This is a genomic window from Pseudogulbenkiania subflava DSM 22618, assembly GCF_900177275.1.
In the GTDB taxonomy this organism is placed as follows: Bacteria; Pseudomonadota; Gammaproteobacteria; order Burkholderiales; family Chromobacteriaceae; genus Pseudogulbenkiania; species Pseudogulbenkiania subflava.
Genome location: NZ_FXAG01000027.1, coordinates 1 through 55,974, shown reverse-complemented (window position 1 = coordinate 55,974; position 55,974 = coordinate 1). Strand labels below are relative to the sequence as shown.

Here is a 55,974-nt window from a genome sequence, read left to right as displayed (position 1 = left end):
GGTCAGTTTGTACATTTCAATCTCTCCCAATACGGCGAATCAATGCGCCTGCGGCTTGAGGAAGGCGAGCCAGCGCTGCTCGCCGCGGCGGAACAGCCAGACCAGCGCGAACACGATCACGGCGTACAGCGCGCCGGCGATGCCGAAGGCCTCGAACGAGGCGTAGGTGGCGGAGTTGACGTCGCGCGCCACTTTGAGGATGTCCGGCACCGTGGCGGTGAACGCCAGCGTGGTGGAATGCAGCATCAGGATCACCTCGTTGCTGTAGTACGGCAGCGCGCGGCGCAGCGCCGAGGGCAGGATGACGCGGCGGTACAGCGTGAAGCTCGACATGCCGTAGGCGCGCGCCGCCTCGATCTCGCCGTACGGCGTGGCGCGGATCGCGCCGGCGAAGATTTCCACGGTGTAGGCGCAGGTGTTGAGCGCGAACGCCAGCAGCGTGCAGTTGATGCCTTCGCGGAAGAAGGCGTCCAGCAGCGGCTGGGCGCGCACCGACTCGATGCTGTAGATGCCGGTGTAGAACACCAGGAGCTGGATGTAGAGCGGCGTGCCGCGGAACACGTAGGTGTAGAACCACACCGGGCCGCGGATCAGCGGGTTGGGCGACACGCGCGCCACCGCCAGCGGCACCGCCAGCACGAAGCCGATGCCGATCGAGGCCACCAGCAGCCACAGGGTCATGGCGACGCCGGACAGGTGGTAGCCGTCGCTCCACAGATAGGCTTGCCAGTATTGCTGCAGGATCTCGTTCATAGCGCGGCCTTTCTGACGCCGACCGAGTAGCGGCGCTCCAGCCAGAGCAGGGCGCCGTTCGATACCGTGGTGATGGCGAGGTAGATCAGCCCGCCTACGATGCTGAAGTAGAACAGTTTCATCGAGCTCTTGCCGGCGTCCTGGGTCGCCTTGACGATGTCGGCCAGTCCGATGATGGACACCAGGGCGGTGGCCTTGATCATCACCTGCCAGTTGTTGCCGATGCCCGGCAGCGCGAAGCGCATCATCTGCGGGAACAGCACGCGGCGGAACACCTGCCACGGCTTCATGCCGTAGGCGGAGGCGGCCTCGAGCTGGCCGCGCGGCACGGCCTGGAAGGCGCCACGGAAGGTCTCGGTGAAATAGGCGCCGTAGATGAAGCCCAGCGTCACCACCCCGGCGAGGAAGGGATCGATGTCGATCTGCTCGACGCCGGCCCACTCGGTGGCCTGGTTGAGCAGCATCTGCAGGCTGTAGAACAGCAGCAGCATGATGACCAGGTCGGGCACGCTGCGGATCAGCGTGGTGTAGCCGGTGGCAAGGCCGCGCAACAGGCGGCTGCCGGACAACTTGGAACTGGCGCCGATGAGTCCGATCAGCACCGACGCCAGCATCGACAACAGCGCCAGCTTGATCGTCATCCAGGTGCCGCTCGCAATCAGCGGGCCAAAGCCTTGCAGCAGCATAGCTTACTCCTTAACTTGGGTTACCGATGGCGCGGCCGCAGCCGCCCATCCGCCGTGGTTTTCGTCACGCCGCAATGGCACGACCCCGGGCACGGGCGCGATGGCGCCCCTGCCCGGGTCGATCGGCCCCGCCCGTGTGGAGCGGGGCCGCACCGGCAGCCGCTTGGAACCGCTCAGTGATAGATGTCGAAGGAGAAGTACTTCTTGGCCAGGCGCTGGTAGGTGCCGTCCTGGTGGATCGCGGCAAGTGCCTGGTTGATCTGCTGGCGCAGGTCGGCATCGTCCTTGCGCATGCCGATCGCGGTGCCGGTGCCGAGGATCTTGGCGTCGTTCACTTCCGGCCCGGCGAAGGCGAAGCCGTTGCCGCGCGCGGTTCTCAGGAAGCCGACGTCGGCCTGCACCGCGTCCTGCAGCGAAGCGTCGAGGCGGCCCGACACCAGGTCGGACAGCACCAGGTCCTGGTTCTGGTACGGCACCACGTTCACGCCCTTGGGCTCCCAGTGCGCCTTGGCGTAGGCTTCCTGGGTCGAGCCCTGCTCGACGCCGATGCGCTTGCCGCGCAGCGATTCCGGGGTCGGCTGCAGCGGCGCGCCCTTCTTGGCGATCATGCGCACCGGCGAGTTGTACATCTTGTCGGAGAAGGCGATCTGCTCGGCGCGTTTCTCAGTCACCGACAGCGCCGACAGGATGCCGTCGAACTTCTTGGCCTTGAGCGCCGGGATCATGCCGTCGAAGTCGTTCTCGACCCACACGCATTTGGCTTTCAGTTTCTCGCAGATGGCGTTGCCCAGGTCGACGTCGAAGCCGACCAGCTTGCCGTCGGCGGCCTTCGATTCGAACGGGGCGTAACTGGCGTCGACGCCGAAGCGGATGACCTTCCAGTCCTTGGCGAACACGCCGCTGGAGGCCAGGGCGAGGCAAACGGCGAGGGTGAGTTTCTTCATGGGCTATGTCTCCGTAGACAGCTGAGTGCAATGGGCTCAGGCGGGCGGCCTGGGCCGGGATAAGGCCATCCGGCGCGTGCCGCGCGGCGGGCCATCATGCCGCCACTCTTGCGTTGGATCGGTCAGATGTATAGACAAATCTAAGAGCGAAGCGGGCGCGGTGCAATCGCTTTTTTACGGCGGCAACGCTCAAGGCGGGGGCGAAATGCGCACTGATTACCGTTGGCGCCAGCCTGAAGATGAGCGAAAAATTCATACGGCATCGCTGTTAATTGCTGTATTTCTTTTGTGTATCAGCTATTTAGTTTATTTTTCGCCATGGTTCGGCGTGGGTGACTCCGCTGTGCCTGTCGCGGCGGTGAAAATCACGCGTCCATTTGTGGCTTATCTACGACAGAGCGGCCGGGTGCCAGCGCCAGGGTAGCTAAATATTGTATAGACATAGTTTTGATCGCCACCGCCAGGTCCACGGCGCTTGGGAAGAGCGGCATGGGGCGCTGCCGCCAGCGGGGTCCGTCGACCTTATGGAACTTGACATGAGGCACTGCTGTGGTTGAATGTATATACAACTATCGGAGCCTTTCACCATGACCCGCACCCCTCTGTACGGTGACAGCCTGTGGATCAACGTCCGCCTGGCCACCCTCGACCCGCAACACGCGGCGCCCTATGGCGCGCTGGAGGCGCACGCCCTGTTGGTGCGCGACGGCCGCATCGCCGCCATCGTGCCGCAGGCCGGGATCGACCTGGCTGCCTTTGCCGGCGAGGTGATCGACGGCGCGGGGCGCTGGCTGACGCCGGGGTTGATCGACTGCCACACCCACCTGGTGTACGGCGGCAACCGCGCCGCCGAGTGGGAAAAGCGCCTCACCGGCGTGCCCTACCAGCAGATCGCCGCCGAGGGCGGCGGCATCGTCTCCACGGTGCGCGCCACGCGCGCGCTGGACGAGGAGGCGCTGGCGGATTTGAGCCTGCCGCGCCTGAAGGCGCTGATGCGGGAGGGGGTGACCACGGTCGAGATCAAGTCGGGTTACGGCCTGACGCTGGAGGACGAGCTGAAGCAGCTCGGGGCGGCGCGCCGGTTGGCGGCGGGGCTGCCGGTCGAGGTGGCGCCGACCCTGCTGGCGGCGCACGCCGTGCCGCCGGAGTTCGCCGGCGACGCCGACGGCTATATCGAGCACGTGGTGAACGTGATCCTGCCGGCGGCGGCACGGCAAGGGTTGGCCGAAGCGGTCGACGTGTTCTGCGAGGGCGTCGGCTTCAGCCCGGCGCAGGCCCGGCGCGTGTTCGACGCCGCGCGGCAGCACGGCCTCAAGGTGAAGGGCCACGTCGAGCAGCTCTCCAACCTGCACGGCGCGGCGCTGGTGGCGGAATACCACGGGCTGTCCGCCGACCACATCGAATACCTCGACGATGCCGGGGTGGACGCGCTCAAGGCCGCCGGCACCGTGGCGGTGCTGCTGCCGGGTGCTTACTACTTCCTGCGCGAGACGCAGCAGCCGCCGGTGGCCAGGCTGCGCGCCGCCGGCGTGCCGATGGCGGTGTCCACCGACCTCAACCCCGGCACCAGCCCGTTCGCCTCGCTGCGGCTGGCGCTGAACCAGGCCTGCGTGCTGTTCGGCCTGACCCCGGAAGAGGCGCTCGCCGGCGCCACCCGCCACGCCGCGCAGGCGCTGGGGCGGGGCGCGACGCACGGCAGGTTGGCCGAAGGCTGCGTCGCCGACCTGCTGCTGTGGGACATCGAACACCCGGCCGAGATCGTCTACGGCCTCGGCACCAACCCGCTGCAACTGCGCGTGTTCCGCGGCGTGATCCAGCACGAGTCGAACGAGTAGGGCGGAAGCCCCTTCGGGGCGTTCCGCCATGGCTTGCCGAGGCGCCGATCAGCCGAGATGGCGTGTGCGGCGGAACGCCCCGTAGGGGCTTCCGCCCTACCGGGGCAGGCCCCCGGCGGCCACCGTCGCCACGCCGCGCAGTGCGCTACCCCCTCACCCAATCGTCCCCATCCCCGGCCTTGCCATCCCTTCCAGTTTCCGTGCCGCCTTTCACTCCTCTCTACGCAGCTGAACCGCGACCCAACCACATGTTTCCCGCCTCGTGAGGCGTCGCTGTTGTCCCTTTTCCCGCCTCGATACGCCGTGCCGGCGCCTTGCCACGACACACCGTAACCCGCGCCACGCCTGGCTTGGCGGCAGATGGCGACGAGGGCTGTCGGGTTCCGGCAACATTTTTCGCCGAAATCGCGATTTTCCACTTGTATAGACAATATGATCTCGCTACACTGGGTTCACTTGTATAGACATTTGCCGATCGCAGGATCGGCCTGGCGCAGCGAAAGACTGCTCCAGCGGAAGCCGGAACCGGCTCCACCTGCGATGGGCACCGACCCGTTTCATACCGCGCCTGCCTCAGGGCGTGTTTACAGTCGTTTTATCGCTGCGGCCGAACGTTGCCGGATGCAGCGCAAAGCGCGAGTTCCGCCGCAGTGTCATTCACTGCCAGGGACGAGCAATGCCGCGATGCGCCGGCAACGTCCGGCCCCGCAGGGCTGGCTCGACAAAAGGCCATCTGCGGCGTTGTCAGGTTGGGCCTTGGAACCACCAAGGCCTGCACCTTCCGCCTGGCATCTGACCCTTTGTCGAGTCAGCGCAGCGGATAAAACGACTGTAAACACGCCCTAACAGGCCACTAGGAGGAGTCCCCACCATGACTGACCCGCGCTTTGATGCTTCCCGTGTCATCCACGCCCCCCGCGGCAGCGAAAAGACCTGCAAGAGCTGGCTCACCGAAGCCGCCTACCGCATGATCCAGAACAACCTCGACCCGGAAGTGGCCGAGCATCCGCAAAGCCTGGTGGTGTACGGTGGTATCGGTCGTGCGGCGCGCAACTGGGAGTGCTACGACAAGATTCTGGAAGTGCTGCAGCGTCTGGAAGACGACGAAACCCTGCTGGTGCAGTCCGGCAAGCCGGTGGGCGTGTTCAAGACCCACGCCGACGCCCCGCGCGTGCTGATCGCCAACTCCAACCTGGTGCCGCACTGGGCCAACTGGGACCACTTCAACGAGCTGGATAAGAAGGGCCTGATGATGTACGGTCAGATGACCGCCGGCTCGTGGATCTACATCGGCTCGCAGGGCATCGTGCAGGGCACCTATGAGACCTTCTTCTCGGTGGCCAAGCAGCACTTCGACAACAACCCGAAAGGCCGCTGGATTCTGACCGGCGGTCTCGGTGGCATGGGTGGCGCGCAGCCGCTGGCCTCCACCATGGCCGGCTTCAGCATGATCGCCGTCGAATGCGACGAAACCCGCATCGACTTCCGCCTCAAGACCCGCTACGTTGACCGCAAGGCCACCACGCTGGACGAGGCGCTGGCCATCGTTGAAGACGCCAAACAGTCCGGCAAGGCCGTGTCCGTGGGCCTGCTGGGCAACGCCGCCGACGTGTTCGCCGAGCTCGTCGCCCGTGGCATCACCCCGGACGTGGTGACTGACCAGACTTCCGCCCACGACCCGGTCAACGGCTACCTGCCGCAAGGCTGGACCATGGAGCAGTGGCGTGCCGCGCGTCAGAACGACCCGCAATCGATCGTGCTGCCGGCCAAGCAGACCATGGCCAAGCAGGTGCAGGCGATGCTGACGCTGCAAAGCCGCGGTGCCGCCACGCTGGACTACGGCAACAACATCCGCCAGATGGCGCTGGAAATGGGCGTCGAGAACGCCTTCGACTTCCCGGGCTTCGTGCCGGCCTACGTCCGTCCGCTGTTCTGCGAGGGCACCGGCCCGTTCCGTTGGGTGGCGCTGTCCGGCGATCCGGAAGACATCTACAAGACCGACCAGAAGGTCAAGGAACTGATCCCGGACGATCCGCACCTGCACAACTGGCTCGACATGGCGCGTGAGCGCATCAGCTTCCAGGGTCTGCCGGCGCGTATCTGCTGGGTTGGCCTGAAGGACCGCGCCCGCCTCGGCCTCGCCTTCAACGAAATGGTGAAGAACGGCGAGCTCAAGGCCCCGATCGTGATCGGCCGCGACCACCTCGATTCCGGCTCGGTAGCTTCGCCGAACCGTGAAACCGAAAGCATGCTGGACGGGTCTGATGCAGTATCCGACTGGCCGCTGCTCAACGCCCTCCTGAACACCGCCGGCGGCGCCACCTGGGTATCGCTGCACCACGGCGGCGGCGTGGGCATGGGCTTCAGCCAGCACTCCGGTGTGGTGATCGTGTGCGACGGCACCGACGAAGCCGCCAAGCGCGTCGGCCGCGTGCTGCGCAACGACCCGGGTACTGGTGTAATGCGCCACGCCGACGCCGGCTACGACATCGCCAAGAACTGCGCCAAGGCGCAGGGCCTCGATCTGCCGATGCTGAAGTAAATGTGTAGGGCGGATGCCCTGACCGAGCGAGGCAAGCGAAGCGTCGCGAGGGAGTGAGGGGCGATCCGCCATCCGTGGCCTACGGCCAACGTCGGCCGCCCTACCAGACTGCGTGGCGGAACGCCCCAACGGGGCTTCCGCCCTACGGACTACCAAGGAAATACCCATGACCACCATTACCATCACCCCGGGCAAGCTGACGCTGGCCCAACTGCGCCTGATCGCCCGCGACGCCTCCGTGCAGCTGGCGCTGGACCCGGCCGCCCACGCTGCCATCGACGCCTCCGCCGCCACCGTGGCGCGCGTGCTGGCCGAGAACCGCACCGTGTACGGCATCAACACCGGTTTCGGCTTGCTGGCCAACACCAAGATCGCCCCGGAAGAGCTGGAACTGCTGCAGCGCTCCATCGTGCTGTCGCACGCCGCCGGCATCGGCGAGCCGATGAAGGACAGCACCGTGCGCCTGGTGATGGCGCTCAAGATCAACTCGCTGGCGCGCGGCTTCTCCGGCATCCGCCGCTTGGTGCTGGAAGCGATGATCACCCTGTTCAACAAGGGCATCTACCCGGTGATCCCGCAGAAGGGCTCGGTCGGCGCTTCCGGCGACCTGGCTCCGCTGTCGCACATGAGCGCCGTGCTGATCGGTGAAGGCGAAGCCTTTGTCGACGGCAAGCGCGTGCACGGTCGCGAAGCCATGCATGCCGCCGGCCTCGAGCCGATCACCCTGGCCCCGAAAGAAGGCCTGGCCCTCCTGAACGGCACCCAGGCATCGACTGCCTTCGCGCTGGAAGGCATGTTCGCCGCCGAAGACCTGTACGTCGCCGCCTCCGTGGCCGGTGCCATGTCGGTGGAAGCCGCTCAGGGCAGCCGCCGTCCGTTCGACGACCGTATCCACCAGGTGCGCGGCCACAAGGGCCAGATCGACGCCGCCGCACAATACCGCGCGCTGCTGGGTGACAGCTCCGACATCTCCCACTCGCACGAGAACTGCGGCAAGGTGCAGGACCCGTACTCCCTGCGCTGCCAGCCGCAAGTGATGGGCGCCTGCCTGACCCAGATCCGCCAGGCCTCCGAAGTGCTGCTGACCGAAGCCAACGCCGTCTCCGACAACCCGCTGGTGTTCGCCGACGACAACGACATCATCTCCGGCGGCAACTTCCACGCCGAGCCGGTGGCCTTCGCCGCCGACAACCTGGCGCTGGCCATCGCCGAGATCGGCTCGCTGTCCGAACGCCGCATGGCACTGCTGATCGACAGCAACCTGTCCAAGCTGCCGCCGTTCCTCGTCAACAACGGCGGGGTGAACTCCGGCTTCATGATCGCCCAGGTGACTTCCGCCGCGCTGGCCAGCGAAAACAAGTCGCTGGCCCACCCGGCCTCGGTCGACAGCCTGCCGACCTCGGCCAACCAGGAAGACCACGTTTCGATGGCCACCTTCGCCGGCCGCCGCCTGCGTGACATGGCCGACAACACCGCCGGTATCCTGGCCGTGGAACTGCTGGCTGCCTGCCAGGGCGTGGACTTCCGCGCGCCGAACAAGGCCGCGGAGCAGCTGGAATCCGCCAAGGCCCTGCTGCGCGCCGAAGTGCCGTTCTACGACAAGGACCGCTACTTCGCGCCGGACATCCAGAAGGCCGCCGCGCTGATCCAGCGTGCCGACTACAACCGCTTCGCCATCGACGGGCTGCTGCCGTCGCTGTAAGTCGTCTTTGATCTCATTCCTGTCTGGACCGTCTGGTTCGTTACATGGCCCCGCAAGGGGCCATTTTTTTGTTGGGGCGCCGATTCAGGCACCCAGCAGGTCCAGGCTGCCATTAAGCCAGCCGTAAAATCGGAAGGAATAATGACCGTCGAACAAGCCAAAAAGCCCTTCAAAATCGTTCTGCCGCGCGTACCTGACTTGCCGTAAGCCGCGACCGGGTCCTGATGGAATTGAATGGCTTATTGCTCCTGCCGCGGTCAACGGATTGGTTTCCATCGCGCTGGGAGTAAAAGCATCGATGTTTCGAGAATGCGGAAAGCCGGACGGCGATGATCTATCCGGATTAATTGGCGCGTCGAATCAATCCGCACCCGCAAGCCTCGTTCAGGCGGCGGGGTGCAGCCGTGTTCAATTTCACGCGGGGATTTCAGCGCTTGCCCATGGATTTGGCGAGTGGTGTGACATCAATCAGACGGTTATCAGCAGTCCGGCCGCGCTGGCCGTGCCAGGCAATACGCCGGCAATACCTGTCATAGCTCATCGTTGCGCCCGCGCCAGCGCATGGAGCGCACCGCAACAGGCTAAATCAGAACACAAGCCCTTTACCATGCACGCACCGAGTGAATCGCCGGCAGGAAAAAAACCAATCGTTTGGAAGCCGCACTGGATTACCTGAATTACCCCAATTCATCGAGAAAATACACCGTCGGGACGTCATTGAAGAAACCCCCTGTCGCCATATTGCATTTCCTTCAAACCTGATTTCGCCAGGCATCGCCATCGTTGCAGAATAATGATGAAAAAATGCACGGCATTTCTATCAGCGGCGACGGTGCTTGCCGGATTGGCGAAGGCCATCTTAAAATCATTTGTGATTTTTGCTTCCCGAATCCATTTCCAAAAGCCCTCCCGATCCCACCAAACCACCGCATGAAAAGCGCCGACCAGCATCATCGCAATGGATCCCTTCGCGACTCCCGCGCCACCATCATGGACGTGGCGCGCGACGCCGGGGTCTCCAAGACCAGCGTGTCGCGCTATCTGTCCGGCGAGTTCAAGGTGCTGTCGGACGACATCCGCCAGCGCATCGAGGCCTCGATCGCGCGCCTCGGTTACCGCCCGAGCCAGATGGCGCGCGGGCTCAAGGGCGGCCGCACGCGCCTGATCGGCCTGGTGGTGGCCGACGTGATGAACCCCTACTCGGTGGCCATCCTGCACGGCGCGGAAGCGGTGTGCCAGCAGCATGGCTACACGCTGATGCTGTGCAACACCGGCAACGACGAAGCGCGCGAGAAGCAGGCGCTCTCCATGCTGCGTTCGTACGACGTCGAAGGGCTGATCGTGCACTCGCAGGGGCGCCCGAGCCGCTTCATGTACGACCTGCTGGAATCGAACCTGCCGGTGGTGCTGGTGGACCGGCGCGTGTCCGGCATCGAGGTGGACCTGGTCGGCCTCAACAACCGCCAGGCCTGCCGCGCCGCCACCTTGCATCTGATCGAGCGCGGCTTTGCTGACATCCTGTACGTGACGCAGCCGATCCGCGCGGTCAGCTCGCGCGAGGAACGCCATACCGCCTTTCTGGAAACGCTGGCAGCGCGGCCGGACTGCCGCGGCGAAACGCTCGAATTGGCCGCATTGGACGACGAAGCGGCGCTCGACCATGCGCTTGCCGCCTTCATGTCGCGCGCGGGCTCCCAGCGCAAGGCCCTGCTGGCTGCCAGCGGCGTCGTCACGCTGCAACTGGTGCTGGCACTGCGCCGGCTCGGCCTCACGGTGCCGCAGCAGGTCGGCCTGCTCGGTTTTGATGAGCTCTCATGGTCCAAGCTGGTCGAGCCCGGCATCAGCACGCTGGCGCAACCGACCGACGAGATCGGGTTTCAGGCCGCCACGCGCCTGCTCCAACGCATCGCCACGCCCGACCACGACCACCACGAGCTGCTGCTGCCCGGCACGCTGATCGTGCGCGGCTCCACCAGCGCCTGAACCCGGCGCACTTTCCGTCTCGCCCCTCCTGTCCCCATCGATGACCCCGCCCCCCGTCGCGGCCGCCTCCTGGTGTTATGGAACCGAGTCCATTTATCCGTGATGATGGCGTGTATCACGCGCAACACAATTTGTCCTGCATTGGCCTTCTCGCTAATTTTCTTGTTGCATGACGCAGCGCCGGTGCTATATTCGCCGCAACAAACTTACAAAAACGATGGCTCGCCCCCGGCGCGCCATGTTTTTTCGCTGTTTATGGAACCGGTTCCATAAATCGGTCCGAGACGGTCGAATGCGCAAGAGGAAAACCCATATGCACGCAGTCAACGTGGTGACGTCCGCCTACGGCGCAAGCCTGGTGCAGACGCACGGCCAACAGCATTTCATCGCGCTCGCCGCTGCGGCCGGCGCCGCCGGCATCGAGATTCGGCGCGAGCTCTTTCCCACGACCCCGCCGGAACTCGGCCCGCTCGCCGACGCGCTGACCGCCTCGCCGCTGAACGTGGTCTACTCGGCACCGCTGGAGCTGTTCGGCACGGACGGCCAGCTCGATCTGGCCAGCCTGGAGCTGGCCCTCGCCGAAGCCGCCGAACTCGGCGCCAGCACGCTCAAGCTGCCGCTCGGCCACTACGGCGCCGTCTCCGATCTCGCCCCGCTCGCGCAGCGCCTGGCGGACAGCCCGATCCGCCTGTTGGTGGAAAACGACCAGACCCCCCACGGCGGCACGCTGGCGCCGCTCGTGGCCTTCTTTACCGCCTGCCGCGCCGAGGACGTGCCGGTCGGCATGACCTTCGATATCGGCAACTGGCACTGGACCGGCACCGACCCGCTGGCGGCGGCCGTGGCGCTCGCCCCTTACGTCGACTATCTCCACGGCAAGGGCGTCGAAGCGCGCGGCGGCAAGCTGCACGCGGTGCCGCTCTCCGAGAGCGATGTCGGCTGGCGCCGACTGTTTGCTCACTTTCGCGCCGACATCCCGCGTGCGATCGAATTCCCGCTGATCGGCGACGACCTGGCCGCGCTCACCGTGCGCTATGTCGCGCTGCTCGCTGAGCCTCTCGCGCCAAACACGGTCGAAGCGCTCGACGTGGTCACTTTCGGCGAGGCGATGGCGATGTTCGTGGCGGACGAGCCGGGTGATCTTGCCGCGGCGACGTACTTCAGCCGCCGCCTGGCCGGCGCGGAGACCAACTTCTGCGTCGGCATGGCGCGCCTCGGCTACCGTGTGGGCTGGGTGAGCCGGCTCGGCCAGGATGCGTTCGGCCGCTTCGTGCGCGCCACGCTGGCCACGGAGGGCATCGACTGCTGCGGCGTCGCCACCGACCCGCGCTACCCGACCGGCTTTCAGCTCAAGTCACGCGCCGTCGACGGTTCCGACCCGATCGTCGAATATTTCCGCAAGGGCTCGGCCGCCAGCCAGCTATCGCGCGCCGACTTCGACCCGACCTATTTCGCTGCCGCGCGCCATTTCCATTGCACCGGCGTGGCACCGGCGCTATCCGACGGCACCTGGCAATTCGCCCAGCACGCGCTCGACTTCATGCGTAGCGCCGGCAAAACCATCTCGTTCGACCCCAACCTGCGCCCGAGCCTGTGGCCATCCGAGGCCGAGATGATCCGCCGCATCAACGCGCTGGCGGCCAAGGCCGACTGGGTGCTGCCCGGTATTGCCGAAGGACGCCTGCTCACCGGCTGTCGCACCCCGGAGGACATCGCCGCCTTCTACCTCGCACAAGGCGCGCGCCTGGTGGTGATCAAGCTCGGTGCTGAGGGCGCCTACTACCGCAGCGCCACCGAGCAGGGCTACGTCGCCGCGGTCTTGGTGGACGAGGTGGTCGATACGGTCGGCGCCGGCGACGGTTTTGCCGCCGGCGTGGTGAGTGCGCTGCTCGAAGGCCTGCCGCTCGCTGCCGCGGTGGCGCGCGGCAATCGGGTCGGCGCCTTCGCGATCCAATCGGTCGGCGACATGGAGGGGCTGCCCACGCGTGCCCAGCTCGAGGCGGCCAGCCCCGCCTGACCCAGACCAGATTCCAACACACAAGAAAAACGGCCCGAGCCGTCATGTAGTACTACATAAATCATACAAAGGAGACAAAAATGGAGTCGCGTACCGCCACCAGCCGCCGCTGGTTATTCGTCCTGCCCATGGTGTTCATCACCTACAGCCTGGCCTACCTCGACCGTGCCAACTACGGCTTCGCCGCCGCCGCGCACATGTCGACCGACCTCAGCATCAGCAAGAGCATGGCCTCGCTGATCGGAGCGCTGTTCTTCCTCGGCTACTTTTTCTTCCAGATTCCGGCGGCGTATTACGCGCAGCAGCGCAACGTCAAGAAACTGATCTTCTGGAGCCTGATCCTGTGGGGCGGCTGTGCCACGCTCACTGGTATGGTGCACAACGCCTACTGGCTGCTGGCGATCCGCTTCCTGCTCGGCGCGGTCGAGGCCGCGGTGATGCCGGCCATGCTGATTTACCTCAGCAACTGGTTCACCCGCGGCGAGCGCTCGCGCGCCAACACGGTGCTGATCCTCGGCAACCCGGTCACCGTGCTGTGGATGTCGATCCTGTCCGGCTACCTGGTGCACGCGTTCGGCTGGCGCCTGATGTTCATCATCGAGGGGCTGCCGGCAGTGCTCTGGGCCGTGGTCTGGGCGCTGACGACCAAGGAGCGTCCGGCCGATGCCGACTGGCTCGACGAGCAGGAAAAAACCGAGCTCGCCGCTGCGCTGGCGCAGGAACAGGCCGGGCTCAAGGCGGTGAAGAACTACCGCGAGGCGTTCCGCCAGCCCAAGGTGATCCTGCTGTGCCTGCAGTACTTCTGCTGGAGCATCGGGGTGTACGGCTTCGTGCTGTGGCTGCCGTCGATCCTGCGCGAAGCGTCCAAGCTCGACATGGTGGCCACCGGCTGGCTGTCCGCGCTGCCGTATCTTGCCGCCGTGCTGGCCATGCTGACGGTCTCCCACTTCTCCGACAAACTGCGCAACCGCAAGCTGTTCGTGTGGCCGCCGCTGCTGATCGGCGCGCTCGCCTTCCTCGGTTCCTTTCTCGTCGGCGGCACACACTTCTGGCTCGCCTATGGCCTGTTGGTGATCGCCGGCGCCGCGATGTACGCCCCGTACGGGCCGTTCTTCGCCATCGTGCCGGAAATGCTACCGAAGAACGTGGCCGGCGGCGCCATGGCGCTGATCAACAGCACCGGCGCGCTCGGCGGCTTCCTCGGCTCCTACCTGGTGGGCTACTTCAACAGCGCCACCGGCAGCCCGGACGCCTCCTACATCTTCATGGCGGGTTCGCTGTTCGTGTCCGCGCTGGTCACCCTGCTGGTGCGCCCCGAGCCGCAGCCGGACATCGTAGTGACCGCCCGCCATGCCAACACCTGAGATGGAATCCTTGCCATGAAAAAACGCGTAGTCGCCTACAAGAAATTGCCGCCGGCCCTGCTGGCGCGGCTGACCGAACGGTTCGAGGTGTCCGCCTTCGACGGCGTGAACGATGCCAACCGCGCCGCGTTCGCCGAGGCGGTCGCCAGTGCGCACGGGCTGATCGGCGCCAGCGTCAGGATGGATGCGGCCCTGCTCGACCCGGCGCGCGAGCTCGAGATCATCTCGACCATTTCGGTCGGCTATGACACCTTCGACGTCGACTACCTGACCCGGCGCGGCATCCTGCTCGCCCACACGCCGGACGTGCTGACCGAGACCACCGCCGACACCGTCTTCGCACTGATCTTGGCCACGGCGCGGCGCGTGGTGGAACTGGCCGAACTCGTCAAGGCCGGCCACTGGCAGCGCAGCATCGGCCCGGCGCATTTCGGCGTGGACGTGCACCACAAGACGCTCGGCCTGATCGGCCTCGGCCGCATCGGCCAGGCGGTGGCGCGGCGCGCCAACCTGGGCTTCGGCATGAACGTGGTCTATTACAGCCGCCACGCCGTGCCGGAGGCGGAAGCGGCCTACGGCGCACGCCGTGTCGAGCTGGACGAGCTTTATGCCAGCGCCGATTTCGTGTGCGTGGTGCTGCCGCTGACGGCGGAAACGGAGCAGCTGATCGACGCCGACGCCTTCGCGCGCATGCGTCCGGAAACGATCTTCATCAACGGCTCGCGCGGGCGCATCGTGGACGAGGCCGCGCTGATCCAGGCGCTCAAGAGCGGCGCCATCCACGGCGCCGGCCTCGACGTGTTCGAGCGTGAACCGCTGCCGGCCGATTCGCCCTTGCTGCAGTTGCCGAATGTGGTGGCGCTGCCGCACATCGGCTCGGCCACGCACGAAACCCGCTTCGCCATGGCCGAGATGGCGGTCGACAATTTGATCGCCGGCCTGAATGGACAGCGCCCCCGGGCCGTGGTGAACCCGCCGTCTCGGCCCTTTGCCATCGAGGGGGAAGTCAGATGATGACCTTGACGCTTGCCTGTCGGTGGGGGGCGTTTCCTGCCGCGGTCTGGGCTTGTCTCGGGCAGGCCCCCGACGTCGCATCGATCAAACCGGCGGCGGCCTGAAACCTTGGCGGCACGCCGCCCGCCGGTTCGCATCAACAGGGTCGGCGTGGCGCCGGTTCGGTTTTTGCTGCCGGTAACCAAGCGGGCAGTCCGGTAGGTTAATGAAACGGACGCCTCTCCCGAGACGGCCGGCCCGGCTACACCAACGACAACGGCTCCCGCGGGAGCCGTTTTTGTTGCCTACCGTCCGGGCGGCGCTTCAGTGCGACACCTCGGCGTGTTCTTCCTTGAACATCTGGCGCAATTGCTCGCGCAGCTGCGGGCTATCCTGGTAGCCGTGCACCGCGACCGCGTGCTGCACCGCGGCGCTCAACAGCTCGTCCTCGCTGTCCGCGGCGATCGACACGGTGCATTGCGGGGTACCCGGATACTCCCGGCAGTCTATGAATTTCCTGGCCATGATCCGTTCCTTTGTCCCCTTGGGGACGTGTGCGCCATCCTGGTGGCGACACCCCTGCTACTGCGAATCGATTTTCACCTGTTTGCACCTGATTTATAGCACTTTTCCCATCTTCTCCCGCCTCTGCTGCGTGTCGGGGTGGCCTTTGGGCGTAAAGAAGCGAATAGTGTAAATAAGCGGAGCGGGACGATCGCGTCTGGAGAAATCTGCGCAGGGAGTAGCCTACTATGAAAGAAAAGGATTCAGAGGCAGGAAAGGGGGAGCTTATGTCCAATGGCATGAATCCTGCGCTGCGCGGGGTGAGAGCCGTCATCCGTCGTCCCTGGGTGATCGTGGTCGTGGTGGTACTGGCGTTGATCGCCGTCGCCGCCTACCTGATCTCCGAGGAGGTCACCAGTTCGCGCTGGCAGGCACACTACCTGAACAACCTGAACCACCAACTCACCTTCAAACTCGAGCCAGGGCCGGCACCGGTGCGCGAGGTTCGCTATCCCAAGACCGGGCCGTACGACCAGCTGCTGGGCTATACCGCACTGCCTGGCTATCTGCAGCGGCTGCAGGGCCAGGGCTACGCCGTGGAGCAGCAGGCGCGCATGTCGCCGCGCCAGCGCGAGCTGATCGACTTCGGGCTGTACCCGAGCTACCGCGAGAAGATGCAAGCCGGCCTCAATGTGTCCGATTGCAGTGGCGAGCCACTGTTTGCGGCGCGCTATCCGGAACGTACCTACCACAGCTTCGAGTCCATTCCGCCGATCCTGGTGCAGTCGCTGCTATTCATCGAGAACCGCGAGCTGCTCGACGACCGCAACCCGACGCGTAACCCGGCGGTGGACTGGGGACGCTTCTCCAAGGCGGTGATCGAGCGGGTGCAGAGCGTCTTCATGTCCGACGTCGATACCTCCGGCGGCAGCACGCTCGCCACCCAGATCGAGAAGTACCGCCATTCCGAGGGCGGGCGCACCGGCAGTCCCAAGGACAAGCTGCGGCAGATGGCGTCGGCCTCGGTGCGCGCCTACCGCAACGGCGAGGACACCACGGCCGAGCGCCGCCAGATCGCGCTGAACTACGTCAATACCGTGCCGCTCAGCGCCAAGAGCGGCTACGGCGCGGTCAACGGCCTGGGCGACGGACTGTGGGCCTGGTACGGCCGCGACATGGCCGACGTCAACCGGCTGCTGGCCGGCGACACCACGGCGCCGCTGGCCGAGCGCGCACTGGCCTACAAGCAGGCGCTGAGCCTGATGATCGCGCAGCGCCGCCCATCGTATTACCTGAGCGGCTCGTCGCAGCCGCTGGAGGAACTCACCGACAGCTACCTGCGCCTGCTCGCCTCGGCGGGCGTGATCGCGCCGGCCTGGCGCGACGCGGCGCTGGCCCAGCCGCTCAAGCGGCGCGAGGCGGCGATCAGCGCGCCGCCGGTGTCGTTCCTCGAGCGCAAGGCCGCCAACGCCACGCGCACCCGGATCGCCGGCGTGCTCGGCGTGCCGCGCCTGTACGATCTGGACCACCTCGACCTGACGGCCCAGAGTACGCTGGACCAGCCGCTGCAGCAGGTGGCGAGCACCACGCTGTACGGCCTGCGCGACCCGGACAAGGCGCGCGACGCCGGCCTGATCGCGCCGCGCCTGCTCGATACCGGCGACCCGGCCAAGGTCATCTACAGCTTCACGCTGTTCGAGCGCACGCCGGGGGTCAACCTGGTGCGGGTGCAGACCGACAACTACGACCAGCCCTTCGACATCAACCGCGGCACCAAGCTCGACCTGGGCTCAACCGCCAAGCTGCGCACCCTGGTGAGCTACCTGGAAATCGTCGCCGGGCTGCACCAGCGTTACGTCGGGATGAGCCCGGAAGAGTTGAAGAAAGTCCCGGTGGCGGAGCTCGACTTCATCACGCGCTGGGCGGTCGACTACCTGAAAACGGCGCAGGACCGCAGCCTCAAGGCGATGCTGGAAGCGGCGATGGAGCGCAAGTATTCGGCCAACCCGGGCGAGGCGTTCTACACCGGCGGCGGTATCCACACCTTCGTCAACTTCAACCCGCTCGACAACTACCGCATCCTCACCGTGCGCGAGGGCCTGCGCAATTCGGTCAACCTGGTGTTCGTGCGCCTGATGCGCGACGTGGTGCGTCATTACATGTACCAGGTGCCGGGGTCCAGCACCATGCTGCTGTCCGACCCCAACGACCCGCGCCGCATGGCCTACCTGCAGCGCTTCGCCGACCGCGAGGGGAAAGTGTACCTGCACGGCTTCTGGCAGAAATACCACGGCAAGAGCCCGGCCGAGGCCGAGGAACTGCTGGTGCAGGGCATCCGGCCGAGCCCGGTGCGGCTGGCGGTGATCTTCCGCTCGCTGCACCCGGACGCCAACCTGGACGCCTTCCGCCGTTTCCTGACGGACAACCTGCCCAACTCGTCGCTGGATGAAAAGGACATCGACAAGCTGTACGCCAACTACGCGATCGAACGCTTCAACCTCAACGACCGTGGCTACCTGGCCCGGGTGCACCCGCTGGAACTGTGGCTGCTGGGCTACCTGGCGCGCGAACCCAAGGCCACGCTGTCGCAGGCGCTGGCGGCGAGCCGCGAGCAGCGCCAGGAGGTGTACGGCTGGCTGTTCAAGTCGCGCAACAAGGTCGGGCAGGACCGGCGTATCCGCGAGCTGCTGGAAGAAGACGCCTTCCGCGAGATCCACAAGGGCTGGAAACGGCTGGGCTATCCGTTCGATTCGCTGGTGCCGTCCTACGCCACCACGCTCGGGGCGTCGGCCGACCGGCCGGCGGCGCTGGCCGAACTGATGGGGGTGCTGGTGAACGATGGCGTCCGCCAGCCCAGCATCCTGATCGACCGCCTGCACTTCGCCGCCGATACCCCGTACGAAGTGGCGCTGGCGTACCGGCGCAGCCAGGGCGAACGGCTGCTGCCGGTGGAAGTGGCGCAGGTGGCGCGTGCGGCGCTGACCGAAGTGGTCGAACAGGGCACCGCCGCCCGCCTCAAGGGCGCCTTCACCGCCCAGGACGGCACGCCGCTGCCGGTGGGCGGCAAGACCGGCACCGGCGACCACCGCTTCGACACCTTCGGCAGGGGCGGGGTGCTGTTGTCGTCGCGCGTGGTGAGCCGTTCGGGCACCTTCGTGTTCTTCATCGGCGACCGCTACTTCGGCACCCTGACCGCCTACGTGGCCGGGCCGGAAGCCGCCAAGTACGGCTTCACCAGCGGCCTGCCGGTGCAGATCATGAAGGTGCTGGCGCCGACGCTGACACGCCTGACCGGGCTCAACGTGCCGCTCGGGCAGTCGCCGGCCTGCCGCCACACGCCGGCCTGAACGGAACAAGGGCGGGCTGGAGGCGGGGAGTGGGGTTGCGGGGGATGGCCGGGCGCCGTGCGGGCAGCTATTCCATCGGCGCAGGACGCCGGCGCAGCTCCACGGCGCTCGTCACGGGCAAGCGGCGTTTAGCCGGCTTGTTTGGCTTGCTGGTATTTTTCCTCGGCATCGCGCAGGCACAGGTCCTTGCGGTATTGGCTCATGTTGTCGCAATCCAGCTTGGTCGAAATGTAGATCTCGGTAGCCTGTTGCAGGCTGGTGGCGGGTTTGCCCTGTTCTTGCTGCGGCTGGGCCGGGCTGGCGGCCAGTGCCGGCCCGGCGAGCAGGGCGGCGGAGACGAGGGCGGCTGATACATACCTGATCATGATCGGACTCCTTGTTGTTGTGACGGCCATCGGGCGCAAGACACGCCGTGACGCCATGAGCGGCGGACGGCGTAGATTATCCGGTGCCCCGAGAGCCATTCTCATTATTGACCCGATTTTCTGCCAAATCAGGGAGAGATTGTGAAGGAGGCCTCTCATGGTGTCGCGCCAGCTGGGAGTGTGACGGGGAGGGGAAAACGGCCGCAGGGGGCGGCCGGGTTATCGTGCGCTTAGAACCTGTTCCCGATCTTGCTGCGCATCCCTGATCGGGGCGCATGTGCCCTGTGTGCCAATCTATCGCTGAGCCAATCGAAGATTGGCACGCAGAGATTGGCCCAGCGATCAGGAATCCTCATGCACTCCAGTCCATTCCGGTTCCTGCGCTGCTCTTCACCCCACTGAGGGCTGCTCGCGACAGACCGTGAACAGGTTCTTAGAACTCGGTGTGCATGCCGATCACCAGCTCGCTGCTGGCATGGGCGTCGTTGTTTACCTTGCTGTGCAGGTATTCGGCGAGCAGCGCGGTGCGCTTGGACAGGTTGTAGCTGGTGCCCAGCACGTACTCGGTGCGCTTCTGGTCGGCAACGTACTTGTAGTTGTCGGTGTGGGTGAGCGAGAGGCGCAGCGCGAAGCGGTCCGGCTTGTATTCGGCGTGCAGCGCCAGGCTCTTCATGGCGGCCGGATCGGCCGGCACCACCAGGGAGGTGCCGGTCAGGGCGCCGGCCGTGGCCGACAGTGTAGCGTGGTTGTATTCCACACCCACGGTCAGCCCGGCAAACGGCGTCAGCTTGCCGGCCATCACCCAGTCGGTGGCGTGGCCGACGGCGCTGTAGGCCCCGGCCGCGCCGTTGACCAGGTCCTGGCGGCTGTAGCCGGCGTGCAGGCCGTAGTTGGCACCCTCGAAGTTACCCCCGAGCGCCCAGGCGTTGCCGGCCTGGCTGCCGTTGCCTTTTTCCCCGGCCGCCCAGCTGGCCGCGGCGTTGAACTGGCCGAATTTCGGCGTTTCGTACTTGATCGCCCCCTTCTGGCCGCCGGCGTCGCCCAGCCCCAGCACGCCGCCGATGCCGCGATCCGCGCCGTGGTCGCCGACGTCGTAGAAGTTGGCGCCGTAGTAGTTGTCGCCGTAGGCGTTGACGCCGTGGCCGAGCTTGACGGCGCCGAACGCGCCGGAGAGGCCGACGAAGGTGTCGCCGGAGGCGAAGGTGTCACCGGACTGGCCGCCGTCCAGATGCACGTTGTTGTTCATCTGCCAGATCGCCTTCATGCCGTCGCCGAGGTCCTCGCTGCCGATGAAGTCGATTTCCGAGCCGAAGTCCTTGACGCCGTTCACATGGGTGCCGTCGACGTTGCTCTTGCGTTGCAGGCCGCCTTCCATCTTGCCGATGAGGCTGACGTCGGCGTGCGCAACGGCAGACAGACCGGCCAGTGCCACGATCAGGTAATTCAGTTTCATTTCTCCATTCCCTCTCTGCTTGGTGATGAACGGCGGTCAGCCTCCCTTGCCGTGCAATGGGTAAGGGAGTGCCGCCGGTTTTTTTGCTTGTTGGTGATTCAGAGTCGCTAACAAAACCCAGTGCAACGATCTTGGCTAGGCGCGCGGCCGCAGAAAACGAGGCGTCGCCGAAGTTTCTGCGAAGCTACATGCAAGTAGTACGGCAAGTGCTTGCTGGGCGAATCTCTGCGAGAGATTCGCACGCGAGCGCACGACGCCAAGAGGGTTCTGTTAGCGGCTCTCAGTGGGTGGCCAGGGCGGCTGGTGTCGCGTCGTGCCGCTGCAGCCGCGGCAGGGCGTCGCCGGCGCCGTCGAACACGTGCAGGCGGGGCGCCGGCAGCGAGAACGTCAGCGTGTCGCCGATCTGCGCCGAGCTTTCGCTCAGCTTGGCGACCAGCGGGGTCGTGCCGAGCGCGGTCTCGAGGTAGGCGTAGCTGTGCTCACCGAGGTGTTCGAGGTGGCTGACGCGGCCCTTGAGCGGGCCGCTGCCGACGACGATGTGCTCGGGGCGGATGCCCAGCGTCACGGTGCTGGCGCTTGCCAAGCCGGTGGCATCGGCGGCAGCGGGCAGGCTGATGCCGCCGGCGCTGCAGACGAGGCCTTCCGCGTTGGCGTTCAGCAGCGCCGCGTCGATGAAGTTCATCGACGGCGAGCCGATGAAGCCGGCGACGAAGCGGTTGCGCGGATTGTGGTAGAGCTCCAGCGGGTGGCCGACCTGGGCGATGCTGGGCACGCCGTCCTGCCCGGCCAAGGGCTTCAGCAGCACGATCTTGTCGGCCAGCGTCATCGCTTCCACCTGGTCGTGCGTGACGTAGATCATGCTGGCGCGGCCCAGTGCACGGTGCAGGCGGGCGATCTCCACCCGCGTCTTGACGCGCAACGAGGCGTCGAGGTTGGACAGCGGCTCGTCGAACAGGAACACCTTGGGCTGGCGCACGATGGCGCGGCCGATCGCCACGCGCTGGCGCTGGCCGCCGGACAGGGCGCCGGGCTTGCGTTCGAGCAGCGGTGCCAGATGCAGCGATTCGGCGGCGGCGCGCACGCGCCGATCGATCTCGTCGTGGCCGAGCTTGAGGTGGCGCAGGCCGAAGGCCATGTTGTCGTACACCGTCATGTGCGGGTACAGCGCGTAGCTCTGGAACACCATCGCCACGTCGCGCTTGGCCGGCGCCAGATCGTTGACGCGCGCGCCGTCGATGTGGATGTCGCCGGCGCTGGCGTCATCGAGGCCGGCGATCAGGCGCAGCAGCGTGGACTTGCCGCAGCCGGACGGGCCGATGAACACGCAGAACTCGCCGGCTTCGACGGTCAGGTCGATGTCGGCCAGGATGGGGTTGTCGCCGAAGCGCTTCTGGATGTTTTCAAGACGGATCTGGCACATCATGCTTCTCCTGCGGTAAGACGGACGAAGGCGGCGGACAAGGGCGGCAGCGTCAGCTCTCCGGCCTCGAGGGTGGCGGCCAGGCCGCTGCCGTCGAGCAACTGACCGTGGCCGGCCAGCGGCAGCGTGGCGGGGCGCGCGCTGAAGTTGAACAGGCAGGCCAGCGTCTCGCCGCGGTAGTGGCGTTCGAAACCGACGATCTGCTGGTGGGCGTCCAGCAGCCGCATGCGGCCGTAGCGCAGCGCCGGCTGGGTGGCGCGCCAGCCGATGAAGTGGCGCCAGAACGCCAGCGTGCTGGCGGTGTCGTGCTGCTGGCGCTCGACCGCCAGCGGCAGCTGCTCGGCCGACACCGGCAGCCACGGTATGGCGCTGCCGAAGCCGCCGTCGGTTTCGTCGCTCCACGGCAGCGGCGTGCGGCAGCCGTCGCGGCCCTTGTATTCCGGCCACAGCACCTTGCCGTACGGGTCCTGCAGCAGTTCGTACGGCACCTCGGCCTCGGGCAGTCCCAGTTCCTCGCCCTGGTACAGGCACAGCGCGCCCGGCAGCGCCAGCAGGAAGGCCGCGCACAGCCGCGCGCGCTGCTCGGCGCTGCCGCCCAGCTCGGCCCAGCGGCTCACCACGCGGGGCACGTCGTGGTTGCCCAGCGACCAGCACACGTAGGCGTCGCCGGCCTGGGCCAGGTAGTCGGCCAGCACCGCGTGCAGGTAGGCCGGGGCGCAGGCCTCGGTCAGCAGCGTGAACACGTAGGCCATGTGCAGCCGGTCGTCGCCGCGGGTGTAGTCGGCCAGGGTCGGGTACTGGCGGTCGTCGCCGATCTCGCCGATGGCGACGCGGTCGTCGAATTGGTCGCACAGCGCGCGCAGCCGGTTCAGGAACAGCAGGTTCTCCGGCTGGGTCTTGTCGTACAGGTGGCGCTGGAAGGCGTACGGGTTGTTGCGCGGCACGCCGGCGGCGAACTCGCCGGCCGGTTGCGGCGGGTTGTCGCGCAGCAGGGCGTCGTGGGTGTAGAAGTTGACGGTGTCGAGGCGGAAGCCGTCGACGCCGCGTTCGAGCCAGAAGCGCGCCACGTCGAGCAGCGCGTCCTGCACCGCCGGGCAGTGGAAGTTCAGGTCGGGCTGGCTGGCGAGGAAGTTGTGCAGGTAGTACTGCTGGCGCCGCGCGTCCCACTGCCAGGCGCTGCCGCCGAACAGGCTGAGCCAGTTGCTGGGCGGGGTGCCGTCGGCCTTGGCGTCGGCCCAGACGTACCAGTCCGCGCGCGCGTTGTCGCGGCTGGCGCGGCTTTCGGCAAACCAGGGGTGCTGGTCCGAGGTATGGCTCAGCACCAGGTCGATCAGTACCTTGAGCCCCAGCTCGTGGGCGCGGGCGATCAGGGCGTCGAAGTCGGCCAGGGTGCCGAACATCGGGTCGACGTCGCAGTAGTCGGACACGTCGTAGCCGAAGTCGGCCATCGGCGAGGTGAAGAACGGCGAGATCCAGATCGCCTCGGCACCCAGCGCCGCGACGTGCGGCAGGCGGCGCGTGATGCCCGGCAGGTCGCCGATGCCGTCGCCGTTGCTGTCCTGGTAGCTGCGCGGGTAGATCTGGTAGATCACCGCGCCGCGCCACCATTGTTCGTTGTGTTTGTTAGAGTTCATCGTCGGTCTCCTCAAGACGCGGTTTCAGGAAGCAGCGAGCGGCCTGAGGGCGAGGCGCGCCGCGCGCAGGGGCCGGAATGTACGAGTGGTACATGAGGACCTGAGCACGGATGTAACGACGCCATCAGGATGCGCAGCCATTCCTGGGAACGTGTTCAACCTTTGACGGCCCCGGCAGTGAGCCCGGACACGATGTGGCGCTGGAATATCAGCACGAGAGCGATCAGCGGCAGGGTGACGATCACCGACGCCGCCATGATGTTGCCCCACGGCAATTCGTAACTGCTGGCGCCGGAAATCAGCGCGATGGCCACCGGGACGGTGCGCTGCTCGCCCGACAGCGTGAAGGTGAGCGCGAACAGGAACTCGTTCCACGCCGCGATGAAGGCGAGCAGCGAGGTGGCCGCCACCGCCGGCCACAGCAGCGGCAGGAAGATGCGGAAGATCACCGTGAGTACGCCGGCGCCGTCCATCAGCGCGGCTTCTTCCAGCTCCTTGGGCAGTTCGCGCATGAAGGTCACCAGCACCCACACCGTGAACGGCAGGGTGAAGATCAGGTCGGACAGCACCAGCGCCCACAGGCTGTCGTAGAGGCCAAGCGCCGAGATCAGCTCGAACAGGCCGGAGAGGATGGCCACCTGCGGAAACATCGACACGCCGAGAATGGTCATCATCAGCACGCCGCGACCACGGAAGCTGACCCGGCCCAGGGCGTAGGCGGCCAGCAGCGAGACGGTCAGCGACAGCGCCACCACGCCGCCCGCCACCAGCACCGAGTTGAGCAGGTTCTGGCCGAACGGCTGCTCGGCGAACACGCCGGCGTAGTTGGCGAGCGACCAGGTCTTGGGCCAGAAGTCGCTGGAGAACAGGGCATTGCCCTGCTTGAACGAGCTGGCGATGGCGTAGACGAAGGGGAATAGCGCGAAGCCCAGCACCGGCGGCACGGCCAGCCAGTACAGAACGTCGGTGAATTCGATGCGTTTCATCTCAATGTCCTTCCATGCGGCGGCGCGCCAGCGCCATGTAGCTGACGGTGATCAGCGCGATCATCAGGAACAGCAGCGTGGCGGCGGCCGAGCCGTAGCCGGCCAACTGGAAGTCGATCAGCTGTTCGCGCACGTACACCGACATGCTCTTGGTGGTGCGGCTGTTGGAGGTCATCACGTAGATCAGGTCGAACACGCGCAGCGCGTCGAGGGTGCGGAAGATCATCGCCACCAGCACCGCCGGGGTGATCAGGGGCAGCGTGATGTTGAGGAACACCGACCACTTGGGCACGCCGTCGACCTTCGCCGCCTCGTAGCAGTCGGACGGCACCATCTGCAGCGCGGCCAGAATCAGCAGGGCCATGAACGGCGTGGTCTTCCACACGTCGACCAGCACGATGGTGGTGAAGGCGAGGTCGGGGTCGGCGGTCCAGGCCAGCGGCTGGTGGATCAGGCCCAGGGCGAGCAGCATGGCGTTGATCACGCCGAACTGGTCGTGCAGCATCCAGGTCCACATCTTGGCCGACACCACGGTGGGGATGGCCCACGGCACCAGCACCGCGGCGCGCAGCAGGGTCTTGAGGCGCGAGGGGTGGTTCAGCATCAGCGCCACGGCGAGCCCGAGCACGGTTTCCAGCGACACCGACAGCAGCGAGAACCACAGCGTGTTCTTCACCGCGCCCCACCATTCCGGATCGGCCAGCACGCCGGCGTCGCCGATGTAGTTGGCGAGCCCGACGAACTGGCGCGTCGACAGGTCGGATAGCTGGGCGTCGGTCAGGCTCAGCCACAGGGTGCGTGCCAACGGCAGGCCGGCGATGGCCAGCAGTACCACCAGCGCCGGCGCCACCAGCAGCCAGGCCATGCGCTGGCGCGAGCGCTGCAGCGAGGACTCGGCGGTCGACGGACGTGCGGGGGCCGCCGAGGTCAGGGTTTGACTTGTCATGGGAGACACTCCGAGAGCAATTCCAATGCGCCTGAGAAGCGCTAACTTTGTCGGCCGCGTTACGCAGGGCCTGGCCGTACCGCGTGTACTGTCTGCGGCCCCGCTCACTTGCCTTCGCGTTTTCGCTTCTCATGCTTTTTGGAAAAGAAAGGGCCCGCGCCCCCCTCATGAAGAGGGGCGTTGTATCCGGGCAAGCAGGAGAATTACTTGGCGGCGACGAAGCCGGCCGGCGCCAGGCGCTTGAGCGAGGCGTTGAGCGCCGTCAGCGCCGACTTGGCGTCGGACTTGCCGGACAGCACGTCATGGGTGGCGTTCCAGAACTGGTTGCTGACCTGGTTGTAGCGGTTGCCGCTGACCGAGGACGGGCGGGCGATGGCGCTGGTGAAGGTGGTGTACAGGTTGCCCATGAACGGGTTGGCCTGCAGCACTTCCTTGTCGCTGTAGAGCGCGCCGATGGTGGGGTTGTAGGCGCCCTGGATGGCGCGCTGCTTCTGCACTTCGCTGCTGGTGAGATACATCACCAGTTCGGCGGCGAGCTTCTGGTTCTTGGAGTACTTGGAGACGGCGAGCTGCCAGCCGCCTAGCGTGGCGGCGTTGCGGCCGTTGGTGCCGCCCTTGGGCAGGGCCATCACGCCGACCTTGTCCTTCACCGCGCTGTCGGCCTTCTGACTGAGGGCCCAGGCGTACGGCCAGTTGCGCATGAACACTGCGTTGCCCGCCTGGAACACGCCGCGCGCTTCTTCCTCGCCATAGTTCAGCACCGCTTTCGGGGTGATGCCGCCGATCCAGCTGGCGGCGGTCTCCAGCGCTTTGACAGCACCGGGGTTGTTGATCGAGGGCTTGCCACTGGCGCTGTCGATCACGCTGCCGCCCTGGTAGCTGACGATCCATTCCAGCGCGTCGCAGGACAGCCCTTCATAGGCGCGGCCCTGCCACACGTAGCCCCACATCTTGTCGTTGCCGGCGGCGCGCTCGCCGTCCTGCACCTTCTTGGCGGCGGTGGCCAGTTCTTCCCAGGTCTTCGGCGGCGCCAGCTTGTACTTGGCCAGCAGGTCCTTGCGGTAGTAGAGCAGGCCGGCGTCGGTGAACCACGGCATGGCCACCAGGCGGCCGCCGACGGTGTTGTTGGCGACGATGCCGGCGAAGTGGGCCTTCTCGGCGCCGCCCGCGAGCGGTTTCAGGTCGGCCAGGTGGCTGGCGAGGATGCCCGGCCACACCACGTCAATCTGCATCACGTCGATCTTGTCCGAGCCGCTGCCGAGAATCTGCTGGTACAGCGCCAGGCGTTCGTTGGAATCGTTCGGCGTGGCCACTACCTGGACTTCGTTGCCGGTCTTGCGGGCCCATTCGGCCACCGATTGCTTGCACAGTTCCAGTTCCTGGCCCACGGCGCCGCAGGAAATCTTCAGGGTGGCGGCTTCGGCGGTGCCGGCCAGCGCCAGCACGGCGGCGGCGCTCATCAACGCGATCTTCATGACGGGTCTCTCCTCGTTGTGTGGTCGGTATCGTGGAGCCTGCCGGTGTGTGGCGGCGGTGGCGTCACGATGCCCTGTACCCATCTAAACGCGGCGGCGTTAATGGCAAATTTCATCTCCCGAGTGGCTTCGTTAACAATTGCAACAATGGCCGGTGTGAGGGCGTCGGCCAAGCTGGGGGCGTGTTAGCCATTCCCGCCCAGCAGGCGCGCCAGCTCCGGCAGTGTGTAGGGTTTGGCCAGGAACGGCGCGCCGGCCGGCCAGTCGCTGCGCCGGGCGTGGTATTCCGGCGGCAGGCCGGAGGTCAGCACCACCGCCAGGCCGGGCCGCTCCTGCTGCAGGCGGCGGTAGAGGCGCACGCCGTCGCCGCCGTCGCCCAGCATCACGTCCGACAGCACCAGCTCGGCCTCGCCGCCGGCGGCGAGCCAGGCCAGCGCCGCCGCCTCGCCGGCCACCGCGTGCACCGTGGCGCCCAGTTGCTGCAGCAGCGCCAGCGCGGTGTCGCGCACGTCGGCGTCGTCGTCCACCAGCAGCACGCGGCGCGCCGGCAGCGTGGCGGGCAGGACGGCCGGGCCGTGTGCGAGCGCGCAGTGCGGCGCTGCGGGCGGCAGCCACAGCGAGATCGTGGTGCCGTGGCCCGGGGTGCTGTCGATGCCGACGTCGCCGCCGCTCTGGCGCAGGAAGCCGTACACGATGGACAGGCCGAGCCCGCTGCCCTTGCCCTGTTCCTTGGTGGTGAAGAACGGCTCCAGCACGCGCGGCAGCACCTCGGGCGGGATGCCTCGGCCGTTGTCGCGCACCTCCAGACGCAGCGCCGGGCCGGATAGCGGCGTGGCGCTCTCCTCGCGCCGCGCGACGATGTCGAGCCGGCCGCCGTCCGGCATCGCCTGCGCCGCGTTGAGCGCCAGGTTGAGCACGGCGTTCTCGAGCTGGCCGCGGTCGACGCAGACGACGAGCCCCGGCTCGGCGTCCACCGTGACGGCGATGCCGTCGCCGACACTGTATTCGATCAGGTCGAGCATTTCCTGCAGCATGTCGTCGAGGTCGACGATTTCCGGCGTCAGTGGCTGGCGCCGAGCGAAGGCCAGCAGCCGGCGCGTCAGTGCCGCCGCCTTGTTGGCGGCGCCGTGGGCGCGCTCCAGCCGGCGGCGCGCGTCCTCGGGCAGGTCGGGGCGCTGTTCTAGCAGTTCCAGGTTGCCGAGGATGGCCACCAGGAAGTTGTTGAAGTCGTGCGCCACGCCGCCGGTGAGCTGGCCCAGCACTTCCATCTTCTGCATCTGCTGCAGCTGCGCCTCGGCGGCGCGCCGGGCCGAGACGTCGCGGCATACCGCCACCCAGCCGCCTTCCGGCATGGCGCGGCTGCGGAATTCCAGCACGCGGCCGTCGGGCAGGTGCAGCTCGGCGGCACTGGCGATGCGCTCGCGGCCGTCGGCGGTGTGCGCCGCGGTGTCGGCCGCCACCGCCTGCCAGCGCGTGCCGGCCGGCATGGCGGTGCGCAGCGCGGGGTAGGGCAGGCCGCTGCGGAGGTGCGCCGGGTCGATGCCGAGCAGGGCCGGAAACTGCGGATTCCACACCATCAGCGCGCCGTCGGCGTCGTACACCGAGAGGCCGTCGTTCATGCTGGCGAACACCGTCTGCAGCAGGCGGCGCTGCGCTTCCAGCCCCTGTGTCAGGCGCTGCTTTTCCAACAGGTTGTCGCGGAACACCTGGAACGCCCGCGCCAGCTCGCCGATCTCGTCGGCGCGCTCGGTGGCCGGCGTGGCCTGCGCGGTGTCGCCGGCGGCGAGCCGGCTCATCACGCGCGAGATCGACTGCATCTGCTGCGCCACGCGCCGCACGTAGCCCGCCGCCAGCAGCGCCACCAGCACGCCGACCGCGGCCAGCACGGTGAGCCCGCTGATGCCGGAGCGGATGGCGACCTGCACGGCGCGGCTGCGGTTGTCGGCCAGCGCGCGCAGTTCCTGCACGTAGGCGGCGGTGCGTCGGCTGAGCTGTTCGGCATTGCTGCGGTAGAGCTGCAGCAGCGTCGCCATGCGCCCGTCGGTCTGGAGCACCTGGCGGCGCCGCTCGAACAGGTTCTGCGGCGCGCTGCAGATCACGTCCAGCTCGGCGGCGAGCCACGGCGGCAGGGCGCGCAGCTCGCCGCGCCGCTGCATTGCCGCGAGCAGCGCTTCGGCATCGGCTTCCAGCACACCCAGCGCGGCGCGATCGCGCGCCAGCGGTACCGCCTGCAGCGTGTGCCACAACGGCAGCAGCGTCGGTGCCCGGTGAACCGGGCTGGCCTGGCCGGTGCCCAGCTGGTCGAGCAGGTGGTCGAGGCGGAGGCGGTAGGCGTCGAGCTGTTGCTGCTGCTGGCGCTTGTCGCCCGAGAGCAGCAGCAGTTGTTCCAGGTCGCGTTCCGAGCCGTCCAGCATGCTGCTGACCTCGAGGCGGCGGTCGGCCTGCGGCGGCAGCGCCAGCGACAGGCGCTGGATGTCGCCCATCAGCACCTGCAGCCGCTCGACGTCGTCGGGCAGGGTGTCGGGGGCGTAGCTGTCGGCCAGGTTGGGGGCGATGGCGGCTACCTGCGACACTTTTTCCGCCAGCTCCAGCACGCGCGCCAGCTCCGGCATCACCTCCTCGCGAAAGCCGGTGAGGGTGGCGAGCGTGGTGCGCATGCCGCTGACGCCGACCAGGGTCACCGCCAGCATCAACACGAACATCACCACGAACGCCGCCTGCAGCCGGGTGCGGATCGGCTGCGACCAGGCGGAGCACAACAGGCGCGAGGGCGACGGCACGGCGGGCCTCAAGGGCGGCTGACCGCGGCGCGGAACTGGTAGCCCAGGCCGCGCTCGGTGCAGATCAGTTCGGGGTGGCGCGGGTTCGGCTCGATCTTGCGCCGCAGGCGCAGGATCAGCACGTCGATGGTGCGGTCGTACACCTCGGTGTCGAGGCCGCGCGTCTGCTCCAGCAACTGCTCGCGGCTCCACACCCGCTGCGGGTGGCGCACCAGCGTGGCCAGCAGCGAGAACTCGCCCTGCGTCAGCGCGCACGGCGCGCCGTCCGGCTGGCGCAGCTCGCGCGCGGTCATGTCGAGCACCCAGCCGTTGAAGGCGTAGCACTCGCGCGCCTCGCCGGCGTGGCGCTGCAGCGGGATCGAGAGTTCGGTGGTGCGGCGCAGTGCGGCGCGCACGCGCGCCAGCAGTTCGCGCCCGGAGAACGGCTTGGTCAGGTAGTCGTCGGCGGCCAGTTCCAGCCCCAGCACGCGGTCGGTCTCGTCGCCCTTGCCGCTCATCATGATGATCGGCACGGCGGACTGGCCGCGCAGCTCGCGCGCCAGCATCAGGCCGTCCTCGCCCTTCAGCTTGAGATCGAGGATCACCAGTGCGAAGCGCTGTGCCGCCAGGGCCTGGCGCATCGCCGCGCCGTCGGCCACGCCGTGGGGCGCGAAGCCGCCGTCCTCCAGCAGTGCGCCGAGCCAGTCGCGCACCTCGGGCTCGTCGTCGACGATCAGGATGCGGTACTTGTCGTCCATGCGGGGGCTCCTCCTCCTTTTTACCCTGTTCTTATCAGAAAGCGCGCGGCGATGTGTTTCAATTGTTACAAGACGCGTCAGGCCAGTCGTCGTGCTACCTCGTCGGCCAGCGCGAGACAGCTGGTCAGCCCCGGCGATTCGATGCCGTAAAGGTTGATCAGCCCCGGCACGCCATGTTGGCGCTCGTCCTGGATCACGAAGTCGGCGTCCGGCTCGCCCGGTGCGGCGAGCTTGGGGCGGATGCCGGCGTAGCCCGGTTGCAGCGCGCCGTCCGGCAGCGCCGGCCACCACTGGCGGATGCTCTGGTAGAAGCCGCCCGCGCGCGCCGGGTCGACGCGGTAGTCCACCACGTCCACCCACTCCACGTCCGGGCCGAAGCGGGCCTGGCCGGCGAGGTCGAGCGTGAGGTGGGTGCCCAGTCCGCCCGCCACCGGCAGCGGGTAGATCAGATGTGAGAACGGCGCGCGTCCGCTCAGCGTGAAGTACACGCCGCGCGCGTAATGCAGCGGCGGAATGGTGTGCGCGGGCAGGCCGTCGATGGCCGCCGCGACGCGCTGCGCCCACAGCCCGGCGGCGTTGACCACGCGGCGCGCGTGCAGGTAATAGGGGGTGTCGCTGCCGATGGTGAGCACCAGGCCGTCCGGCTCGATGCGCCCGCCGACTACCGGCGAGGCCAGTGCCAAGAGCGCGCCGGCGGCTTCGGCGTCGGCCAGCAGCGCCAGCATCAGGGCGTGGCTGTCGACGATGCCGGTGGAGGGCGACAACAGCGCGGTGTGGCCGGCGAGCGCCGGCTCCAGGTCGGCGAGCTCGGCCTGTTCCAGCCAGCGCAGGTCGTTCACGCCGTTGGCGGCGGCGCGCTGGGCGATGTGCGTCAGCCGTGGCGCGTCGCCGGCCTGGGTGGCGACCAGCAGCTTGCCGAGGCGGCGGTGAGGCACCGCGCGCGCGGCGCAGTAGCGGTACAGCGATGCGCGCCCGGCCAGGCACAGCCGCGCCTTGAGCGAGCCGGTCGGGTAGTAGAGCCCGGCGTGGATCACCTCGCTGTTGCGGCTCGAGGTGTGGTGGCCGAAGGCGGCTTCGGCTTCGGCGACGATCACCTCGTGCCCCTGCTGGGCCAGCGCGCGCGCCACCGCCAGGCCGATGACGCCGGCGCCGATCACCAGGGTGTCGATGCGGTCCATGTGCTCTCCCTCAGCGGCGTCCGGCCAATTGCGCCGTGGCGAGCCGCCCGAGCAGGTTGATGGCGTCGGCCAGTTGCCCGTTCCAGGGTTGGCCGAAGTTGAGGCGCAGGCAGTGGCTGAAGCGCGGTTCGGCCGAGAACAGCAGGCCGGGCGCGAAGCTGATCGACTGCGCCAGCGCCGTTTCCAGCAGTTTTGCCGTGTCCACCCCGTCCGGGCATTCCACCCACAACAGCAGGCCGCCCTGTGGCCGGCGCAGCCGCGTGCCGCGCGGAAAGGCCGCCAGTACTGCGTCGGCGGTGATCTGCATCTGTTGTGCCAACTGCTGGCGCAAGCGCTGGCTAATGCGCGCATAGTCGCCGCCGGCCAGCATGTCGGCCAATACCACTTGCAGCAGCGAGGAGCTGACCAGCGAGCTGCTCTCGCGCAGCCGCGCCAGCGCCGGCTGATGGCGCCCGCCAGCGAGCCAGCCCAGGCGGAATGACGGCGCGAAGCTCTTGGTGAACGAGGCGCAGTAGATCACCTCGCCGTCGCGGTCCCAGGCCTTGATCGGGGTGGGGCGCCGGCTGCCGAAGTAGAGGTCGCCGAACACGTCGTCCTCGATGATCGTCACGCCGTGTTTGCGGGCGAGCTGCAGCAGGCGCTTCTTGTTGTCGTCCGGCATCAGCGCCCCGGTGGGGTTCTGGAAATGCGGCACGGTGACCAGGCATTTCACCGCCGGGCCATGGCGCAGCGCGAATTCCAGCGCCTCCAGCGACAGCCCGGCGTCCGGCGTGCAGGGGATTTCCAGCGCCTTGAGTCCGAGGCTCTCCAGCGTCTGCAACAGGCCGAAGTAGACCGGCGTCTCCACCGCCACGGTGTCGCCGGGACGGGTGAGCAGGCGCAGCGCCAGGCTGATCGCCTCGGTGATGCCCTGGGTCATCAGGATGTCGTCGGGGCCCAGGTCGAGCTCGGCCCCGGCGGCGAGGCGGGCGATTTCGCGCTTGAGCCGGGTCTGTTCCGATTCGGCGAGATACGCGCCGATCAGTTCCGGCTGGCGCAGCAAGGTGTGCTGCAGCCGGCGCGCCAGTTCTGCCGTCGGATAGAGGCTGGTGGCGGCCTCGGCCATATGCAGCTGCAAGGCGAGGCGCGAACCGGATAGCTTCAGCAGCTGGGAGACGCGCCCGTTGACCTGCACCAGCGCCGCCGGGGCGGGCAGCGGTGGCTGTGCCTCCAGGTTGGCCGAACGGCCCGGCAGCGCGGCGTAGAAGCCGGCGCGCGGGCGTGCCACCACACGCTGCTGTTGTTCCAGCAGGCGGTAAGCGGCGAGCGCGGTCAGTGTGTTGACGTCGTAGTGCTCGGCCAGGCGGCGCACCGCCGGCAGCCGGCTGCCGGGGGCGAACTCGCCGGCATCGAGCCGGGCCTGCAGCTCGGCGGCGATGCGCTGGTAATGCGGAGTGGCGTTCATCGTCTTGTTATATAGAACAGATCGCGCCCAGCCTAAGCTGTTTGGCGCCGTGTGTGAAGGCGGCGTCGCGCGGCGGGATTACGCTCGGGTCATCTAATGACACAAGAGCTGTTAACAAACCCGGCGCAGCAGTCTTGGCTAGGTGTGCGGCCGCAGAAAACGAGGCGTAGCCGAAGTTTCAGCGAAGCTACATGCAAGTAGTACGACAAATGCTTGCTGAGCAAATCCCTGCGTGCAAATCCATCGCTGAGCAAATCAAAGATTTGCCAGCAGGGATTTGCCCAGCGATAGATTCGCACGCGAACAACAATGCCAAGAGGGTTTTGTTAGCGGCTCCAAGGAGCAGAACCATGACGTTTTCCCCCTGGCGCGATCTGTCGCCTTCGGCCGTCCTCGCCGCGGTGCTTGCACTGCTGGTGGGGTATTCCGGCCCTTTTCTCATCATCGTGCACGCCGCACAGTCGGCGGGCCTGAGCGCCGCTCAGCTCGGCTCCTGGGTGTGGGCAGTGTCGATCGGTTCCGGCATCGCCGGCTTGTGGTTGTCGCTGCGCTGGAAGGCGCCGGTGATTACCGCCTGGTCGACGCCGGGCGCGGCACTGCTGCTGGCCGCGCTGCCCGGCGTGCCCTACGCCGAGGCGGTGGGCGCCTTCCTGGCGGCGGCGGTCATCGTCACCGTGATCGGTGCGTCTGGCCTGTTCGACAAGATCATGAAGGTGTTTCCACCGGCGCTGGCGGCGGCGCTGTTGGGCGGCATCCTGTTCCGCTTCGTCGCCGAGCTGGCCGGGGCCGCCAGCCACGACGCGGCGCTGGTGTTGCCGATGGCGGCGGCGTTCTTCCTCGGCCGGCGGTTGTTCCCGCGTTACGCCTTGCCGGTCGCGCTGGCGCTGGGGCTGGCCATTGCCGGCGTGCAGGGGCTGTTCGGTACGCTGCCGACGTGGCAGGGTGGTGCCGGGCCGCAGTTCACCATGCCGGCGTGGTCGTGGACGGCCTTCGTCAACCTCGCCATCCCGCTCGCACTGGTGGCGCTGACCGGGCAGTTCCTGCCGGGCATGGCAGTGCTGGCCTCATCCGGTTATCGCATTCCGGCGCGCTCGCCGGTGACGGCGCTCGGCCTGATGTCTATCGTCACCGCGCCCCTGGGCGGGCACGGCGTGGTGCTGGCGGCGATCACCGCGGCGATCTGCACCGGACCGGAGGCGCATCCCGACCCGGCTCGGCGCTACATGGCCGGCGTGGTGTGCGGGGTGCTGTACATCCTGCTGGGGCTGGCCGGCGGCGCGCTGGCGGCGCTGATCCTCACCCTGCCCAAGGCGCTGGTGGCGGCCGCGGCCGGGCTGGCGCTGTTCGGCACGCTGGCCTCCTCGCTCGCCACGGCGCTGGGGGACGAACGTCAGCGCGAGGCGGCGCTGATCACCTTCGTGGTGGCGGCCTCCGGCATCACCATCGCCGGGCTCGGTGCACCGCTGTGGGCGCTGCTGGCGGGCGGGGCGGTGAGCCTGCTGTGCCAGGTCCGGGCCGGCCACGCCACGGCGGCGCTCAGCACCGGGTCCAGACGTTGAGGCGCTGGCGGGGCGGCGGCGGCGCGTGTACAGTTGAACGACTGTATACAATCCAGTGCCCGCCGTTCCGTCACCCACAAGGTACCGACTCCATGTTTTCTGCCGACATCTACCTGCAGCGCCGTGCCCGCCTGCAGGCAGCGGGCCTGTCCGGCCTGTTGCTGTTCCCGGGCAACGTCGACGCACCGATGAACTACCGCGACAACATCTACCCCTTCGTGCAGGACAGTTCCTTCCGCTACTTCTTCGGCCTGAACGAGCCGGGTCTGGCCGGCGTGATCGATGCCGACAGCGGAGAAACCATGCTGTTCGGGCGCGAGCCCGACGTCGCCGACGTGGTGTGGACCGGGCCGCAGCCCAGCCTGGCCGAGCGCGCCGCCTCCGCCGGCGTTGCCGTGGCGCGGCCTTACGCCGAACTGGCGGCGCTGGTGCGCGCAGCGCGCGACGCCGGTCGCACCGTGCACTACCTGGCGCCGTATCGCGGCGAGACGCAGATCGAGCTGGGCCGGCTGCTGGCGCTGCCGCCGGACGAGTTGGGCGCCGGCGTCTCGACCGCGCTGACCCGCGCCGTGGTGGCGCTGCGCGAGATCAAGGGTGACGAGGAAATCGCCGAGATGGAAGCGGCGCTCGCGGTGACGCACGCCATGCACCTGGCGGCGATGCGCGCGGCGCGGCCGGGCGTGGCCGAGCGCGCGGTGGTGGGCGAGATGGAAGGCATCGTGCGCCGCCACGACTGGCAGCTGGCCTACCCCAGCATCTTCTCGCGCCGCGGCGAGGTGCTGCATAACCACCACCACGACCAACTGCTGCAAGCCGGCGACCTCGTCGTGAACGACAGCGGCGCGGCGAGCGCCAGCGGCTACGCCAGCGACATCACCCGCACGCTGCCGGTGGGTGGCAAGTTCACGCCGCGCCAGCGCGCACTGTACGACACGGTGCTGGCGATGCAACTGGCTGCGCTTGAGGCGATCCGCCCGGGCGTGCCCTATCTCGAGGTGCACAAGCGGTCGGCGCGGGTGATGGTGGAGCGGATGACGGTGCTGGGCTTCTTCCAGGGCGACGCCGACGCCATCGTCGAATCCGGCGCCTACGCCATCGCCTTCCCGCACGGCCTGGGGCACCAGATCGGCATGGACGTGCACGACATGGAAGGCCTGGGCGAGGACCTGGTGGGCTACGACGGCGCGGTCGAGCGCAGTGCGCTGTTCGGCCTGGGCTACCTGCGCCTGGGCAAGCCGCTCAAGGCCGGCATGGTGATCACGGTGGAACCGGGCATCTACTTCATCCCGGCGCTGATCGACGCCTGGCGGGCCGAGGGCCGCCACAGCCAGTACATCCGCTACGAGACCTTCCATCAGTACCGCGATTTCGGCGGCATCCGCATCGAGGACGACGTACTGGTGACTGAAGAGGGCTGCCGCGTGCTGGGCGCGCCGATCCCGAAAACGGCGGACGAGGTGGAGGCGGCGATGGCGGGCTGAGCCACCTCACCGCGCCCATCGACCAAAAGGTCGGCCGAAGCCCGTGTTGCGGGTGTTCGGCCGACCTTTTTTACTGATTGCGTGAGCGTCGTGTCTCCGGGGAGACGTGGCCTCAGAACCTGTTCAGGATCTGTCGCGAGCGGCCCTCAGCGGGGTGAAGAGCAGCACAGAAACCGGAATGGACATGAGGTCCATGAGGATTGCGCATCGCTGAGCGAATCTCTGCGTGCCAATCTTCGATTGGCTCAGCGATAGATTCGCACGCAGTGCACATGAGCCCCGATCAGGGACGCGCAGCAAGATCATGAACAGGTTCTCAGAGGAAGCGCACCGGCTCGCCGTGCTGATCGAACGCCAGGTAGCGCGACACGTCGCCGCCGGTCTGGATGGTCTGGATCATGCGCTTGAGCGGCTCTTCAGCGTCGTCGCTGCTCGGGGCCTTGCCGTTGGCGCCGCCGATGGCGGCGACGAACATGAGCTGCCAGGCCTCGCCGGTGCGCGCCGATTCTGCCTTGAGCGCGGCGAAGCTGGTCAGTTCGGCCGGGGTCTTGTCGACGCACAGCACCGGCTGCAGGATGCCGCCCTGGCCGGCGTTGAAGCGTTCCGCCTCGTGCGGCGCGTGATCGTCGTGCAGCACCGAGCGCACGAACACGAACAGCAGGCGTTGCGGGTCGGGCTGCTGGCGTGCGGCGGCCAGCAGCGAGTCGAAATCGGTGATCGGGGTCATGACGCGGTATTCCAATACGGGGAGGGGGGAAGCTGCAGTGTAACGCGACGGCGGCGGGGACTTCGATACGCCCGACGAGGGGGACGGGCTAGGCCGAACGGCGGAGGCGGCGAGATAAAAAAGGGCCGCCCGGAGGCGGCCCAACACGTGCATACAAAGGATGGAGGGTGCAGCCTTAGAACCTGCTCACGATCTTGCTGCGCATCCCTGATCGGGGCTCATGTGCTCTGCGTGCGAATCTATCGCTGAGCCAATCGAAGATTGGCACGCAGGGATTCGCTCAGCGATCGGAAATCCTCATGTACTCCAGTACATTCCGGTGCCTGCGCTGCTCTTTACCCCGCTGAGGGCTGCTCGCGATAGATCGCGAACCAGTTCGTAGAGGATTACAGCGCGGTGCGGAAGATTGCCTCGATCTCCTCCTGGCTGGCCGGGCGCGGGTTGGTCAGGCCGCAGGCGTCCTTCAGTGCGTTGGCCGCCAGCACCGGGATGTCCTCGGCGCGCGCGCCCAGCTCGGCCAGGCCGGCCGGGATGCCGATGTCGGCGGCGAGCCGGCGAATCGCCGCGAGGCACGCCTCGGCTGCCGCGGCATCGTCCAGCCCTTCGGTATCCACCCCCATGGCTTCCGCCACGTCGCCCAGCCGCCCCGGGCAGACGCTGGCGTTGAAGGCTTCCACGTGCGGCAGCAGCACCGCATTGCAGACGCCGTGCGGCAGGTCATAGAAGCCACCCAGCTGGTGCGCCATGGCGTGCACGTAGCCGAGCGAGGCGTTGTTGAACGCCATGCCGGCGAGGAACTGGGCGTAGGCCATCTGCTCGCGCGCGTGCAGGTCCTTGCCGTCGCTCACGGCACGGCGCAGGTGGGCGGCGATCAGCCTCACCGCCTGTAGCGCGCAGGCGTCGGTGATCGGGGTGGCGGCGGTGGAGACGTAGGCCTCCACCGCGTGGGTCAGCGCGTCCATGCCGGTGGCGGCGGTCAGCGCCGGCGGCTTGCCGACCATCAGTGCCGGGTCGTTGACCGACAGGATCGGGGTGACGTTGCGGTCGACGATGGCCATCTTCACGTGGCGGGTCTCGTCGGTGATGATGCAAAAGCGCGTCATCTCGCTGGCGGTGCCGGCGGTGGTGTTGATGGCGATCAGCGGCAACTGCGGCTTGGCCGACTTGTCCACACCCTCGTAATCGCCGATGTGCCCGCCGTTGGCGGCCACCAGCGCGATGCCCTTGGCGCAGTCGTGCGGCGAGCCGCCGCCCAGTGAAATTACGCAGTCGCAGCGCTGGCTCTGCAGCAGCGCCAGGCCGGCCTCGACGTTGCCCACCGTCGGGTTGGGTTTGGCGCCATCGAAGATGGTGGCCTGGATGTCCTGCTCGGTCAGCAGCGCAGCTACCTTGGCGGCCACGCCGGCGCGGGCGAGGCCGGCGTCGGTGACGATCAGGGCGTGGCGGAAGCCATGGCTGCGGATGGCCTGCATGGCATCGGCGAGGCTGCCCTCGCCCATCATGTTGACCGGCGGGATGAAGAAAGTCGTCGTCATGGTGTTGTGCATCTCCGAAGTAAGCATGGTTCGGCGGTCGGGGCCGCGAAGGCTCCCTGCCTGATGGTGTCCCCGTTACTACCGCACAGACCATGCCAGAGCGCATCGTTGTTGCGATGCAGCAAAGCGGCGGAGGGCTCTGGCCTTCCCTCCGCGAAGTTCTTTTTTGCCCTGCAGCACAAAAGATTGATCCAATCGATGTGTTTCGCCGGACCCGGCCGCGATAATTGGCGGCATCCAGTGCTCGATGGGTGTCGCGACGTGCGACACCTGTCCCGCAACAATCGCGACACTTCCAGGACACCTCATGAACCTGACGGTTGCCTCCCTGCCGCTGAACGAAGCGCGGCGCCGCTTTTTCGATGGCCAGCCCCTGCCGGACCATGCCGTGCCGGCGCCCATCCTGCACTCCTGGCGACGCTGCCTCGGTCTTGGCCTGACGGCGTCGCGCCCGCGCCACGGCGAGCGGCTGGACGAGGTGCAGCTACGCGAGCGCTACGAGCAGAACGCCGACTGGCTGGCCCTGGCGCGGCCACAGCTCGACACCCTGTTCGACAGCGTGGTCGACGACGGCCATGTGGTGATCGTGGCCGACCGCGACGGCGTGATCCTCGACGAGACCGGCCACCCGCATTTTCTCGACCGCGCCGAACGGCTCGCGCTGACACCCGGCATGGAGTGGAGCGAGGCGTTGCGCGGTACCAACGCCATCGGCACTGCGCTGGCGCTGGCCGAGGCGGTGCGGGTGCGCGGCAGCGAACACTATCTGGAGCGCCACCGCCGGCTGTCGTGCGTGGCGAGCCCCATCCTCGACCCGTTCGGCCAGGTGCTCGGCGTGCTCGACGTCTCCGGCCCACCGCGCCGGCTCGGCGGCGTGCATGGACAGCGCCTGGAAGCCGCGGTGCGGCAGATCGAACTCGCGCTGTTCGAGCGCCGCTGCGGCCACGCCCGGGTGCTGCAACTGGCCGACGAACCGGCGCTGCTCGGCACGGTGCGCGCGGCGCGGCTGGCGTTCGACGACGACGAACGCCTGTGTGCCGCCAGCCGTCCGGCGCTGGCCCTGCTGGGACTCGACTGGAATGCGCTCGGCGGACGCCGTTTCGGCGAACTGTTTGGCGAAACCCTGGAACACTGGCAGCACCGCCATGGCCGTGGCGTGACCGTGGTGCGCTGTGGCCGGCGGCTGCTGTCGGCCCGGCTTGACGAAGCGGCAGCACCCGCCGTGTCGATTGACACCCCGGCGCCGTCGGTGCGCCCTTTGCGGCCGGTACCGTCGGACATGGTGTCCGACACCGCCGGCCTGCCACCGACGCTGCTGCCGCAGGCGCTGAAACTGCTGGAAGCCGACATCCCGGTGCTGGTGCTGGGCGAGACCGGCACCGGCAAGGACCGCTTCGCGCGCGCCCTGCATGCCGCCAGCTCGCGCCGCGATGGGCCGTTCGTGGCGATCAACTGCGCCGCCCTTCCCGAAGGGCTGGTGGAGGCGGAACTGTTCGGCTATGAGGAAGGCGCCTACACCGGCGCGCGCCGCCACGGCAGCCGTGGCCGTCTGCGCGAGGCGCATGGCGGGGTGCTGTTCCTCGACGAGATCGGCGACATGCCGCTGTCGCTGCAGGCGCGGCTGCTGCGCGTGCTGCAGGAGCGGGTGGTGACGCCGCTGGGCGGCGGCCGGCCCCAGGCGGTGGACGTGCGGCTGGTGTGCGCCACGCACCGCGACCTCAAGCGCGCGGTGGCGGAGGGGACTTTCCGCGCCGACCTCTACTACCGGCTGTGCCACTACCCGCTGCGCCTGCCGCCGCTGCGCCAGCGCGGCGACGTGGCACTGATCGCCCAGCAACTGCTCGACCGCCGCGGTGGCGCGCGGCGCGGCATCACGCTGGCGCCGGAACTGACACAGGCGATACGGCGCTACGCCTGGCCGGGCAATGTGCGCGAGCTGGACAACCTGCTGCAGACCCTGCTGGCACTCCACGACGACGGCACCCGGCTGACGCCGGCTCACCTGCCCGAGACCCTGCGCGAAGACATGGCGGCGATGGCCACGCCGCAAGACGGCGAGGACGGCAACATCGCCCGCCAGATGCTGCAGCGCTGCGGCGGCAACGCCAGCGCGGCAGCCCGCGCGCTGGGCATCAGCCGCAGCACGCTGTACCGGAGGCTGGGGCGGGGAGGGCACTGAGGCTTAGGGCGAATCCTCGTCGTCGATGCGGTTCTGCCGTTCCAGTTCGGCGGCCAGGATCGCCCCGGCGCTGGCGCCGGCCATCGCCGCCAGGCGCTGGCTGTCCTCCTCGGTCAGTTCGTGGGTGTCGTCGTAGCCGACCACCTGCGGTGCCGGCTGGGTCGGCAGGATCGGCCGTACCGGGACCGGCGCCTGCTGTCCCGGCAGGATGACGTGGATCGCGCGGTGGGCGAACACGATGCCGCGCGCCTCCAGCGCCTCCTTGACGCGGCGGTAGGCCTCGCGCCGGATCACCCACTGCTCGCCGGGGCGGGTGGTGAACTTCATGCGCACGATCAGCGCCGACTCCTCGATGCGCATCACCCCCTGCGACTTCAGGGGCAGGATGAAGTGCGGCCCCAGCTCGGGGTCCGCCAGCATCTCCTCGCCGACGCCCTTGATCACCTTGCGCACCGTCTCCAGGTCGACGTCGTAGGGCAGGCGGATCTCCAGCTTCATCGTCGCCCAGTCGCGGCTCATGTTGCGCACGGTGCGGATCGAGCTGTAGGGGATGGTCTGCAGCGCGCCCAGGTGGTGCCTGAGCTGCATCGAGCGGATCGACAGCCGCTCCACCGTGCCGCGCAAGTCGCCGGCCTCGATGTACTCGCCGCGGCGGAAGGCGTCGTCGAGCAGGAAGAAGATGCCGGAGATGACGTCCTGCACCAGCTTCTGCGCCCCCAGGCCGATGGCGATGCCGAGCACGCCGGCGCCGGCCAGGAGCGGACCGATCTCCACCCCCAGCGCGTGCAGCAGACTCAGGGTCAGGATGATCAAGAGCAGGAAGAACAGCAGCGTGCGCAAGGGCGGCAGCAGCGTCTCGCGCCGGCTGCCGGCAGCGGCGCCCTCGCCCTCGTCGGCCAGGGTGCTCTGCGTCTCCAGCTCCGGCGGCGGCAGCTGGCGTTCGATCTGCGACAGCAGTACCTCCCACACCATGTAGGCCAGCAGCACGATCACCGTGCTGTCGAGCAGCGACTTGAGCAGGCGGCTGATGCGGCTGTCGCCGCTCATGGTCATGGCGTCGTAGCCCAGCACGTCGGCCACGGTCAGTACCGCGATGGTGAGCATGATCAGCCGGAGCCCGCCCTGCATGATGCGGCGGAAGCGGCGCGAGCGCTGGGCGAAGGTATGGCTTTGCAGCCAGGGCAGCTGGCACAGCTTGTAGAGCGCGGCGGCGAACAGCCGGTCGATGATGGGAAACAGCAGCGTGAGCCACCACGGCCAGGACATCTTGGCGGCGTACTGCAGGTTGCCGACGATCAGGCTGTGGCTCCACAGCAGCCAGAGCGCCAGCAGCCACAGCGTCACCAGCAGCGGCCACGACTGGCTCAGGATGGTGGCCAGGCCGTGTTCCGCGCCGTTGCGGTCGCGGCTTTGGAACAACTGCTCGATGGTGCCGCGCTGGAGCCAGACGAAGCCCAGCGCGAACAGGTTGAGGGCGAGACCGGTGAGCACCTTGAGCAGGCGCACCAGTTCGCCGTCCATGCCGAGCCAGGCCAGGAAATCGGTGCCCTGGAAGCCGACGATGTAGAGCAAAGTGAAGGTCATCACGCCGCGGTGGAAGCCGATGGCCTGCTCGCAGGCGATCGGCAGCGGGCGGATGCCCTTGGCGGTGGGGGCGAACACCGCCTGCGACAGCACGCCCACGGCGCGGAAGGTGACCGTCGCCAGCAGCAGGCTGAACAGCAGCTTTGGCCGCACGTCGCTGGTGTTGCTGGTCAACAGCAGCATGCCCTGCGCGGTGATCATGAAGATGCCGACGCACAGCAGCCGGAACAGCGTGCGCAGCAACTGGTAGCCGATGCGGCTGCCGAGCCCGCTGGCTTCCTCGCGGCCGATGGCGTTGGCCAGCGCGCGGAAGCGGCGCCCGGCCAGGTACTCGGCCAGCATCGCCACCCCCACCACCAGCACGGTGATGCCGGCAAAACGGTCCCAGCCGGCGGCGGTGATGTCATGGTCGATCTGCTGCGCGATCAGTTGTAGCTCGCTGGCGGCGCGGCCGAGGATTTGCTGGATGATCCACAGCACGTCGGCGATCTGGTTGGTGCTGTTGAAGAGCTCGTTCAGCATGGCGGCGCGCCCTCCGCCACCGCGGCATGCCACAACGTCGCCGGATCGTGCCAGGCGGCGGCGGGGTGGGCGGCCAGCAGCGCCAGCAGACGCGCGGCGCCGTCCCAGATGGCGGCGTCGTGCACGCGGTGGTGGCTCATGATGCCGCTGGGCTCGTCGGCGTCGGCCTCGCCCCGGCGCCGCGCCGCGAGATGGCTTGCCAGCGCCGCCGCCACCGCCGCGTCGCCGGCGTACTGGCGGCTGCGCCAGTCGATCAGGTCGGCGTGCACGTTGACCACGGCGAGATCGGCGCGCGCCTGACGCTGGCCGAGGGTGGAGAGCCCGACCAGCCCGGCCTCGGGCAGGCGCGGAATCCAGTCGGCATGGAGGCGGTTCCAGGGCGGCACCAGCACCGCCTGGAAACGTTGGCCGAAGGCCGCCGCCAGACGCTCCCGTCCGTCCTGCAGCGCCGTGCGCAGCGCGTCCCACTGCCAGGCGGCGCCGAGCTCGCACTTGCGCTCGCCTGGCAGGGCGTGGTCGAGGTGGGCGATGCCGTGCTGCAGCACGCCGACCGCGCGTCGGGCGGCGAGGGCGGCGGGCAGCGAGTCCTCCAGCGCAGCCGGAATCACCGCCAGCCACAACGGCACGGCGTGGGCATCGGCCAGGTCCAGCAGCTGTTGCAGGGCGGCACTGTCCGCCACCGCGTCGTCGTCGCGCCACCAGAAGGTCGCCGCACGGCCCGCCTCCTGCCAGCGGTCCAGCTCGCTGCGCAGCGCCATGAAACCGTCGTCAGCCGCCATGGCCGGCCTCCTCGGCCCAGCGCCGCAGCAGACGCGCGCTCTGCTCGGCGCCGTCCAGCTTCAGCGGCAGACGGGTAGGCGGCAGGGTCAGCGCCTGCTCGATCGCCGCCGCCAGCGCCAGCGGGGTCAGCGCGTCCTCGCCCAGCAGCACCGCGCGGCCGCGTGCCGCCAGTGCTTCGGCGCGCAGGCGCTGCTCGGTCTGATCCTCGCCCTGGAACGGCACCAGCACCGCCGGGCAGCCGGCGGCGAGCAGGTCGAGCACGGTGTTGTAGCCGGCCTGCGAGATCGACAGCGCCGCCACCGCCAGGCGCGGGGCGAAGTCGGCGCGCAGATCCTCCACGATCACGCCGGCCGGCGCCTCGCGTTCCAGCACGTGGCGTCGTGCCGCCTCCAACCGCGGGCCGCACAGCAGGCGCCAGCGCCGCGTCGCGAGCCGGGTCAGCGGCCGTGCTGCCAGCGCGGTGGCGAGCAGCTCGGCGCCGACCGCCCCGCCGCCGGCCGACACCAGTACCTCGCCGACCGCCTCGGGGTCGTCCGACGGCGTCAGCGCGGCGCCGACGTAGCCGGTGTGGTGCACCCGCTCCGGCGGCAGCAGCGCCACCGGAAAACTCGCCGACAGCGGCAGGAACTCGGCGTCGCCGTGCACCAGCAGGTGGTCGAAGTCGCGCCGGAAGCGCTCGGCGCTCTCCGCCTGGCGCTCGGGCGAACGCACCTGCAGCACGTCGCGCACCGAGGCCACCACCAGCGGGCGCGGGATCATGGCGTGCGCCGCCTCGATCAGGGGCTCCAGCTCGAAGCGCAGGCGGCGCCGCCCGAACGGGTAGCTCTCGATCAGCAGCAGCGCCGGGCGCACCTGCTCCAGCGCCGCCAGCACCCGGTCGCGCCGCTCGGCCTCCAGCGCGGCGTCGAGCGGCCGGCCGTGGCGGTCGAGTAGGGTGGTGAAGCGGGCGTCGGCGCTGGTCAGCGGCGGCAGCGCGATGCGCCGGGCGGCGCCGAAGTCGACCAGCGCGCTGCCCTCGCCGCCCATCAGCATGTGCACCTCCAGGCCGTGCGCCTGGCACGCCCGCGCCAGCCGCGCGGCGCGCTGCAGGTGGCCGATGCCGAGCAGGCTCTGCACGTAGAACAACAGCTTCACGAGGCGTGCTCCCGTACGATGGCGCCCACCCGCTTGCCGATGGTCTGCAGCCCGCACAGCATGTTGCGCCGTGCCGCGGCCGACGGCGGCGCTTGCTCCGGCAGGCGCTGCAGTGCCGCCACCATCGGCGCGGTGTCGGCCAGCTGCGCCGGGTCGAGCATGGTGGTCAGCCCCAGCGCGGTTGCCTTGCGCGCGCGGATCAGTTGCTCCAGGCGCGGCTCGGTGCGCGGCACCAGCAGGGCCGGCTTGTTGAACGACAAAATCTCGCAGAAGGTGTTGTAGCCGCCCATTGCCACCACCGCGCGCGCCTGGTTCATCAGCGATTCGAACTGGGTGTCGAAGGTGGCGATCTGCACGTTGGGCAGCCGGGCGGCGCGCTGTCGGAACGCCTCCTGCTCGTGCGTCGACATGAACGGCCCCAGCATGAACAGCGCCGGCCACGGCAGCGTGGCACCGCTCTCGTAGGCGCGCAGCACCCAGTCCACCATCTCGGCGCCGTCGCCGCCGCCGCCCGGCGTCACCAGCAGGTAGGGCTCGGGCAGGCCCTCCAGCAAGCCGGAGCTTTCATGCTCCGGCAGGTGGCGCGGCAGGTAGCCGGTGTACAGCATCTTGTCGTGGATGGCGGGGGTGATCGGCAGCCCGGTGAGCGGGTCGCCCATGTTGCGGCTGCCGTACACCCAGATCTCGTCGTACAGGCTCTCCAGTGCCGGCAGCGCGTTCTTGGCCTGCCACTCGCGCGACAACCGGTCGGCGTCGTCCATCACGTCGCGCAGCCCGAGGATGGTGCGGGTACGTTTGGTGGCAAGCAGGTCGAGCGTGCTGGCCACCTCGCCCTTGAGCCCGAGCGGCTCCTTGTCCACCAGAAACAGGTCCGGCTCGAACACGCGCGCGGTGTGCAGGATGATCGACTCGCGTAGCGCCAGCGTCTCCTTCAGGCTGATGTGCAGCTTGAGCGGGGTGTACTCGCCGTTGTAGAGCTTGATCACGCCGGGAATGCGCACGAAGTCGACACGCGCCTTGAAGTTGAAGTGACCGGCGATCGGCGATCCGGTCAGGATCAGCACCGTCAGCGACTTGTAGCGCTCGACCAGGGCGTGCGCGATGGCGCGGCAACGGCGCAGGTGACCCAGCCCGAACGAGTCGTGGCTATAAATCAGGATGCGGCTCTTCTTCATCGCGGGGCCTCTTGGCAGTAGCCGGGACGGCTTCTTCCGGTATAGCCGATGACAAGGGGGAGGGGGCAGGCCAGTACGCTCGCAGCAGCGCGGCGGCGCGCGCCAGCGAATGGTGTTCGCGCACGTAGCGCGGGCCGGCTTCGGCCATGGCGCGGCGCACCGCCCAGTCGTCCAGCAGCGTCGCCACCGCGGCGCTGAAGCGCTCGACGTTGCAGTCGTGCACCAGCCGCCCGCTGGCGGCGTCGACGATGCCGGCCACGCCGGCGCCGTAACCGGCCACCACCGGGCATCCCGCAGCCTGCGCCTCCAACAGCGCCATGCCGAACGACTCGTTCACCGCCGGCCACACGCACAGCTGCGACGCCGCCAGCCACGGCGCCGCCGCGGGCGGGTCGAGCGCGCCCAGCCGCACCGCGCCGGGCAGGTCGGCGATCAGCGCGTCCAGTTCCGCGGCCGCCGCGCCGTCGCCGACGATCAGCCAATGCAGATGACGCCCCTCCGCCAGCAGCCGCCGGTAGCATGCCGCCATCAGCCGGTACGAGGCCATCTTGTCGCCCGGGCGCACCATCGCCACGCTGATCAGCCAGGGCCGCGCCGGGTCGAGCCCGGCCTCGCGCGCCAGTTCGGCGCGCGGGCGGCGCCGTGCCGGCGTCGCGGCGTCGATGAACGGCGGCAGCCGGCGCAGCACCTTGGTCGGCTCGGCCAGCACCGTGGCCAGCCCCGGCTCGTCGCGCGGGTTGACGATGAAGATGCGCGCCGCCTGGCGGATCGCCGCCACGCAGTCGGACAGGTTGTCCTGCCACAGCCCGCCTTCCTGCTGCGGCGCGTGCGAGGCCTCGCACAGCAGGTAGGGGATGGCGAGGGCGCGGCACACCGCCGGGCCGATCCAGTCCGGCGCCTTGTGGTAGAGGTGGTAGGTGAACCAGGCCTGCGGCCGCTCCTCCGGCGGACGGGCGCGATAGGCGGCGATCAGTGCCGCGGCGCGGCGTTCGGCGCGCGCCTTGAGCCGCTGTTGCTGGCGCGGATCGCCGACGCCGTCGTAGCTGCGCAGGCTGGAGGCCAGCTCCACCTGCCAGCCGGCCAGGCGCAGCCCGCGCAGCAGCAGGCGCGCCAGCGTGCGGTCGCCGGATGGCACCGGGTGGCGCGGTGATTTCAATGGGGCGTAGAAGGCGAGACGGGGCATGCGGCCTCCGTAGCGGGGGGCGGGGGATCGAAGCAATCCAGCAGCCGCTCGATACCTCGTTCCATGGCGAACTCGCTGCGCACGCGGGCGGCGCCGGCCTGGGCCAGGCGCTGGCGCAGGCCGGGGTCGGCCATCAGCCGCGTTAGCTCCGTGCCGAGCGCCGCCACGTCGCCGGCCTCCACCAGCACGCCGCTGACGCCGTCCTCGATCAGCTCGGGGATGCCCGACAGCCGCGTCGACAGGCAGCACACCGCCTGGCTCTGCGCCTCCATCAGCACGTTGGGCAGGCCGTCGCGGTCGCCGTCGTCGACCACCTTGCACGGCAGCACGAAGAGATCGGCTGTGCGATAGGCCGCCAGCACCTCTTGCTGCGGCAGCGCGCCCAGCCAGCGGATGCGGTCGGTGAGGCCCAGCGTCTCGGCTTGGTGCTTGAGCTCCGCCAGCAGCGCGCCGCCGCCGATGTGGGTCAGGCGCCAGCTGAGCCCGGCAGGTAGCGTCGCCAGCGCGGCGAGCAGATCGTCGTAACCCTTTTTGGCCACGGCGCGGCCCACCGACAGCAGTTCGACCGGGCGGGCCGGGTCACTACCGTCACGTGCCGCCGGGGCAGTGGGCGGCGGTGGGAAGCGTGCGAAGCTGATGCCGTGGTAGACCAGATGCACCTTGCCGCGCCCCTCTGGCAGTGCGGAGAGATAGTCGTGGTTGGCACGGGTACAGGTGGCGAGCCACTGCATGTCGGCCAGCTTGGCGCGGATTTCCCACTCCGGCTGGGTCCACACGTCCTTGGCGTGCGCCGACGCCGCCCACGGCAAACCGGTCAGGCGCGCGGCGTAGCGCGTCACCGAACCGGGGGTGTGGATAAAGTGCACGTAGAGCTGCTCGATCTCGGGCGGGCACTCCGCCGCCAGCACCAGCGCCTGGCCGAAGCGGCGCACCCGGTTGGGGGTGAAGTCGCGCACCAGGTCGGAGAGGAACAGCCGCCAGGTCGCCCACAGCGCCGCCGGCCGGCGCAGTGCCGCCAACGTGGCGCGCAGCACGCGCCACGGCTCCTGGTACAGGTACTCCGGCAGGTAGATCACGTGGGCGCGAATCTCGTCGTGCACCGGGTGGCGCTCCAGGTCGGTGGGGTGGCGCAGCGAAAACAGCGTCAGCGTGAAGCCGCGCGCCTCCAGCTCGCGCAGCTCCTGCGCGATGAAGGTTTCGGAAAGGCGTGGGTAGCCTTTCAGTACGACGCCGAGATGGCGGGTTGGCATGGCGGAGGTCCGGTCGCTGTGGTTGTGGCCGAAGAAATGTCAGTATCAGTATCGACCAGTTTTGTGCGCCATGCCGTGGCGTTGCGCGGGCGGTGACTCGCTGATCAGCCTGCGCCTGACGGTCCGGTTTCGGCCAAGGGTTGCGTTACAGCCGGAAGCGCGACACGGCGTCGTGCAGGCTCTTGGCCATGCTGTCGATGTCATGCACCACCCGCGTGGCCAGGGCCACGGCGCTGCGCGTTTCCGTCACCACCCCCGCCACCTGCTCCACGCTGCCGGCAATGCTGGTGCCGGCCTGGCTTTGCTCGGACATCGAGTAGGCGACGTTGCGGAACAGCGCCAGGGTCTGTTCGGCACTGCGGCTGATGCGATTGAGGGCCGCGGCCGCTTCGTTCACCTGGCTCGCGCCGTTTTCCACCGCCGGACGGATTTCCTCCATGCGTGCCGATACCGTCGACGTCTCGTTCACCACCGTACCGATGATGTTGGCGATTTCGCTGGTGGCCTCGGCGGTGCGTTCCGCCAGCTTGCGCACCTCGTCCGCCACCACAGCGAAGCCGCGCCCGGTCTCGCCGGCGCGCGCCGCCTCGATGGCCGCGTTCAGCGCCAGCAGGTTGGTCTGGTTGGCGATGTCGTGAATGGTCTCGACGATGCCGCTGATGCTGCTGGTGTGCTCGGTCAGGCGTGCCACCATGGCGGCGGCGCCGGTCACCTGGCCGGATACGGCGAGGATGCTTCCGGCCGCCTCCTGGGCGAAGCCACAGCTGCTGCGCGCCAGTTCCGCCATCGTCTGCGAGTCGTTTTCGGTCTGCCGTGCGCTGTCGGAGACGTGGTCGATGCTGACCGACAGCTGTTCGATGGCGGCGGCGGCGGAGGTGGTCGACTCACTGGCCGTGCTCGATACCTGGTCCAACTTGCGCATCTCGCCGGCCAGCTCCTGGGCGGTATGCGTCATCAGCGTCGACGAGCGGTTGATCTGGTCAATCATCTGGCGCAGCCCCGACTGCATGCGCCGCATCGCCATCAGCAAACTGTGTTCCCGGCCCTGAGTGACGATGTCGCGGCTCAGGTCGCCAGCGGCGATGGCCTCCATGATCTCGGCGGCGTAGGCGGGCTCGCCGCCCAGCGTGCCGATGATGCGCCGCGACATCGCCAGCGACAGCAGGCCGACGCCGATCATGACTACCGCGCTGACGCCGAGCAGCAGCGACGCCTCGCGCCAGAAGATGGCGTCGACGTCGTCGACGAAGATGCCGGTGCCGACCGTCCAGCCCCAGCGTTCGTAGCGCACCACGCCGTTCAGCTTCGGTATCGGCTGCTGGCCGCCGCCGCGCGGGGTCTGGATCGTGGTGATGCCGTACTTGTGGCCCGCCAGCGCCTCGTCGTAGGCCGCCACCGTGGTGCGTCCGTCCGGCAGCGTGCTGCCGAGGTCCACCTTGCCCACGCGTTCCTTCTTGGGATGCACCTTGAGCACGTTGTTGGCGTCCCGGGCGAAGAAGTAGAGGTCATCCACGCGCAGCATGTTGAGGGCGGCGCTGGTCTGCTGTTCGGCCTCGGTACGGCTCAGCTTGCCTTGTTGTTCCAGCGTGCCATAGCGGTTCATCACGCCTTCCGCCATGCGCAGGGCCACCGTGATCTGCTCGCTCTTCTGGGCGTAGAGCTCGCTGCGCAGCGAGTGGAGCGCCAGGCCGGCGATGAGCAGGGTGCCGAGAAAGCTGGCGAGGACAAGGATCATTAGTCGTGTGCGTAGGCGCATGCTCTGCTTGCTCCAGGTTGTCTGTGTCGAGTGTCGTCCGGTCTGCCGGTGGTGGCCGGCCAGCCGGGCCACGGCGGTGTGGATGTTGTTGTCGGGGCCGTGACCGTCGGATTTTAAATTATGTGTGTAAATAAACGGCCATGCACCCGGGTTTTTGTTTCAAGCCATGGGTGGCCGGGGAGGCGGCCCCCAGGGGTCATGACCAGGCCGGATGGTGGGCTTTTCAGAGCTGAACTGAGGAGCGATTCTAGCGATGAAATTTTCAGATTTTGTGACGCAGCCGTGGCGCCATTTTCTCGTTTTGTAATTTATAAAATGAAATACATTATTTATTTACGTAATTAATGGTGTTTAGATGGTGCCGGAGCCTTGCCTGATTAAGCACTGCGGTGGTGGTTGGTCCTTCGGCCCTGCTGTCTTTAAAGTACCGCGGACAAAACCCGGTGCCGCGATTGTGGCCGGGCGCGCGGCGGCGGACCGTGCACGTAGTACGGCAACGCCGCGAACAACGCCAAGAGGGGGCCGCGGTTCTGAAACGGGCAAAGGCGTTGCAGCCGCTTGTCGCGGGGACGCGGCCGCGCCGCCTCGGGGGCCGGGGCGGCTGAATCAGGGTATGGCTGGGAATCGGCGGCAGGGCCGAGAGGGTGGGGAGAGGCGGGGGAGCCGCGGCTGCGGTCAGCGCAGGTAGCGCTGGGTGATACGGGGAAGCCAGGCGGGGCCGTGGGTGCCGGCGTCTCGTCAGGGAAGACGCCGGCACAGGTCATGGCTAGCGGGCGGAGCGCTCGTCGGCCATGCGGTCGAACAGTTGCAGCATGGCTTGGCTGTGCTGCTCCAGTTCGTTCATCAGCTGGATGATCTGGTTTTCGTCCATGCCGTCCGGCTGCTGCGCGGCGCTGAGTACCGACGACACGCAGTGCTCCAGGGCGGCTTGCGGCTGCCGGTATTCGCCGTAGGCACGGGTCGCGGCAAAGACGTTCAGGTGTTCGTCCAGCTGCTCCTGGCGCGGCGCCGGGCCGGCAGTTTGGATTGAGCGACGTTGGCCGAAGCCTTCAGGCTCTGTGGGGTCATGGTTTCCTCTGCAAAAAGGATGGGTGGTGACGGATTGCGGACGCACGACGGCCCGCGGCCTCCCTCTGTCGTGGAAGTCCGTGGGGCGTGTCGCGCGGGAATCAGGGGTGGATCAGGGGGCTTCGGTGACGAAGCCGATACGGCTCACTCCACTCTGCTGGGCGCTGGCCAGCGCCTCGGCAACGTATTCGTAGCGCGCGCTCTTGTCGGCGCGCAGGTGCAGTTCCACCCGCGGGTTGGCCTTGGCGGCGGAGGCAAAACGCGCCGCCAGCGCCTCGCGCGCCACCGGGGCGTCATTCCAGAAGTAGCGGCCGTCCGGCTTCACCGCCAGCCGGATCGCCTCCGGCTTGTCCTGGAAGCGGGCCGCCGCCGCCTGCGGCAGGTCGACCTTGACCGCGTTGGTCAACAGCGGCGCGGTGATGATGAACACCACCAGCAGCACCAGCATCACGTCGACCAGCGGCGTGGTGTTGATCTCCGCCATCGGGGCGTGCTCGCCCTTGTCGAAACTACCGAACGCCATCGATCTCTCCTGCCTGGGTCAGCAGTTGCGCGTGCAGGTCGTGCGCGAAGTGGTCCATCTGCTGCGCCATCACCCGCTGCAGGCGCATGAAGGTGTTGTACGCCAGCACCGCCGGAATCGCCGCCGCCAGGCCGGCGGCGGTCGCCACCAGCGCCTCGCCGATCGGCCCCGCCACGGTGGCGATCGACACCTGTCCCTCTGTCCCGATGTTCACCAGCGCGTGGTAGATGCCCCACACCGTGCCGAACAGGCCGATGAACGGCGCGGTCGAACCGACTGAGGCCAGCAGCGTCATGCCCGCCTCGTGGCGGCCGGTTTCCTGCGCCAGCCGCTTGCGGATGGCGCGGGTGAGGAATTCGTTCAGGTCGCAGGCCTGCCCCAGCGAGCGTTGCGCGTTGGCGTGGAAGTGGCGCAGCGCCGACAGCCCGTCACGCGCCAGGTTGGCGTAGGCCGAGCCCGAGTCGGCCAGTGCCGTCTCCGCCGCCCGCCAGTTCGCGGCGTTCCACAGCGCGGCTTCGGCCAACTTGTTGTCGCGGCGCGCGCGCCAGCCCTGCACGGCGCGCAGCGCGATGACGTACCAGGTCAGGATCGACATGGCGATGAGCAGCATGAACACCGTCACGAGCACGGCGTCCCCTTGGTGGAATACGGTAAGCAGATTCATGGTTCAGTGGCTTTTGATGGAAAAATCGACGGGTACGATGAAGTTGAAGGGAATGGCCTCCTGCCCGCGCCGGGCCGGAACAAAGCGCCATTGGCGCACCGCCTCCAGCGCCGCGCGGTCCAGCCGCGGGTAGCCGCTGCTCTGCGCCAGGCTGACGTCCAGCGCGCGGCCTTCGGCGCTCACCTGCACCCGCACGCGCACCGTGCCGGTCTCGTTCAGCTCCAGCGACAGCGCCGGGTAGCGAGGCTTGGGGTTGTCCAGGTAGCCGCCGCGGTAGAGCGGCGGGGTGATCGGGGCGTCGGCCGCCTCGGCCGTCTTGGCCGGGGCCGCGTTGCTGGCCGTGGCGGCGGCCTCGCTGCGGTGCTCCTCCGGCGCCGGGGACGGGGACGGGGACGGCGCGGCGCTCGGTGTCGCCGCACTGGGACGTGGCGCCGAGGTACTCAATAGCGGCGGGGAGGTGGCAGCGCTACGGCGCGCGGCCGGATGCTCGAGCCTGGGCCTCGGCTCGGGGCGTGGCGCCGCCTGCACGGCCGGCGCCGGAGTGGCCGGATGCGGTGCGGCCAGGGAAACCAGCTCCATGCGTGCCAATTGCGGCGGCGTGATCGGCACGCGCTGGCTCGCCAGCAGGATCAGCCCGGCCAGCGCGGCGACGTGCAGCAAGGTGACGCCGCTCAGGGCGGCAAAACGTTCGGTACGCGAATTCATGCTAGGATGATAACGCAAATTATTATCATTCACATAGCGGCTGTGCGTATTTGATACAGGTCAACGGGGGTATCCGGCGTCGGGCGTAGCATGGTTCCATCCCCTATTGCCTTCCATCCCTTGCAGGAGCGTGCCATGCACATCGACCATCACCCCCTCGCCGCCGAGTTTCCCGGCGAGCAGGACAAGATCCACCAACTCAAGCAGGATAGCGCCCGCTTTACCCGCCTGTTCATCGACTACGAGCAGGCCGACAAGGCCGTGGTGCGCATCGAGAACGAGCTGGAGGCCGCCAGCGACGTGGAACTGGAACGGCTCAAGAAAACCCGTCTGGCCTTGAAGGACGAACTCTACCGGCTGATCCGCGGCGGCGTGTCCTGAGCCGCTTGTAATCCGTCCACTTGCCTACATATCCTGAAAAGCTGCTGGCAGCTCGCCGGTAGCTTTTTTCATTGGAACAAGAACATGCAGCAGTTTGACGGAACCACCATCGTCTCCGTCCGCCGTGGACAGCGCGTGGCGCTGGGCGGTGACGGACAGGTCACCCTCGGCAATATCGTGATCAAGGCCACCGCGCGCAAGGTTCGCCGCCTCTATCACGACAAGGTGCTGGCCGGTTTTGCCGGCGGCACCGCCGATGCCTTCACCCTCTTCGAGCGTTTCGAAGCCAAGCTGGAAAAGCACCAGGGCCACCTGGTGCGCTCGGCGGTGGAACTCGCCAAGGACTGGCGCACCGACCGCATGCTGCGTCGCCTGGAAGCGATGCTGATCGTGGCCGACAAGGAAAGCACGCTCATCATTACCGGCAACGGCGACGTGCTCGAGCCCGAGCAAGGCATCGCCGCGATCGGCTCCGGCGGCGCCTTCGCCCAGTCGGCGGCGCGCGCGCTGTTCGAAAACACCGAACTCGACCCGGCCGTGGTGGTCAAGAAGTCGCTGGAGATCGCCGGCGACATCTGCATCTACACCAACCACAACCACCTGATCGAAACGCTGGACTGAACACCCGCCGCCCCGGCCACCGCCTCCGCCGCCTGAGCGCCAGCGGCGCGCGCGCCGTGGAGGCCGGCACGTCCGTCGCGAAGGGCTTTGCCAAAGCATGCCCCGACCGTCTCGGGGCCACCGTAACATCCGACCGCCGTTGCTCTATATATAAGAGCGTGCGGCGGTCCCAGCCGGAGCCGGGCCCGAGCTTGGCCGACGCCTTCGGCCAACCTTGCCGGAAATACGCCATGACACAAATGACCCCGCCGGAAATCGTTCACGAGCTGAACAAGCACATCATCGGCCAAGACGCCGCCAAACGCGCCGTGGCCATCGCCCTGCGCAACCGCTGGCGCCGCCAGCAGGTGAGCGAACCGCTCAAGAGCGAAATCACCCCCAAGAACATCCTGATGATCGGCCCGACCGGCGTCGGCAAGACCGAAATCGCCCGCCGTCTGGCTCGGCTGGCCAACGCCCCCTTCATCAAGGTCGAAGCCACCAAGTTCACCGAGGTCGGCTACGTCGGCCGTGACGTCGACACCATCATCCGCGACCTCACCGAGATCGCTATCAAGGACACCCGCGACGCCGCCATCAAGCGCCTGCGTCACCGCGCCGAAGACGCCGCCGAAGACCGTATCCTCGACGTGCTGCTACCGCCGGCTCGCCAGCCGGCCGGCTTCTTCGCCGGCGAGGAAGAAGCGCCCGCCAGCAAGCCCGAAGACAGCGCCACCCGGCTCAAATTCCGCCAGATGCTGCGCGAGGGCAAGCTCGACGACAAGGAAATCGAAATCAACGTCGCCGCGCCGCAGGCCAAGATGGAAATCCTCGCCCCGCCGGGCATGGAAGACTTCTCCAGCCAGCTGCAGACCATGTTCCAGGGCCTGGGCAGCGGCAAGCAGAAGGCGCGCAAGCTGAAAGTGGCCGAAGCGCTCAAGCTGGTCATCGAAGAAGAAGCCGCCAAGCTGGTGAACGAGGACGAGATCAAGCAGGAAGCGCTGCAGAACGTCGAACAGAACGGCATCGTCTTCATCGACGAAATCGACAAGGTCGCCAGCCGCAGCGAAGGCAACGGCGCCGACGTCTCGCGCGCCGGCGTGCAGCGCGACCTGTTGCCGCTGGTCGAAGGCACCACCGTCACCACCAAGTACGGCATGGTCAAAACCGACCATATCCTGTTCATCGCCTCCGGCGCCTTCCATCTCGCCAAGCCGTCCGACCTGATCCCGGAACTGCAGGGCCGCTTCCCGATCCGCGTCGAACTGACCTCGCTGACCGTCGACGACTTCCGCCAGATCCTCACCAACACCGACGCCTGCCTGACGCGCCAATACGAAGCGCTGCTCGCGACCGAAGGCGTCGAGCTGGTGTTCGCCGACAGCGGCATCCAGCGCATGGCCGAGATCGCCTGGCACGTCAATGAAAAGACCGAGAACATTGGGGCGCGCCGCCTGTACACCGTGATCGAAAAGCTGCTTGAGGAAATCTCCTTCGACGCCCGCACCGGCCGCTTCGAAGTCGACGCCGCCTACGTCGACAGCAAACTCGACATGCTGTCGCAGCGCGAAGACCTGGCGCGCTACGTCCTATAAAGGGAGCGCATTGCCATTTTCGATTGCTTGGAAGCGGTATTTTCAAAAAAAGCCGGCTTTTTTGCCGGCTTTTTGTTTTTTCCGGGCGTGTGGAAGGTGGCTACAAGGGCGGTGCCGGGCCGGTTGGCGAGGGGTCTGCAAAAAACTTGATTCGGGTAAGTTGTTTTTATTCATGGACTTATGGGTGATTTTTTGCGGGAATGGCAGCTTTCTGCAAAATTTCCGTAAAAAGGCGTTGACGGGGGTGGGGTCGGGGCGTATAGTTCGCCTCCTCAGCTGACGCCGCGACGGAAACGAGGCGGTCAGCACCGCTCTTTAACAGACAGAATAACCGATAGGTGTGAGTGCTCGGCAAAGCCGACACTTGCACTGCAAGACAGGAAGTATCTCGATATTTCTTTGATCTTGCGTGCCAAAAATTGCTATGAGATTGAACTGAAGAGTTTGATCCTGGCTCAGATTGAACGCTGGCGGCATGCTTTACA

Annotated in this window: 44 protein-coding genes and 1 other RNA gene; 15 read left to right on the top strand and 30 right to left on the bottom strand. The window is 67.8% G+C overall.

The annotated features are described in order from the left end of the window. Nucleotides 1–39: 39 nt before the first annotated feature. The 3 genes from B9N72_RS18715 to B9N72_RS18705 form a co-directional block, all read right to left on the bottom strand. Nucleotides 40–753 carry an ABC transporter permease gene (locus tag B9N72_RS18715; protein ID WP_008955450.1) on the bottom strand — a complete coding sequence of 238 codons (714 nt, stop codon included), beginning with the start codon at nucleotides 751–753 and terminating at the stop codon, nucleotides 40–42. Further along, nucleotides 750–1,439: an ABC transporter permease gene (locus B9N72_RS18710; protein ID WP_085277722.1), complete on the bottom strand. Its 690-nt coding sequence runs from the start codon at nucleotides 1,437–1,439 to the stop codon at nucleotides 750–752. The genes B9N72_RS18715 and B9N72_RS18710 overlap by 4 nt, the downstream gene beginning before the upstream one ends. A 173-nt stretch (nucleotides 1,440–1,612) precedes the next feature. Continuing rightward, a complete protein-coding gene (locus tag B9N72_RS18705; protein ID WP_085277721.1) occupies nucleotides 1,613–2,383 on the bottom strand; it encodes an ABC transporter substrate-binding protein in 771 nt (256 codons plus the stop codon). 587 nt (nucleotides 2,384–2,970) lie between these two features. Between B9N72_RS18705 and hutI the strand changes: the two genes are divergently transcribed. From hutI to B9N72_RS20960, 4 genes are all read left to right on the top strand, one after another. After that, nucleotides 2,971–4,218: an imidazolonepropionase gene (hutI, locus tag B9N72_RS18700; RefSeq protein ID WP_085277720.1), complete on the top strand. Its 1,248-nt coding sequence runs from the start codon at nucleotides 2,971–2,973 to the stop codon at nucleotides 4,216–4,218. An 871-nt stretch (nucleotides 4,219–5,089) separates the two neighbouring features. Further along, entirely contained in the window at nucleotides 5,090–6,760 is a 1,671-nt protein-coding gene (gene hutU / locus B9N72_RS18695; protein ID WP_085277719.1) for a urocanate hydratase, read from the top strand. Between the two features lie 166 nt (nucleotides 6,761–6,926). After that, entirely contained in the window at nucleotides 6,927–8,462 is a 1,536-nt protein-coding gene (gene hutH / locus B9N72_RS18690) for a histidine ammonia-lyase (protein WP_085277718.1), read from the top strand. Nucleotides 8,463–8,727: 265 nt separating this feature from the next. Continuing rightward, the gene (locus B9N72_RS20960; protein WP_143477871.1) at nucleotides 8,728–9,138 is read left to right on the top strand and encodes a hypothetical protein; all 411 of its coding nucleotides are present in this window, start codon (nucleotides 8,728–8,730) and stop codon (nucleotides 9,136–9,138) included. A 38-nt stretch (nucleotides 9,139–9,176) separates the two neighbouring features. On the opposite strand, the gene B9N72_RS20955 is transcribed toward B9N72_RS20960, so the two are convergent. Next, nucleotides 9,177–9,416: a hypothetical protein gene (locus B9N72_RS20955; protein WP_143477870.1), complete on the bottom strand. Its 240-nt coding sequence runs from the start codon at nucleotides 9,414–9,416 to the stop codon at nucleotides 9,177–9,179. Between B9N72_RS20955 and B9N72_RS18685 the strand changes: the two genes are divergently transcribed. The 4 genes from B9N72_RS18685 to B9N72_RS18670 all read left to right on the top strand — a co-directional run bounded on the left by B9N72_RS18685 (nucleotide 9,393) and on the right by B9N72_RS18670 (nucleotide 14,840). After that, nucleotides 9,393–10,445 (top strand): LacI family DNA-binding transcriptional regulator, encoded by a 1,053-nt coding sequence (locus B9N72_RS18685; RefSeq protein ID WP_085277717.1) that lies wholly within the window; start codon nucleotides 9,393–9,395, stop codon nucleotides 10,443–10,445. The two genes, B9N72_RS20955 and B9N72_RS18685, sit on opposite strands and share 24 nt — an antisense overlap. A gap of 313 nt (nucleotides 10,446–10,758) precedes the next feature. Then, nucleotides 10,759–12,462, top strand: a complete 1,704-nt coding sequence (locus B9N72_RS18680) for a PfkB family carbohydrate kinase (protein WP_085277716.1) — start codon at nucleotides 10,759–10,761, stop codon at nucleotides 12,460–12,462. Between the two features lie 80 nt (nucleotides 12,463–12,542). Then, nucleotides 12,543–13,826: an MFS transporter gene (locus B9N72_RS18675; RefSeq protein WP_085277715.1), complete on the top strand. Its 1,284-nt coding sequence runs from the start codon at nucleotides 12,543–12,545 to the stop codon at nucleotides 13,824–13,826. 15 nt (nucleotides 13,827–13,841) lie between these two features. After that, nucleotides 13,842–14,840: a 2-hydroxyacid dehydrogenase gene (locus B9N72_RS18670; RefSeq protein WP_085277714.1), complete on the top strand. Its 999-nt coding sequence runs from the start codon at nucleotides 13,842–13,844 to the stop codon at nucleotides 14,838–14,840. 303 nt (nucleotides 14,841–15,143) lie between these two features. On the opposite strand, the gene B9N72_RS18665 is transcribed toward B9N72_RS18670, so the two are convergent. Then, the gene (locus tag B9N72_RS18665; protein WP_085277713.1) at nucleotides 15,144–15,344 is read right to left on the bottom strand and encodes a DUF1059 domain-containing protein; all 201 of its coding nucleotides are present in this window, start codon (nucleotides 15,342–15,344) and stop codon (nucleotides 15,144–15,146) included. A gap of 266 nt (nucleotides 15,345–15,610) precedes the next feature. On the opposite strand from B9N72_RS18665, the gene B9N72_RS18660 reads away from it, so the two are divergent. Beyond that, a complete protein-coding gene (locus B9N72_RS18660; protein ID WP_234986048.1) occupies nucleotides 15,611–18,670 on the top strand; it encodes a transglycosylase domain-containing protein in 3,060 nt (1,019 codons plus the stop codon). 128 nt (nucleotides 18,671–18,798) lie between these two features. On the opposite strand, the gene B9N72_RS18655 is transcribed toward B9N72_RS18660, so the two are convergent. The 12 genes from B9N72_RS18655 to B9N72_RS18600 form a co-directional block, all read right to left on the bottom strand. Further along, entirely contained in the window at nucleotides 18,799–19,035 is a 237-nt protein-coding gene (locus B9N72_RS18655; RefSeq protein WP_008955462.1) for a hypothetical protein, read from the bottom strand. Between the two features lie 433 nt (nucleotides 19,036–19,468). Then, the gene (locus B9N72_RS18650) at nucleotides 19,469–20,488 is read right to left on the bottom strand and encodes a porin (protein WP_085277711.1); all 1,020 of its coding nucleotides are present in this window, start codon (nucleotides 20,486–20,488) and stop codon (nucleotides 19,469–19,471) included. Nucleotides 20,489–20,768: 280 nt separating this feature from the next. Beyond that, nucleotides 20,769–21,908 (bottom strand): ABC transporter ATP-binding protein, encoded by a 1,140-nt coding sequence (locus B9N72_RS18645; protein ID WP_085277710.1) that lies wholly within the window; start codon nucleotides 21,906–21,908, stop codon nucleotides 20,769–20,771. Beyond that, nucleotides 21,908–23,542: an alpha-glucosidase family protein gene (locus B9N72_RS18640; RefSeq protein WP_085277709.1), complete on the bottom strand. Its 1,635-nt coding sequence runs from the start codon at nucleotides 23,540–23,542 to the stop codon at nucleotides 21,908–21,910. The genes B9N72_RS18645 and B9N72_RS18640 overlap by 1 nt, the downstream gene beginning before the upstream one ends. 20 nt (nucleotides 23,543–23,562) lie before the next feature. After that, a non-coding RNA gene (locus B9N72_RS18635) (sX9 sRNA) lies at nucleotides 23,563–23,636 on the bottom strand. A 61-nt stretch (nucleotides 23,637–23,697) separates the two neighbouring features. Beyond that, on the bottom strand, nucleotides 23,698–24,528 hold the full coding sequence (locus B9N72_RS18630) for a carbohydrate ABC transporter permease (RefSeq protein WP_085277708.1): 831 nt from the start codon (nucleotides 24,526–24,528) through the stop codon (nucleotides 23,698–23,700). 1 nt (nucleotide 24,529) lies between these two features. Then, on the bottom strand, nucleotides 24,530–25,474 hold the full coding sequence (locus B9N72_RS18625) for a carbohydrate ABC transporter permease (RefSeq protein ID WP_085277707.1): 945 nt from the start codon (nucleotides 25,472–25,474) through the stop codon (nucleotides 24,530–24,532). Between the two features lie 203 nt (nucleotides 25,475–25,677). Next, nucleotides 25,678–26,949 (bottom strand): ABC transporter substrate-binding protein, encoded by a 1,272-nt coding sequence (locus B9N72_RS18620; protein ID WP_085277706.1) that lies wholly within the window; start codon nucleotides 26,947–26,949, stop codon nucleotides 25,678–25,680. A gap of 185 nt (nucleotides 26,950–27,134) precedes the next feature. Beyond that, nucleotides 27,135–29,729, bottom strand: a complete 2,595-nt coding sequence (locus tag B9N72_RS18615) for a hybrid sensor histidine kinase/response regulator (RefSeq protein WP_085277705.1) — start codon at nucleotides 29,727–29,729, stop codon at nucleotides 27,135–27,137. A gap of 8 nt (nucleotides 29,730–29,737) precedes the next feature. Next, nucleotides 29,738–30,466: a response regulator gene (locus B9N72_RS18610; RefSeq protein WP_085277704.1), complete on the bottom strand. Its 729-nt coding sequence runs from the start codon at nucleotides 30,464–30,466 to the stop codon at nucleotides 29,738–29,740. Nucleotides 30,467–30,543: 77 nt separating this feature from the next. Then, nucleotides 30,544–31,644 (bottom strand): NAD(P)/FAD-dependent oxidoreductase, encoded by a 1,101-nt coding sequence (locus B9N72_RS18605; RefSeq protein WP_085277703.1) that lies wholly within the window; start codon nucleotides 31,642–31,644, stop codon nucleotides 30,544–30,546. A gap of 10 nt (nucleotides 31,645–31,654) precedes the next feature. Then, nucleotides 31,655–33,088, bottom strand: coding sequence for an aminotransferase-like domain-containing protein (locus B9N72_RS18600; RefSeq protein ID WP_085277702.1), 1,434 nt, complete (start codon nucleotides 33,086–33,088; stop codon nucleotides 31,655–31,657). A gap of 350 nt (nucleotides 33,089–33,438) precedes the next feature. Here B9N72_RS18600 and B9N72_RS18595 point away from each other — a divergent pair, with 350 nt between their 5' ends. Together B9N72_RS18595 and B9N72_RS18590 are read left to right on the top strand one after the other, a co-directional pair. Further along, nucleotides 33,439–34,647: a benzoate/H(+) symporter BenE family transporter gene (locus B9N72_RS18595; RefSeq protein ID WP_085277701.1), complete on the top strand. Its 1,209-nt coding sequence runs from the start codon at nucleotides 33,439–33,441 to the stop codon at nucleotides 34,645–34,647. 92 nt (nucleotides 34,648–34,739) lie between these two features. Beyond that, nucleotides 34,740–36,128, top strand: a complete 1,389-nt coding sequence (locus B9N72_RS18590; RefSeq protein WP_085277700.1) for an aminopeptidase P family protein — start codon at nucleotides 34,740–34,742, stop codon at nucleotides 36,126–36,128. A 316-nt stretch (nucleotides 36,129–36,444) separates the two neighbouring features. Here B9N72_RS18590 and B9N72_RS18585 read toward each other — a convergent pair whose 3' ends face one another. Together B9N72_RS18585 and yiaY are read right to left on the bottom strand one after the other, a co-directional pair. Next, nucleotides 36,445–36,855 (bottom strand): ribonucleotide reductase subunit alpha, encoded by a 411-nt coding sequence (locus B9N72_RS18585; protein ID WP_085277699.1) that lies wholly within the window; start codon nucleotides 36,853–36,855, stop codon nucleotides 36,445–36,447. Nucleotides 36,856–37,241: 386 nt separating this feature from the next. Next, complete coding sequence (gene yiaY, locus B9N72_RS18580) at nucleotides 37,242–38,390, bottom strand: L-threonine dehydrogenase (protein ID WP_085277723.1); 1,149 nt, start codon at nucleotides 38,388–38,390, stop codon at nucleotides 37,242–37,244. A gap of 307 nt (nucleotides 38,391–38,697) precedes the next feature. Between yiaY and B9N72_RS18575 the strand changes: the two genes are divergently transcribed. After that, complete coding sequence (locus tag B9N72_RS18575) at nucleotides 38,698–40,569, top strand: sigma-54-dependent Fis family transcriptional regulator (protein ID WP_085277698.1); 1,872 nt, start codon at nucleotides 38,698–38,700, stop codon at nucleotides 40,567–40,569. Nucleotides 40,570–40,572: 3 nt separating this feature from the next. Here B9N72_RS18575 and B9N72_RS18570 read toward each other — a convergent pair whose 3' ends face one another. The 11 genes from B9N72_RS18570 to B9N72_RS18520 all read right to left on the bottom strand — a co-directional run bounded on the left by B9N72_RS18570 (nucleotide 40,573) and on the right by B9N72_RS18520 (nucleotide 52,913). Beyond that, nucleotides 40,573–42,675 carry a mechanosensitive ion channel family protein gene (locus B9N72_RS18570; protein WP_085277697.1) on the bottom strand — a complete coding sequence of 701 codons (2,103 nt, stop codon included), beginning with the start codon at nucleotides 42,673–42,675 and terminating at the stop codon, nucleotides 40,573–40,575. Beyond that, nucleotides 42,669–43,454, bottom strand: a complete 786-nt coding sequence (locus tag B9N72_RS18565; RefSeq protein WP_085277696.1) for a polysaccharide deacetylase family protein — start codon at nucleotides 43,452–43,454, stop codon at nucleotides 42,669–42,671. Before B9N72_RS18565 ends, B9N72_RS18570 begins: the two co-directional genes overlap by 7 nt. After that, nucleotides 43,444–44,589, bottom strand: a complete 1,146-nt coding sequence (locus tag B9N72_RS18560) for a glycosyltransferase family protein (protein WP_085277695.1) — start codon at nucleotides 44,587–44,589, stop codon at nucleotides 43,444–43,446. The genes B9N72_RS18565 and B9N72_RS18560 overlap by 11 nt, the downstream gene beginning before the upstream one ends. Next, nucleotides 44,586–45,764 (bottom strand): glycosyltransferase family protein, encoded by a 1,179-nt coding sequence (locus B9N72_RS18555; protein ID WP_085277694.1) that lies wholly within the window; start codon nucleotides 45,762–45,764, stop codon nucleotides 44,586–44,588. Before B9N72_RS18555 ends, B9N72_RS18560 begins: the two co-directional genes overlap by 4 nt. Further along, nucleotides 45,736–46,947, bottom strand: a complete 1,212-nt coding sequence (locus tag B9N72_RS18550; RefSeq protein WP_085277693.1) for a glycosyltransferase family 4 protein — start codon at nucleotides 46,945–46,947, stop codon at nucleotides 45,736–45,738. The genes B9N72_RS18555 and B9N72_RS18550 overlap by 29 nt, the downstream gene beginning before the upstream one ends. Further along, nucleotides 46,917–48,197: a glycosyltransferase family 4 protein gene (locus B9N72_RS18545; RefSeq protein WP_085277692.1), complete on the bottom strand. Its 1,281-nt coding sequence runs from the start codon at nucleotides 48,195–48,197 to the stop codon at nucleotides 46,917–46,919. The genes B9N72_RS18550 and B9N72_RS18545 overlap by 31 nt, the downstream gene beginning before the upstream one ends. Nucleotides 48,198–48,342: 145 nt before the next feature. Continuing rightward, nucleotides 48,343–49,932, bottom strand: a complete 1,590-nt coding sequence (locus tag B9N72_RS18540; RefSeq protein WP_234986046.1) for a methyl-accepting chemotaxis protein — start codon at nucleotides 49,930–49,932, stop codon at nucleotides 48,343–48,345. A 787-nt stretch (nucleotides 49,933–50,719) separates the two neighbouring features. Then, complete coding sequence (locus B9N72_RS18535; RefSeq protein ID WP_234986045.1) at nucleotides 50,720–51,067, bottom strand: hypothetical protein; 348 nt, start codon at nucleotides 51,065–51,067, stop codon at nucleotides 50,720–50,722. Nucleotides 51,068–51,133: 66 nt separating this feature from the next. Further along, the gene (locus B9N72_RS18530) at nucleotides 51,134–51,544 is read right to left on the bottom strand and encodes an ExbD/TolR family protein (protein WP_085277690.1); all 411 of its coding nucleotides are present in this window, start codon (nucleotides 51,542–51,544) and stop codon (nucleotides 51,134–51,136) included. Continuing rightward, nucleotides 51,531–52,208 (bottom strand): MotA/TolQ/ExbB proton channel family protein, encoded by a 678-nt coding sequence (locus B9N72_RS18525; protein WP_085277689.1) that lies wholly within the window; start codon nucleotides 52,206–52,208, stop codon nucleotides 51,531–51,533. The genes B9N72_RS18530 and B9N72_RS18525 overlap by 14 nt, the downstream gene beginning before the upstream one ends. Nucleotides 52,209–52,211: 3 nt before the next feature. Then, complete coding sequence (locus tag B9N72_RS18520; protein ID WP_085277688.1) at nucleotides 52,212–52,913, bottom strand: energy transducer TonB; 702 nt, start codon at nucleotides 52,911–52,913, stop codon at nucleotides 52,212–52,214. 135 nt (nucleotides 52,914–53,048) lie between these two features. Between B9N72_RS18520 and B9N72_RS18515 the strand changes: the two genes are divergently transcribed. The 3 genes from B9N72_RS18515 (at nucleotide 53,049) to hslU (ending at nucleotide 55,489) form a co-directional block, all read left to right on the top strand. After that, the gene (locus B9N72_RS18515) at nucleotides 53,049–53,294 is read left to right on the top strand and encodes an HP1242/YdcH family protein (protein ID WP_085277687.1); all 246 of its coding nucleotides are present in this window, start codon (nucleotides 53,049–53,051) and stop codon (nucleotides 53,292–53,294) included. Between the two features lie 84 nt (nucleotides 53,295–53,378). After that, on the top strand, nucleotides 53,379–53,915 hold the full coding sequence (hslV, locus tag B9N72_RS18510) for an ATP-dependent protease subunit HslV (protein ID WP_085277686.1): 537 nt from the start codon (nucleotides 53,379–53,381) through the stop codon (nucleotides 53,913–53,915). Between the two features lie 230 nt (nucleotides 53,916–54,145). After that, nucleotides 54,146–55,489, top strand: coding sequence for an ATP-dependent protease ATPase subunit HslU (gene hslU / locus B9N72_RS18505; RefSeq protein ID WP_085277685.1), 1,344 nt, complete (start codon nucleotides 54,146–54,148; stop codon nucleotides 55,487–55,489). The last annotated feature ends 485 nt before the right edge of the window (nucleotides 55,490–55,974 follow it).

Bases quoted from the DNA above. Each gene is read 5' to 3' on its own strand.
- B9N72_RS18575 (WP_085277698.1), top strand. From the start codon at position 38,698: ATGAACCTGACGGTTGCCTCCCTGCCGCTGAACGAAGCGCGGCGCCGC.
- B9N72_RS18545 (WP_085277692.1), bottom strand. From the start codon at position 48,197: ATGCCAACCCGCCATCTCGGCGTCGTACTGAAAGGCTACCCACGCCTT.
- B9N72_RS18595 (WP_085277701.1), top strand. From the start codon at position 33,439: ATGACGTTTTCCCCCTGGCGCGATCTGTCGCCTTCGGCCGTCCTCGCC.
- B9N72_RS18655 (WP_008955462.1), bottom strand. From the start codon at position 19,035: ATGATCAGGTATGTATCAGCCGCCCTCGTCTCCGCCGCCCTGCTCGCC.
- B9N72_RS18710 (WP_085277722.1), bottom strand. From the start codon at position 1,439: ATGCTGCTGCAAGGCTTTGGCCCGCTGATTGCGAGCGGCACCTGGATG.
- B9N72_RS18665 (WP_085277713.1), bottom strand. From the start codon at position 15,344: ATGGCCAGGAAATTCATAGACTGCCGGGAGTATCCGGGTACCCCGCAA.
- B9N72_RS18660 (WP_234986048.1), top strand. From the start codon at position 15,611: ATGTCCAATGGCATGAATCCTGCGCTGCGCGGGGTGAGAGCCGTCATC.
- B9N72_RS18680 (WP_085277716.1), top strand. From the start codon at position 10,759: ATGCACGCAGTCAACGTGGTGACGTCCGCCTACGGCGCAAGCCTGGTG.
- B9N72_RS18565 (WP_085277696.1), bottom strand. From the start codon at position 43,454: ATGGCGGCTGACGACGGTTTCATGGCGCTGCGCAGCGAGCTGGACCGC.
- B9N72_RS18650 (WP_085277711.1), bottom strand. From the start codon at position 20,488: ATGAAACTGAATTACCTGATCGTGGCACTGGCCGGTCTGTCTGCCGTT.
- B9N72_RS18555 (WP_085277694.1), bottom strand. From the start codon at position 45,764: ATGAAGAAGAGCCGCATCCTGATTTATAGCCACGACTCGTTCGGGCTG.
- B9N72_RS18675 (WP_085277715.1), top strand. From the start codon at position 12,543: ATGGAGTCGCGTACCGCCACCAGCCGCCGCTGGTTATTCGTCCTGCCC.
- B9N72_RS18610 (WP_085277704.1), bottom strand. From the start codon at position 30,466: ATGGACGACAAGTACCGCATCCTGATCGTCGACGACGAGCCCGAGGTG.
- B9N72_RS18570 (WP_085277697.1), bottom strand. From the start codon at position 42,675: ATGCTGAACGAGCTCTTCAACAGCACCAACCAGATCGCCGACGTGCTG.
- hslV (WP_085277686.1), top strand. From the start codon at position 53,379: ATGCAGCAGTTTGACGGAACCACCATCGTCTCCGTCCGCCGTGGACAG.
- hutU (WP_085277719.1), top strand. From the start codon at position 5,090: ATGACTGACCCGCGCTTTGATGCTTCCCGTGTCATCCACGCCCCCCGC.
- hslU (WP_085277685.1), top strand. From the start codon at position 54,146: ATGACACAAATGACCCCGCCGGAAATCGTTCACGAGCTGAACAAGCAC.
- yiaY (WP_085277723.1), bottom strand. From the start codon at position 38,390: ATGACGACGACTTTCTTCATCCCGCCGGTCAACATGATGGGCGAGGGC.
- B9N72_RS18640 (WP_085277709.1), bottom strand. From the start codon at position 23,542: ATGAACTCTAACAAACACAACGAACAATGGTGGCGCGGCGCGGTGATC.
- B9N72_RS18600 (WP_085277702.1), bottom strand. From the start codon at position 33,088: ATGAACGCCACTCCGCATTACCAGCGCATCGCCGCCGAGCTGCAGGCC.
- B9N72_RS18625 (WP_085277707.1), bottom strand. From the start codon at position 25,474: ATGACAAGTCAAACCCTGACCTCGGCGGCCCCCGCACGTCCGTCGACC.
- B9N72_RS20955 (WP_143477870.1), bottom strand. From the start codon at position 9,416: ATGATGCTGGTCGGCGCTTTTCATGCGGTGGTTTGGTGGGATCGGGAG.
- B9N72_RS18530 (WP_085277690.1), bottom strand. From the start codon at position 51,544: ATGGCGTTCGGTAGTTTCGACAAGGGCGAGCACGCCCCGATGGCGGAG.
- B9N72_RS18515 (WP_085277687.1), top strand. From the start codon at position 53,049: ATGCACATCGACCATCACCCCCTCGCCGCCGAGTTTCCCGGCGAGCAG.
- B9N72_RS18670 (WP_085277714.1), top strand. From the start codon at position 13,842: ATGAAAAAACGCGTAGTCGCCTACAAGAAATTGCCGCCGGCCCTGCTG.
- B9N72_RS18585 (WP_085277699.1), bottom strand. From the start codon at position 36,855: ATGACCCCGATCACCGATTTCGACTCGCTGCTGGCCGCCGCACGCCAG.
- B9N72_RS18620 (WP_085277706.1), bottom strand. From the start codon at position 26,949: ATGAAGATCGCGTTGATGAGCGCCGCCGCCGTGCTGGCGCTGGCCGGC.
- hutH (WP_085277718.1), top strand. From the start codon at position 6,927: ATGACCACCATTACCATCACCCCGGGCAAGCTGACGCTGGCCCAACTG.
- B9N72_RS18645 (WP_085277710.1), bottom strand. From the start codon at position 21,908: ATGTGCCAGATCCGTCTTGAAAACATCCAGAAGCGCTTCGGCGACAAC.
- B9N72_RS18630 (WP_085277708.1), bottom strand. From the start codon at position 24,528: ATGAAACGCATCGAATTCACCGACGTTCTGTACTGGCTGGCCGTGCCG.
- hutI (WP_085277720.1), top strand. From the start codon at position 2,971: ATGACCCGCACCCCTCTGTACGGTGACAGCCTGTGGATCAACGTCCGC.
- B9N72_RS18605 (WP_085277703.1), bottom strand. From the start codon at position 31,644: ATGGACCGCATCGACACCCTGGTGATCGGCGCCGGCGTCATCGGCCTG.
- B9N72_RS18520 (WP_085277688.1), bottom strand. From the start codon at position 52,913: ATGAATTCGCGTACCGAACGTTTTGCCGCCCTGAGCGGCGTCACCTTG.
- B9N72_RS18550 (WP_085277693.1), bottom strand. From the start codon at position 46,947: ATGCCCCGTCTCGCCTTCTACGCCCCATTGAAATCACCGCGCCACCCG.
- B9N72_RS18525 (WP_085277689.1), bottom strand. From the start codon at position 52,208: ATGAATCTGCTTACCGTATTCCACCAAGGGGACGCCGTGCTCGTGACG.
- B9N72_RS18715 (WP_008955450.1), bottom strand. From the start codon at position 753: ATGAACGAGATCCTGCAGCAATACTGGCAAGCCTATCTGTGGAGCGAC.
- B9N72_RS18705 (WP_085277721.1), bottom strand. From the start codon at position 2,383: ATGAAGAAACTCACCCTCGCCGTTTGCCTCGCCCTGGCCTCCAGCGGC.
- B9N72_RS18590 (WP_085277700.1), top strand. From the start codon at position 34,740: ATGTTTTCTGCCGACATCTACCTGCAGCGCCGTGCCCGCCTGCAGGCA.
- B9N72_RS18685 (WP_085277717.1), top strand. From the start codon at position 9,393: ATGAAAAGCGCCGACCAGCATCATCGCAATGGATCCCTTCGCGACTCC.
- B9N72_RS18540 (WP_234986046.1), bottom strand. From the start codon at position 49,932: ATGATCCTTGTCCTCGCCAGCTTTCTCGGCACCCTGCTCATCGCCGGC.